Below are 42,860 nucleotides of genomic sequence, written 5' to 3' on the forward strand. Positions count from 1 at the left end.
TAAGACTTTTATGAACTGGTGTAAAAAGAACTTTATAGAAATTAAATATACACAACCGGGAAAGCCAATGCAAAATGGATATATAGAACGATTTAACCGTTTCTTTAGGGAGGATATATTAGATGCCTATTATTTCAATGACATTTATCAACTTCAAAAAATAAGCGACAACTGGAGAGAAGACTATAATTTTAATCACCCGCATAAATCTTTAGGTAATATATCACCTAAAGAATTCATGCCCAGATTTGATGAAGAATTTAAATTCTTCATCAAATCTGACCCAAATAATAATTATTTATCGAAATTAGAGGTGTCCTAAGAAGGGGAAGTCTACATTTTTAGGGAAGCCTACAGTACATTATATCTTCTATATAATTTTGAAGAACTAAGACCTACTTCTATATATTATTCAAGTATATTACCATGAGCCTCGTATCCTTCGCTATATAACTATGGGTTACATGGTAAGCATTGAATCAGCAAAATCATTAGCTATTTACTTGAAAATTTATCTAACTCTAGATTACTAAGCAGCATCTTTTAAAAGTACGGGACGTCTAAAATTTCTTATTACTATTTAGAACCTTTCTAAAAATCACAGAATTGGAATAACTTTGAAACTTAAAAGTAACGCCCTATTATATGGTGTCTAGTTTTTTATTATTTTAACTGTGGAATAGTTACTAGTTATGATAAGAAAAATTTTAATAAGCACCATACTCGCAACTACTTTTTTGAGTTGTGATGGTGATCTTAAACAAGGAAAATGTGATGAGGGATTTTTTGAACAAGATAATTTTGAGGGAGGATCATATTGTGTACCTCTAGCCGATACCGATGGTGTTGAAACTACAGTTAAAGATAACGAGAAGTTGAATGAAAAAGATTTGGATGAACTAGAAAGATGATTTTGCTAGTTTACTTGATAATCAGTTCTAACATTCTTTCACTTTCATTTTTTATTTAGGATTTGCAACCCGTCTTAAATGCTGATTATAAAAGTCATTATTTTACATAAAAACTAGCTCGTGCGACGGTTACTGTTTTGTGAGCTTATATTTTATTCAGTTTCTTTCAGTTCTGTCAAGTTAATGAAAAATTTATTTGATAATTCTAATTAATATTTTTGCATTTTTAAATACTTCATAGTGAATTTTAGTACCCTTATTTAAGTGGTAAAACTCATGTGTTCTAGATGTTAATCTATTTGGTTTTCCTGACTCAAGTTTTATATAATTTTCACCTTTATAATTTCCTACTCGGCTAACAATACCATATTGTATTAGTTTCTTTTTCTCTTTTATATCTTTTTTTAGCTCAAGAATCTTCAAATTTATAAATAATATTAAAGCAATAATACCAGTAATTAAAAATAGCCAAAATAGCATATTATGTAAACCGTAAGTGTTGTATAAACTAATTCCTTTTTTGTCAGGTAAGGCAAACATAAAAGCATAGATAGCTAATAAAGCTGTTGGTATTAGCATCATTTTCCATTTAGCTTTCTTCAAATGTTTTTTCAATGAAGTAATCTCGAATTCTGATAAATCCAGTTCTTGTACTTCTTCCTTTACTTTATGTTGTCTCATTTTGTTTGCGTAAAGTATTGAATTCTAATTACCATTTGTAAAAGGTATTTTTATGTTTTCTTATTGAACAGTTCTGCGGATAATAGTCTAATCTTTATTTTTCCAATACTCTTCTATTTCGTGTTTTGATAAGACTTCATCTATTCCTTTGTTTACATGAATTTTTATTAAAGGAATCTCCGCATCGAGGTCATCATATTTTAGAATTACTTCTTTGCCTAGTGTCTCACTTATATCATACATAAAACTTTCAATTAATTCAAAATCCTTTATTGAATTTATTTCTTTGGGGTTAATATCAAACTCAATTTCATCATCTTGAAAAAAGTGACAATTCAAGCGAATTTCCCCAATTAATATAGAGGCTAGTTTCGTTTCATCCGTTTTTTTTCTATTTGTTAGATAATCTATGATAAGTCTATCATCAATTTTCTTAGTAAAATTCCCTTCATCAGAATTCCTAAAATTCACGTGATATTTTTGATTAATAATAGCAATCACTTTTTTCCAATCGCTTATTGAAGAATTTAGAATATAAATAGCTCTTAGTGCACCATCTGCTTTAAATATCCATTCTATGTCCTTCCAGTTTTTCTTCATTTTACAATATGGTAATGATTATATATTTTGAAAGCGTTCATGCTTACTTGGTCATTATGTACAGGCGCATTGCAAGAGGTTTCGATGCTTTCGCTATTTCATTTTTATATACCAGTATAATCAGGTGTATTGTAATCGTTTTAGGGTCTTTAAATTACAACAACTCCCAACCTCCTTGATATTCATCTCCCGTTATAGCGTTCAGTTTTTTACACATTAAATGCCATTTATTAAAAGCGCCTTCGCCTCCTTTAATTGAAATTACATTTCTTCGGTCTATATATTCAAAATCTTCAGCGCCTTCAATAACACCATAATTATTCGCTTCAATAGTAATGGCAATAGTGTCAAAATAAGGATTTGTTCGCTCTAGTTTTGGTTCTAGAAATTCGTTGATCAAGTTTCCAGCTTTAAAAGCAGGTTTCCCCCAGAAGTCAATCTTTTCTCCGATTATTTTAGCTTCGGTCAATTCTTTTTCTATTTCAATTGTTTTGTCAGCAATTGTATCTTCTTTGGGCCAAAATTTTAGAATGTAGTCAGACATATCTTTGTTTCTTGATTTTTATTTAAGTGATTGTGTGCTGCGAGTTGCTAGGGTACAAATGTTCGCTAGTCTTTCTGATAGGCAATAGCTAGTTTTAATTAGATTGTTCTAAGATTAAATTTATCTCTTTAATATTTTTTTCAGCATGGGTGTTATTGGAATCTAATTTTAGGACATTTTCATAACTCTCTTTTGCGTTTTTATATTGTTTAGCCTTGTAATATGCTTCCCCTAGGCTATCGTATAAATTTGCATTTTCAGGATCTGTTGAAATCGCAAGTTTAAAAACGTCTATAGCCAAGTCGGTTTGCTCTTGGTACAGAAAATCATAGCCGACTTTGTTCAGATAGTTTGCTGTGGCAAAATAGTGAACCGTATCCTTCTTTAATTCTAAGTATTGTTTTGATGCTTCTTTTGAATCTTTAAGAAACAAAGGCGCTACTTGTGACCATAAATTGATTTTCGGGTATTTAATGAGGTCATATTCTATCTTATTGTACAGACGTATCCAATCGTCTACTGCTTCTTCAGAAGTAGTATTCATTAGCAATATTTGTCCGTAATTAGTATCTGGACAAACTAATAGAATACTTTGTACGCCATTGGAGGTTCCTGATTTTAAATAATAAAACCCTTCTTCTTCGGCATACCCCACATCCCAAAAATAGCCAACACTTTCTTCCTCATTTTCAAATAATGTGCGGGTAGCTTCTTTTATAAAGGGCTGCTTAGCTTCTAATTGAAACTGCATGAATTTCATTAAATCTGGTAGCGTTGTGATAATGCCCGATGCGCCTCCTAATAAAGGGTTCTCGTCTATTGTTGCTAATGCACCAGATTCCGTGTAGCCATGGATAAGACGGTCTTTGTGGTTGTCATAGTCCTGTAGATAGGTATTTTTCATACCTATCTCTTTAAGAAATTCGTTTAGTAGTTCAGGATAAGGTTTCTTATACACCTGTTCTAAAATATAAGCAGCAATTTCTGGACCTACATTGTTATACTCATAAAATGTTCCTGGTGCATGGCTTAATGTTGTTGTTTCTAGCTCATCAAATAAGTCTTCTATCGTATAGGCAATAGGGTTCTTTGCATATTCCCCCGAAAATATTTTGGAATATACATTTTTCAATTTTTTAGGCGTTTCAAATCCTAAGGTATGGGTAACTAAGTTTTTAATAGTAACAGGAGTGCCTTCATATGCTAAATTAGGATAGGCTCTGGGCAAGAATTCTCTAATATCGGTACTTAAAGCTAATTTTTTATCGAGTATGGCTTTTGCCATTAAGGAACCCGTAAATACTTTTGAAATGGAAGCTATTTCAAAAAGTGTCTGATCATTTGGTATATTTTTCGAATCGGAATCAACCGCGCCATAATAGTTGTAATAGGTACTTCCGTTCTGGTAGATGGCAACGGACATGGAATTTATGTTGCCACGGCTTAGTATATTCTCAGCATATTGGTCAACAGATTTCGTTAACTGTTCAAATGGCTCGATGGTACTTTTCTGTTCTGACTGGCATCCCAACAATAGCAGGAGGCAAATTATAATAGCAATCCTATTCATATTTTTTAGTTAAAGACATTAAAGATTTTACTTTGTTACATTGTGTTGCTAAGATATGACTAACATCGTAAGCAACAGCTAAGCTTTTAGACGACTCAAAGTTTATAGCTTAAAGAAGAAATTAGTTGTTTTCTGCTTCAGTAGCTCGTTTAGAGGCTTTTTCTAGCTCGCTTTACAAGCAGCACAATTAGACTCCCCAATTAACTTTCCATTTTTATCAAACTCATATTTACAACATGTGTTGAATTTGTTCTTTAAAATATCTTTGCCTCTTTTAATTCTTACTTTTACGTTTTCAAGACTTATATCTAATTGTATGGCAATATCTTTTTGCTTTAGTCCTTTGATATAAATCAACTCTATTACCTGTCTGTAAATCTCAGGAAGGTCATTTATGAAGTTATCAAAGCAACAGACCGATTGATATTCTTCCAACGGCTCACTTATATTCGCGCTATTTTTCTCCACATAAATTGCTTCCTTCGTATAGTGATTGGCTATTTCGTTTCTAGCTATTTGAAAAATCCAAGCCCTAGCTTTTTCTTCTTTCTTTAGTTTGGATACATTTTCATGAATTTTCAGGAACGTGTTTTGGAAAATATCATTGGTCCGATCTTTATTTTTTGTTTTTTTTAAAATAAAAAAATAGAGCTCATCATTGAATTTGTTCCATATTTTTTGAGTTTCCATATTTGAAAAATAAATAAAAGCTAGTTAAATAACTAGCTTTTGATAAAATTAACAACAGGTACATTTAGTACATTCACATATAGTACATGGGCAATTACGTTCCATGCAATTTTTACAATTACATTTGGCACATTCACAATTGGTGCATTTACAAGTATTCATAGTATTCTAATTTTTAAGGTTCAGTAAGTAGACTGATAAACCTTAAAAAGGATACATTTTATTTTACATTTTATTATTGCTGTTGTACTTTTTTGCTTATCATCGGTTCTCGATACTATTTTTGTTTCGCTGCCCTACACAAAAATCACTCGAACTGACAATGCGTTTTTAAATTGAATACGGTTGTCACTTCGAGTGAATTTCAAGCTTTTTTTGGCTTTAAATTAGTATCTAGAAGTATTTTTGTCACTGAGGGATTCGATGCAATTTTATAGCGTTTGATGCCTGTTTTAAAGCCTAATTTTTGAAATTATCATCAATCATCAACAAGTAGGAGGGAAGACTTAATTATTTTTATGAAAGTCTATTTCCGCAATAGCATTTCAAAAGCGATGAGACCGCCGTCAATAACCGCTTTTTCTAAGACACCGTTCTTGTAATAATAGACATTCTCTTTGCCATTCGCATTAATTTTTTTGTACACATGATTGCCCAAAGAGACTATGGTATTAAAACTACCGTCTTGCTCAGAGTAACAATTGTTTATATGTGTGGGTTCTAAAAAATACAATAAGATGGAGGTGTAATCAATGGTAGTTTTTATAGGGACTTCAGACTTTCCATTTTTAGTAATTAGATATTCGTTCTCATGCCATTGCGTAAGTGTTTTTGCGTGCGACTTATCATTTATATGAATATTTACCACTGCTTTTTTCAAAAGTTTAGCCTCAAAATCTACACTATAATTATAGTTTACAGCAAATTCTTTTATGAGTCTAAACGCAATAGTACTTGAGGTATGATAGGTTGTTTTGGCATCCTTGTGAGTTTTTGTCGCTTTTAAACTTCCAATAGTTTTCTCTTTATAGATAATATCATACCATAATGTTTTATCTGGGGAAGGTGTTAAATCTCCTTGAAACGTTATAAAATTGAAAAGTATCAGACACCAAAGCATAGGCTTGTATTTAAAGAATATGTAGTCGTAAAACCATTTAGATTACAAGATACAAAGGTAATTAGAACCGAGGTATGCAAAGCTGATGATTATCATTGAAGGTTACATTTTGCTTTTAAAAAGGGGATGCTTTCTAAGAAAGATGGATATTCGTAGAATTATGTTTTCTGACTTATTCGCTACTCGTGATGTATTTCCGTTTGTATTCTTTTAAAAATTGCTTTGGGTTTTCATTATACATTTTCGGCTTTCCTTCTATTAAATACCATAATTGCGCGGTTGTTGTACCTAGCATATTTGTAGGCTCCAGACCTATTAGCTCTTCTGGTTTACTGCCGTCAGAACATTCAATACACCAAAATCTATTTTGTATGGCTAGATGTTTTGGAAAAGTAGTTGCTTTAATTTCCTCAAATTCTCTTTTTTTATTTGATTTGTAAAATCGGTACGTGATGTTATTAAAGTCCGTTTCTCTATCATAATACACTACATAAAAATCTTCTTTATAAAGTCTAAATAGCACAAGAATAAAGGGTGTTTCGTGAGAATAAGCTTTATCAAGATAATTAAACTCAATCAAGTTTTTCACATCTCCACCTCCCCAACCTAAACCATGACCACCGTAATATACCCTTTGAGAATGTGTTTTTTTAATAGGGATTACTAGATTTTTAGCAGCCTGAATATCTAGCCTACTCTTTACCGTCTCTCTTTGTATTTTTAATAAATAAATCAAACTAAGAAATAAAAAAACAATTCCTAAAATAGTGTAGCCTATGTATTTTAAAACTTTCATTTTGTGCAGATCAGTTATTCAATTATTAAAAAAATGTGATTTGTTGGAAGATACTATACTTTTAGCATTCGTATGAACTAGCTATAAACAGAAAAGCCTCCCAGAGGTTATATCTGGGAGGCTTTATAAAGGTATTCTGCTTATTGTTTAAAAAACTGTAGACTTTCTTTACCGGCTACAGAAATTATATACATTCCGGATTTTAGGCCATCTAAAGAAATAAGTTCTTCATCAGAAGTCACGGGTATGGCTTTTAAAACGATACCACTCATATCTCTAATTTTTAATTCATCTCCTGAACTTACGCCCACAATCTTTATATATTCTTGCGCTGGATTAGGAAATATTTTTAGCGCCATTGTACTTACGGTAAGGTTGGCAGCGGCAGGTACAATCTTCCATTTTTGATTTCCATTTGTTGTAGCATAAGCATATGTAATAACATTGGTGTTCAAGGCCCCGTTATTGCGGTCTAAACCTTGTGCATGACAATGGTTTGGTTGTATCCCATAAATACCTTCGCCGTTTTCAACAACTTTCCATTGTTGATGCGCCTGTCCGGCACTTGTGTAGGTGGCTACTTGTACGCTATTTTCACATTTAGCATAAGGGACTTCTAAGAACCTATTGTTGCTCTTGTTTTTAATCGTGTACACATTAGCACCTAAATGATTAAATACCCATTTTTGATCGTCATAATCACCTGGGTTAATCATTTTAGCGGCATAATTTTCTAAAGCTCTAGATAGCAAGCGTTGATTAGAGTTTATAGATTCTAAAGTGTATACTCCGTTTTCTATTAATTGTGAGCTTATTGGTGTGGTGGTGTCTGCTGTTCCTTTTAATAAAATAATGGCAGAATAGGGCGCTAAGGTAACATTGCCAGAATACGCCTTATGTGTAGCATCTACATACGCAATAGTACCTAAGTTTACGGCCTTATCTGCTCCTGTATTATTGACAACAAATTTAATAAATGAATCAGGATTAGTAGAAGTACTAAAACTAACAGGCGCTCTTTTGCCTTTTTTTTCATAATTTGGGTACTTAGTTTTAAACTGATCTAAGGTGTAATCATTGGTCTGTCTGGCCACCGTTACACTCACTTCTTTTCCATCGGTATAAGGCTGACAGTAATAATTGCTATTGATATCGCCTAGAAACGTATTAAAATTTGCTTCTGTAATTTGATTGGTATATCTAGCAGAAAACTGCGTAGGTTTTTTAGAGAATAAAATATTATTGGTCACGGTATTATTGGTAGACTTCGCAACACTACCACCAGCACCAAAACTATTTGTATAGGTAGATAATACTAGACCATAATCACAGTTATACACCGTATTATCTTTAATGCTATTTTTACTAGATAAATTAGCCATAATACCCCAACCAACTACGTTGTATACTGTATTTTCATAAATAGATTGATTTTGTGAATCGTTATCAATATATATACCAGCAGTTTTTACGCCTCTACCGGTAGGGATACCTCTGATAGCTCCTGGAGAATCATGTACCATATTTTTATATACGCTATTTGTAGCCTCTTTATTCCCAACAGAGTATATGCCGCCACCATCATCTTTGGTATAGCAATAATTACTAATGTCATTATAGCGTACTTTAAAATTACCACCCGAAAAATTTAAGGCATGGTATCCAATATCTTTAAGTGAATTTTTTTCTATGATGTTCTGCGAAGATCCAGATTTACTGATAAACCTTACGCCTGTATAGCCTATAAAACTGCGGTCTCCCATACCAGAACGCATACCGATGTTTACAATTTTATTGTTGGTAAAGGTGAGTCCGTTTATGGCTTCCCAACGAATGGCACTGTTATTACTTTCTTCAAATGTATTGTTTGTGGCTGTTATATTGGTAAGTGTAAAACCTAAGGATAAATAGTTGTTTCCGTTTTTAAAATCACAATTGTTTATTGTTAAATTGGCTGCACCGCTTACCGCTAATGTTTGTTTTAAACCGCCTTCTATTTTTAAATCTTGAATTTTAATATAGCTACTATTGTTTAAAGCCAAAGTCTCTTCTCCTTCAGGAATTTCTACACTCAAACTATTAGGGTCATTAGTGCTATACAAGTATAATAGACCAGCCGTAATGTCATGAGCCCATTCTCCATTTTTATCTAAAGTGTTTACATGGTTTTGGAAAAAGTATCCAAAATTGTTTTCTATATTGTTTTCAAAATTACCGTTGGGGTCAGATAAGCTAAAGTTTACCGTGGTACCAGAGTGAGACGTTATCGTTTCTACTTTTACGTTATCATCTGTAGTTCTTATAGTAATTTCACCACCTCTAAAACTATTGGAAGCATAGGGTAAACTGGAAGTTTCAGAAACAGAGGTGTTATTACCTGCATGGTCCTTGATAGTTCTATAGCCACCATTAGGCGCATCACTATTAGGTTCTCTACCTATTTGCTGTGCTACATTCTCTAAAAATAAAGAGGGAATTCTCCCATTATCAATTTTAGGTAGATTTACTTTCCAGATAGCACCACTATGACGTGTCCATCCCGTAATTTTCTTTGCCGCTCTTAGCACGGGTTTAGTTCCAGATCCATAAGATTTTAATACGATGGCATTACTAGAAGAACCTTTTTTACCTTTTAAATCTAGACTTCCGTAAAAGACGTCCCCGCTATTAAAATGAATAATGTCTCCTGGAGCTAGAGCATTCTTCATGCTGTTTACTTTGTTTATGGTTTTCCATGGGGATGCTGCTGATGTCCCATTATTTGAATCAGTACCCGAGGCACTAACGTAATAGTTTTTTTGAGCGACTAGGGTAGTGCTGCAGAGTACTAAAAATAGGCCTAGTATATAGGTGCTTATACGTTGTTTTGTTGAGTTCATAGTAGTTTTTATATAAAAACGAGGCCTAAGCATTGTTGTCTTAGGCCTAATTTTAAATTATTCTTTTATAAATTGTTGATTGTTTTTTCCTGCGATAGAAATAATATATTTTCCTTTTTTCAGACTAGAGATATCTATAGTTTCTTCGGTATGTTGTGCTACTTCTTGCAGCACACGATTTCCAGAAAAATCATATACGATAATCATATCACCATGAGCAATACCTGTAAGGGTTATATAGTTTTGTGCAGGATTAGGAAATAATAATACGGATGGTTCAATTGAAACTTCGCTGATACTTTTTGCGGCAGTACTATTGAGCGCACTACAGGATAAAGTAAGTTTAGGAGCCTTGCTACCTTCTTTAGACCAAAAAGAAACATCATTACCACTAACTTGTCTAACGATTATTGTAACGGTTTCTCCTGCAGTAATACCCGATAGGTTCCATTGGTAGCTTGCCCCTACATTATAGGTGCCTGTTTTAGTTCCTAATAAAGCACCTTGAACCGGTCTGTTACTGCTAGATAAGTTCTCTTCTGTCCAATTCGTAGATTTTCCTTTAAAAATATCTATACGACCGTTTCCGTTATCGGAAGACACGGTTAGGTTTAGGGTTGCAGCATCGTTAGCTTTAAAATTACTAGGGATTTTAAATTTCAGGAAAACCAATCGTTTTCCGTTTTCTACTCGAAGCTGATTGCTATTATAACGTGTAGTTCCTTGAAGGTAGGCATCTTCAGTGGGTGATACGTTTAACGCCTCCGTGCACGTTGTACTTCCTCCGGTAGCTTCTCCTAATTTTATAGGATATAAAGTACCTCCTTTTGGGCTTAAACTTGCTGCCAAAGCAGGAAAGTTTGTGGCAGGATTAGCTGGTTTCACCTCTTTAGGACCTTTGTATAATAAGGCAGGGTCTGACCAAGGTGTTGCATTGTTATGGTTTTTTTCTAAACAAGTATTTCTATAAATGAAATTAGGGTATTTAGAGTTTTGATGTTGCGTAGACCAAGGGCCCATAATGGCATAATAATTAGGCTCTTTACTATTGTTATAGGCAGCATTAGGCGTATCTGCTTTTGAGTTAGGCATGTCAGAAGGCAAGGTTATTCTATTGTTTTCTATTAAATTATTGCCTTTGTCTCCACTATGAAAACTTACTTCTTGTTTAAAATCATTGTCATACACCACATTGTATTCTACATTACCCCCTTGAAGAGAAATATGTCTTATATGCGTAATTTCACAACCAGTAACTAAGTTATAAGCTCCTTGAATAAAAAAGTATCCCTGCGCTCCTCCAGCTTTTTTATGCGCTCCTTCTACTTTTAAATCTCTTAAGGTTACATGGTTTGCAGGTACTCGTATAGGATCTTTGGCGCAATTCAAGATCGTCACTTTATCTAACCAACAATCTTCTGAAGTGCTTATTTTAACAGAGATGTTATCGTTATTTGGTAATTCATCATTGGCATCCAGTCCATAATTCCAGTCGTATTTTGGTGTTCCCCAACTGCCTTCAATGGTTAAGGTGTAGATCCCACTTTTACTCACTTTATAGAAGCTGAAAGCATCACCATCCGTCATTTTTACGATGCACTTGACTTTATTTCTATCCTCTCCAATTAAAGAGACATTTGATTTCATCACAATTCGCTTATCAATAGTGTAGGTTCCTTTTTTTAATAAGACAGCTACTAGTCCACTTTCTTTAGACGCATCAACGATAGCTTTATTAATAGCATCACTATTGGCTCCACTGGTCAGCGTTTTTACCACTCTGAGATCTTTGACAAAAGGAATTCCGCCTCTAACACCCGCTGTTTGCCATTTTTTCATTTGTGGGTAGCGGCTATCATATTTTCCGGAGTCGAAAGTTACCCCGGGATCACCCACTTTTAATTGGGCATTTAGTTGAAACCCCATAAAGAGGATGCACCATAGACTACTCATCGTATAGGCATGTTTTTTAAATACATAATTTTTCATTTTTCTAATGTTTAAATAGTGTTCATTTTTTAAATAAGATTGTGCTCTAGCTCATGGGGTTATTTAAAATAAGCATGTTTAAATAATAAAGAGCGATCTAGAATGTGCTACCCTAAATCGCTCTTAACTTTTATTGTTTGATAAATTGTAAGCTCTGTGTGCCTTCAATAGAAATTATGTAGGTTCCTTTCCTTAGACTAGAAACATCCAAAGTTTCTTCTGTGCTCAGTGCCGTTTTTTGCAGTACTATATTCCCAGAAAAATCATATACGATAAGCTGGTTCCCGTTGATAATACCAGAAAGGGTAATATAGTTTTTTGCAGGATTAGGGTAGGCTACAAGTGTTGTTTTAGCGCTTGTAGCTGGAGCTACTAGCATACTTGCTGCAGTATCTTGCTTTACAAAATTTAATTTATTTACATTGAATAGAAACCCAGTGCCTCCGGTGAAATTTAGGGTTAGGGTTTGTTCTCCTGCCGTTAAGTTTACCGTAGTTGTTACTGTTTTCCAGGTCTGCCATCCTCCAGTATTTGCAACCGCTAGTTGTCCTAAAGCTGTGCTTTCAGAAACTAATGAAATTGTTCCTCCAGAAGTATTCGTCGCTACTCTAGCTTCCACTTGATACATTCCTGTTTCAGCTATATTAAGTAGGTAAGTGGTAGCATCTCCATTTTGGATGTAGCCAATGTTTTTACCTCCATCTGTATCGGTTGTATTTTCTAATTCAATACCAGATTGCGTTGCAAAAGCTTCCGCTTCTAAAACTCCAGGAATGGCAATAGACGTATCAATGGTATTACCTGTATCAGCACATGCTAATTCCAAAACCAGTTTTGGAGCAGAAGAACCTTCTTTAGATGAAAAAGAGACATCATTACCATCTATTTGTTTTACGATAAGCGAAATGGTTTCTCCAGGAGTAATGCCAGATAATACCCAGTTGTAAGTGCTGCCTACACTATAGGTGGTATTTAGAGAACCTAATTTAGTTTGTTCCCCTGGTTTATTGGTCGCAGATAAATTTCCTTCGGTCCAAGTATTTGTACTTCCTTTATAAATTTCGATTAAACCATTACCACCATCACTAGAAACGGTTAACGCTAATTTAGCACTCGTCACATTTTCAGTAGTTGCCGGTACTGTAAATTGCAGGTAGGATATTCTTTTTCCGCTTTCTACTCTTAATTCGTTAGTGTTATATTTGGTCGTATTTTGTAAATAGGCATCATGAGATAAGCTTGTTGCAAGAGTAGCATTACAACCACCCGCATTACCATCACTATCTTTACTTGTAATTAAGGCCACCCAGTCATTGCTATCTGGCGCTACCAAATTAGTTCCTAATGTACTTTTAGCGGTAAGGCTACCTCCTGCTCTTGGGTTAAACCATTGTACATCATATTTAGCATTACCTGCAGGTAAGCTTAAACCCGTACTACCTCCATTAGGTCTGTAAATAGCATAAATTTTACCTTCCGCGGCAAACACATAATCATTACTGTCCGTAGTAACACCATCTGATGAAACCATATCGGTAAGGGTAGGAAGTAAATTAGCAGCAAAAAATGCAAGCGCATAACTACCTTCTTTATACTTTACACCTCTTTTTCTGTGATCTTGACCATTAAGATCTCCATCATCAGCAGTATAACCACTGTAATATTCTACACCAGCACCACCAGCCAGTAAAGTTGCCCAAAGTACTTTTTCTCTAACTTGTTTATCAGAAACCATGATCCCTTCTGATGCGCTACCTTGCTCATCATTTGCAACCACCCATTTTCTACCGGCATTTTTAGAGTTTTCTACCCATCTACGCACATCGTTATGTACATTGTTCTGACTTGTTTGTACGGAGGCACCAGTCAGATTAGATTTACTCCCTAATAACGGATTATATCTTTGATCTTGTTGCCCTGGATATGTATGTAGCACTACATGATGTTGGTAAGGATCTAGATTTTGAATGTAGTTTACGGTAGATTTTACGACATCATCTTTGATCGTAGATTCTTCAGACAGGTTCCAGTTTAATGCTAGGTGATGTCCGAATCTTGCAATTAACTCTCGGTAGTACAATTTTCTTTCTCTCCCAAAAGTATGCCCATCCATTTTTTCACAATTCTCTGTTTCCATGGTTTTAAAATGCAAGTACATTCCTTTTTTATCGGCATACTCCATTACTTTTTCCCACTGCGCTAGCTTAGAAACATCAAAACGGTCTTTATGTAATTTATCCCATTGGCCTGCTTTTGCCGTATTGGAATAATCTTGAGAAGTACCTTTTAGAATATGCGGAAACACTGCGCCGTCATCACCACCAGCGGCCCAAGTTAAGAATGACATTACGTTGGCACCTTGACCAGAAAGGTAATTAATAGACCCTAGCATTCCTTTTCCTTTTCCGCCATTCCAAGTGTAGGCACTGGCATCGGTAGCCACATAGTCTTGTGTATGTGCTTCCCAAGTTTTGCTTTTGTTTCCTCCGGCCGTATTTCCTGGAGTACCATCAAAGTCTACATAATGAAAGCGATTTTCAGGAGAATCTGCTCCAACTTTTAAAAACCAAGGTCCGTTTGGATTCTCAGGATCACTTCCTATATGCTTTAAATAATGCGCTCCAACATAGGTTAACCTTCCAAGGTCTTTACTTCTAAAATCTCTACCAGATTTATTAGATTCCGTAATAGCAAAGGTTCCGGTAGTTCCATCCATAAATCCGCCACTAGAACCGCCGCCATTAATGGCAACATTAGCTCCAGATTTAAAGGTGGCTTTCCAAGTCCATGCGCCCGTATGGTCTGGAGCAAAATGTACCCTCCATTTGTTTCCAGAATCACATCCTGTATTTTCTGCATCGCCACAAGCTGCAAAATACCCTGGAACGGTATAAGATTTGTTACTAGCAGTATGTGTAAAGACGACTTCTAACCTATAATCAGAAAACGGATTGGGAGTGGCAGTTTCGGTGGTATTTGGACCATTAAAAGTTAAAGATACTTTGTGCCATCTTTTGAGTTCTCCATCTAGCGTTTGTGCTTTTAAATGGACACTTAAAAACATAAATGCCATAAGTAGGTAAGGTGTAATTGATTTCATAGGTGTTACGTTTTAATTATTAATTAATTGAATGTAATGAGTGGCTTATAGCAATTAAAAAAAGTTTGAGGCTTTGAATTTTTAATATTTGACCGATAGACATACCTATCCTGTTCCCAAATTACCATTCTTTACGAATGGGTAAGAGAAACGTTCTAATGCCTATACAATTCAATTAAAAATTGATGTATATAGCGATAAGGCTCATTATCTTTTTATGCAGAAATAAAAGCTTGTTTTACTGAAAAATAGCGGGTATGCTTGTAGCGTTGTGAAAATGATAAAAAGTACGAGTGCACCCACTAAATGTTAGAGTAGGGTATACCTTTAAATTACTTCTAGTCATGAATTGCTAAGGCAACAATACGCTCCACGTGTACGGTGTCCATATCTTGAAATTTAATATGTACAGCACAGTAAGCGGTATTAGATACGCTTAAATTTTCTTAGTAAAACACAACTTTTAGCAAATGCGTTGAGGTGAAAAGATTTTTAGCTGATAAAAAATTAAAGAATAACAAGTTGGAATCTCGCTTGTTGCACGAGAGTAGGTTTTAAGTAGTAGTGTTCTCATTTTATTGTAATTAAGTTGATAAATAAATCTTTGGGGATTTTAGAATAAAGGTAAGTATTATGTATATATACTATAGTACACTATTTTAGCAATTTAGTACCCTATTTTAACCTGTTTAGTTGCTTCCAAAATTAAATTTTCAAGAATTTAATTTATTTTAAAACGCTAAATAGGGGCTTCTTTCTTTCCTATTTCGAAATTATTTTTTTTTCACACCTGTCCATGCTTTGTCCTGACTAAAAAGTTTTTAATAAAATAACTTACGCTTTGTAAGTCTTTGTTTTTGTTGGTGTTAAGGTCTTATTGTGTTCTTTTTGTTTTTTTGTGAATTTTTATGGACCTACGCGGAAACGACCACGTCATGTCCATACTTTGTCTACCACCGATATTAGGTAAGCGTTTTGTTTGTCGCTAGTTTTAATCAGATAATTGTAAAAACAAGTATAAATGGAACTACCCAATTTAGACAAGTTAGAAGCTGTTTTTTGCATGCTTTTGTTCCTGTTACTCTATAATGCTTTGTAAAATAGTAGTCATCGTATGCACTGCTTAGAAAAAATGTTCGTCACCCTTTAGGAGGTGAATTACATCCAATCCTTTTTAATCATTATTAGTTAATCCATAACTTATGAAGTACAAAAAAAGATCCAAATCTATTTTTTTGTTAGTCATCTTATTCATTTTTCCGCTCGCTAGCTTTGGAAAGCTACATGTGCCGGTAACCTTTGTTTTAGGAGATACCCTACCAAAGCAGAATACAATAGCCTTAGAAGCTAATTTGAATTTAGAAGCTATTTTTTCTTTTCAGAATATTAAAAAAGAATTTCCTGTACCTACCCTTGTAAAAAATAATAGGAAGACAGCAGCTGCGGTATTAAAAGAAATTGAAGCAAAAGATGCTTGGGTAAATATCATTTCTGGTGCTACAATTATGTCACTGCCAGTAGGGATTAAAAGCACCGTAAATGAGGTAGAATATGCTATAGGAATAGCCAAAGCTACGATACAGAAAGAGTATACGGAACTAACTGTTTTTGTAAGAGCTATACTTCCGCAAACAGATGAAAACGGAGAGCCTGTAGAACTATTTTTTGGTGCAAACCATATAAAGCTCTCTCATAATGGCGGCATTTTTGGTGATGGTAATTTAGTACTACTCGGAGATATTCAAATTCCGTTCAATGCAGGAAATTGGCTGTTAGAACTTAAAGGAGGTTTTGATAGGGAATCTGGAGCAATAGAAGGCCTAAGTTATGTAACTATAGATTGTAGTGGGGTTAAAGAAATGGGACTTACGGCAGAAATTCAGTTTTCTAGAAACTTAATTTTGCCGGTTACAGAATTAGGAGAATTATTACCGAAAACAAAAACTATAAAGCGCTTAGATGAAACTTCTGCGGAGGTACCCAATAGGGTTACGGGGAAATTTTCTATCGTTGCTTCTGGGTGGAATGATATTATAACCTCTATAGAACTTCAGCCTTTTGTCTTGGCTAAACATCCCAACAAGTTCGTGTTTAACTTAAGCCAAGCCGAACTAGATTTTAGCGATCTTAGAACCCCCGATATTGCCTTTCCAGAACATTATCATGACCAAGGACTGTTACTGCCTAATGTAAATACGTGGCGCGGTATATATGTAACATCATTAGAAGTATCCTTGCCAAAAGTATTTAAAACTACCGAAAGTATTGAAAATCAAGAGCGTGTAAGTTTTGGTGCTACCAACATGATTATTGATAATAATGGAGTATCTGGGTTGTTTTCTGCAACTGATGTTATTGCTATGGATAACGGAAGAACAAGTGATAAAAAAGCTTGGGCCTATTCCGTAGATCATATCGCTTTAGAAATTATTACCAATAGAATTACCAGTGCTGCTTTTGATGGACAACTGTTATTACCCATATCCACATCAAAAAATACAGCTAAAGATAAAAGCAAGAAAAGGCCGAAAGATGCTAGTAAGAAAATAGGGATCGCTTATGAAGGCCTTATTAGTGAAGAAGAATACTTGGTGCGTGTAGCTACATCAGATATGTTGAATTTTGATGTGTGGCAGGCTAAAGCGCAATTACTACCAGATTCTTTTATAGAAATGAAGGTTGTTGATGATAGTTTTAGGCCCAAAGCCGTATTTAATGGTCGCATGGCAATTTCTGCAAATCAGAAAAATAGTTTAGAGAACGAGGGGCAAGTAGCTAAAGATTCTAGTGTATTAAATTTTAAGGGTATTGACTTCCAAAATCTTGTGGTTCAAACGGAAGCTCCTGTTCTAACCGTAGATTATTTTGGGTATACGGATGAAGTAAAACTGGCCAATTTCCCTGTTTCTATAGCCGCTATTGTTTTCTCCGCAGATGAAGTTGAGGCAAGCTTAGCTTTTGATCTAAAAGTAAATCTTATGGATAAAGAAGCTAAAGGATTTGCTGCAGATGCTAGGTTGGCAATTATAGCAAATTATAGCGAAGAAGAGTATGTACAGCAATGGAATTATGACAGTTTTGATCTTTCTGAAATAGTTATTGATGCTAATTTAGGAGCTGTTCAAATACAAGGAGGGGTAGCCCTTATGATTGATGATCCCATATATGGCAATGGTTTTTCTGGGGAAATAGAAGGGACATTTAGCACTTTTGGCCCTATTACGTGTAAAGCAATTTTTGGAAAAAAAGAATTCAACTATTGGTATGTAGATGCTGCGGTGCACGGACTTAAATTACAGGCAGGCCCCGTACAGCTATCTGGTTTTGCGGGTGGCGCTTTTTATAAAATGAGCAGAGAAGCCAATGGTGATCCAGATTTTTCTCCTTCCGGCCTTTCTTATATCCCTAATAAGGAAGCAGATTTGGGAATAAAAGCTATGGTTTTTGGGGGCATTCCAGATGAAAATGCAATAAGCATTGGTGCTGGTTTTGAAATAGAATTTAATACAAAAGGGGGCGTCAATAGCCTAGGATTTTACGGGGAAGCACAAATGATGAAAGCTTTTAATTTCCCTAATCCCGTCGCAAAATTATCAGAAAAGCTCAATAAAATGGCCGACACCAAAGTAGTTAACGGGGTGAAGGATAGTAGGCTCGGAAAAACATTTTTAGAAAAAGCAGATACCGAATATGAAACTGAAATAGTTGGTGAAGCAGGGATTACTGCTAAAATGGGAATGGAGTATGATTTTATAAATAAATCATTTCATGCCACTATGGATCTTTATGTGAATGTAGAAGGAGAAATTTTGCAAGGAGAAAGTTCTGGTGGAAGAGCTGGTTGGGGTGTTTTTCATTCTTCAGAAGAGGAGTGGTATGTGCATATGGGAACACCAACAGATAGACTTGGTTTAAAACTTGGGGTAGGGGAACTCTCTGCAAAAGCTAGAAGTTACTTTATGTTAGGAGACAACATTCCCGAAAGTCCGCCGCCACCACCAATCGTTGCCGAAATTTTAGGAGTAGATGCAGAGACCTTACAGTATGCAAGAGATGAAAATGCCTTACGAGGTGGTAAAGGTTTTGCCTTTGGGAGTGATTTTTCTGTTTCTACAGGTAATATGGAATTCTTGATGTTCTATGCCAGTTTTAATGCCGGTTTAGGGTTTGATATCATGCTAAAAGATTTTGGTGAAGCCAAATGCGTAAATACAGGAGACCAAGTAGGTATAAATGGCTGGTATGCAAACGGACAAGCGTTTGCGTATCTACAAGGAGAATTAGGAATAAACGTAAATCTCTTTTCTGTTAAAAAACGAATCCCGATAATCAATGCTGCGGCCGCAGTACTCTTGCAAACAAAAGCACCAAATCCGGTATGGATGCGTGGCTATGTTGGCGGACATTATGATTTGTTAGGAGGATTAGTGAAAGGAGAGTTTAATTTTAAAGTAACTATAGGTGAAGAGTGCGAGTTTGAGAATAGCCCGCCGTTAGGAGGCTTAAAAATAATAAGCGATCTAACGCCAAGAGATGGGGAGACCAAAGCAGATGTATTTGCTACACCACAAGTAGCATTTAATATGGAGGTAGAAAAAGCTCTAACCATTCCTGAAGTAGATGGTGACCACATTTACAAAATAACCTTAGAAGGGTTCAAAATTGCAGATGAAAATAACACCCTTATTTCTGGAGCCCTAGAATGGGGAGAAAATAACAGTACACTAACTTTTGTGCCCGTAGATATTTTACCTCCGGCAACAAAATTAAAGGTGAGCGTAACGGTTGGCTTTAAAGAGCGAATTAATGGTGTGTATCAGGTGGTAATGATCGATGGTGTTCCTGCGATTGAAACCGAAGAACGTTCTTTTATCACAGGAGAAGCACCAGCCTATATTCCTTTAAAAAACATTGTATACTCATATCCTGTTATCGACCAACAATATTACTATCCAAAAGAGTATGCGAAAGGGTATATACAATTAAAACAAGGCCAGGATTACCTGTTTGATGATACACAATGGAAAAGTGAATTAGCGTTAACAGATGAACAAGGCACAGCGGTAAAGACGTCATTTTCTTATCATTCCGGAAGCAATACACTTAATTATACCTTGCCCATTTTAGATAATTCGGCAGCATATACCTTATCTATTTTTAGTACGCCTAAAACTACGAAAGAGGCTATAGCGACAGGAACAAGTCAGAAAGATACAGCTCTAGGGAATCAGAACACAGTAGTCATAACCGAAAACCAAGCGCAATCTGTTTCTAAAGAGGGAGTAATTGAGCGTATTACATATAATTTTAAGAGTAGTGCTTACAATACATTTGCTAAAAAAATACAAGCTATAAAGGTTGCTAATTATGCTTGGGGTAAAATTGCGAATGATGTGGTTTACCTATACAATACCATAGATCATCATGAAGCTTTTGAAACGGCAGAATTGGTGGGTACGGTTTATACGGGTCATCAACCAATGGTGGTAGCAGAGTCTGATTTGCGCGACAGTTATTTTACAAAAGATATTAATCCTATACTCTATCAAAAATATAGTTCAGGGGCTTATAAAATAGAACGCCCTGAAGCGCCTTATGGCCTTCCTCCCAAAAAGGCTTTGCCTTTATTTTCAAATTACGTTACCAGCATTTCGTATGGTGTAGATAAGGGTTGGACAAAGACACATTTTCCATACCGTTACAATTTGCCAGAGCTCTATAAACTAGATTATGTCACTATCAAAACTAAAGTATTAAACGCTTTTGTAAATGGAAAAATTTCTAGACACGCACCGGAAGCTTCCATTTTAGATACAGCCTATAAATTTATGCCAAAAGGATCTTATGGTATTAAAATACAATATATCCTACCTGGTAATAGACTAGGAAGTTCCGCCACAGTAAACTTTAAAAACCCACTAAATCTAGAGTAACAAATGTCTAAAAAAGATAGTAAACTAAAATGATCCGGCAGCTTTGAAAATGATACGTTCATTTTTAGAGCAACCTATACAAAAGAGTAAGTACGCTTAATTACAAATTACACCAATCCCAAAATTTTAAAAACTAAATGAGAGTATTACTAGTTATAAGCTTCTTTTTCACTGTCATGTTTTGTTTTGCTCAGCAACAAGATAGTATTGCAACGCCAACTATTCAGGTCATTGCAAGAGCGCAACAAAATAAAATTTTGGTGCGTTGGGCGCCTACAGATGCTGTGGTTTGGCAAAGAGCCAATACCTATGGCTATACGTTAGAGCGCTTTACAGTCTATAGAAATGGAAAGCGATTAGACACGCCTGAAAAAAAGCAAGTAGCAACACATATACTTAAACCAGCTCCCTTAGCATCCTGGGAAGGCCTTGCCTTAGCAAATGATAATGCAGCCATTCTTGCACAAGCCATTTATGGAGACGATTTTGAAATAGGTTCAGAAGAGGGGCAGTTAATGGCGGTTGTGAATAAAGTAAAACAATTGGAAGAACGTTTCTCTTTTGCGTTGTTTGCCGCAGATATGAATTTTGAAGCTGCAAAATTAGCCGGTTTAGGTTTTGAAGATTCGTCTGTAAAAAATAATGAAGGATATTTATATCGGATAAATACTGGGATTCCATCGGATTTGGCGGTTGTAAAAGAAGGCGTAGTTTATATAGATGCTTCTGAAACAGACGCCTTGCCCGTACCCATAGATTTGGCAGGTGTTTTTAAAGATAAAGAGGTCATCCTTACTTGGGAATATGAACTGTTTAAAAGTATTTATGCTACCTACTATATCGAACGCTCAGAAGATGGTACACAGTACAAACGTTTGGGAGATTTGCCTTTGGTAAACCTTAACAATACAGAGCATTCGCCAACAAAACGAATGTATTATATTGATACGCTAGCACAAAACAATAAGCAATACCATTATAGGGTATCAGGGATTTCTCCTTTTGGAGAAGAAGGAAAACCTTCTAAGGCGATTGTAGGTCAAGGACAAAAAGCATTATCAGCGACCCCATTTATTATCAATCATGAATTATTGGTGGGCACTGGAGCCAAAATCTATTGGGATTTTCCAAAAGAAAAAGAAAATGAAGTAGCAACTTTTGAAATAAGAGCAGCAAGTAAAGACAATGGTACTTATAAAATTCTAAAAGATGGAATCTCCCCCCAAACTAGAACAGGAGAAATAGCGGCCCCCTTTAGTGTAAATTACATCAAAGTAATAGCCATAGGCAAAGGCAGTACAGAGACCGCCTCATTCTCTGCGCTAGTACAGCTTATAGATTCTATAGCACCAGCAAAGCCAACAGGCTTAAGGGGTGTTGTAGATAGCTTAGGGGTCGCTATAATTTCATGGGAACCGAATATGGAAAAAGATATTTTAGGCTACCGTATTTTTAGAGGTAACCTTAAGGATGAAACCTATGCGCAGATTACTATAGATCCTTTACAGACCAATCAATTTATAGATACGGTACAGTTAAATTCTTTAAATACTGATGTATACTATACGGTAGTAGCAGTAGATCGCCGGTTTAATACCTCTGCATATTCAGAAGTATTAGAACTTAAGAAGCCAGATATCATTCCCCCATCAGCGCCTGTCTTTAAAAATTTTAAGGTGTTACATACAGGTGTTTCCCTTTCTTGGATCAGCAGTAGTTGTACCGATGTAGCGAAACACCAACTCTTTAGAAAAAGCACAAAAGCTTCTGGTATTTGGGAATTGGTATTTGAAACAAAAGATACGATTACCCATTTCAAAGACACTAAGCTTACTGCAGCTACCAAATATGCCTATGCCATAAAAGCAATAGATGAAAGTGGTCTTAGCTCTGAAGATTCTCCTACCATCACCATAAAAACAGCTTCTAATACGGAAGATGAGGTTATAAAAAACTTGAATGCGGTAGTAGATAGGGATCATAATACGATTAGGTTATACTGGCGAAAATTACCTGATAGGATTAAAGAGTTAGTGATTTTTAAATCTAAAAAAGATGGTAAACCAACTACATGGAAACAATTGCCCGCTGCTCTTACAGAAATTATAGATAAAAATATCTCTCCGAGTAACAAGTATATCTATCAAATACGTCCCGTGTTTGAAGATGGTAGTTATGGCCACTTAGAGACCTTAGAAGTAAATTATTAAGTTATGAAAAAGCTATTTTTTTTATTGTTTATTATAGGCAGTTCTGTTCTAAATGCCCAGAATTCTAGGATTGAGATTTCCGATTTTAGTTTTGAAAGTGATGGAGGTGGCGTTTGTGAGAACTATGTAAAACTTACGGTTTCTTTTGAGGATGGTACCTCAGATGTTATTTTTTATAAAGATTTTGAATCAGGCCCATTTATAAGTACAGTTCCTGATTCTACCTATAATTTCCCTGGAAAAAAGATTAGAGAAATTAAAGTAGAACAATTTACTCACCTGACAAATGTTGATAATGGTGGGTTCTGTTCTTATTATCCACCATCATTCACAGCACAATTCTCGTATCCAATCCCAATTTTTAATTATAATGATTGCTCTCTAAAAACTTATACTAAATATGTGAGACAACCACCTATTATTGGGGGTCTTAGAACAATCTATAATGAATTAAAATTTGATTATAAAATATCAAATAGTGTTGATGTACTCAATGACCCTATAAAAACACAGTTGGGCTATGATGATCCTATTACCATTAACGCGACGCCTAATTTAGATTCATCATTCTATAATTGGCAATATCAAGTGGTTTCTGGACCATCAATCCAACCAACCTCAAATTTGTGGACAGATGTACCTAGACCTACGACTCCTGCTACTTTAAAATTTACCGCAAATGCAATTCTACCAAATTCATCTATTGGCAAGTATATTTATTTTAGAATTAAACCTTGTAATGATGATTTTCAGGGTAAGATAGTCGGTTATGACATACTTCCTTCGGCTCCTAAAATAATCAACTATACTACAACTCCTGTTACTTGTTATGGCGCCAATAACGGTACCGTAACCTTACAGTTTAATAAAAATTTAGGGAACAAAGAGTCCTTAGCTATAGAGGTAGTAGACTTATCAAAACAAATTAATGATATTACGAGCAGTGAACCTTTGTATGAGGCTGTAATTCCTGGTTTTTCAATCACTTCTAAGGATATCATAAATAATAAACTAACGATTACAGGTCTTAGAGGTAGCAACCCTGAGAATTTTAGGATTCAGTTTCTCGGAGGTTCTGGTCTTTTTGCAGACGGGGCGAAACATACTATCGATTTTAAAATTTATGAACCAGATTTTGTTACCTCAAAAATAACAAGATTTACAGAGGTATATTGTAAAGATGGTGCAGATGGCACAATTACAATTGAAGCAGATGGTGGTTCAGAAACGGGGTATCAATTTTCCATTGTTAACGATGACGGTTCAGATGGCACTTGGATTCCTTTTACCAACGGCAAATCTCATACGATTACAGATTTACCAGCAAATACCTACAGCATAAAAGTTAGAGATGGTAATGAGTGTGTTGCTAAAGAACTAGTACCTGATACGGATGGTAATGATACTCCCGACCAAGATAAAGATTTAATTTTAGAACAATTAATTGAAGAACCTACAAGCGTACTTGCCTTAGAATTTTTAGCGGTTACTACTGATAGAACAGCGATGAGTAATGACGCTAAAGCTTTTGGTTTTACAGACGGTCGTATTACTGCTGTTGTTACTGGGGGTACAGCCCCTTATACGGTAGAATGGAAGAATAAAAATACTGGAGTTGTAGTTACAACAGTTTCTAGTACACCTTTTGATGACGTTGAAGAAAGTCAAACTGTTACTTTAAATACTATCGGAGAAGGTACGTATACCTTAACAGTTACAGATTTCAATCACACCCAAGCAACACAAAAAGCAACTTGTTTTGCTGAAGGAGATTTTTCAATTACGCAACCAGATAAGTTATTGTTAACGCTAGAAGAAATAAATCCTGTTTCTTGTAATAGTTTCAATGAATTTAATAATCCTGTGGGCGATGGAGAATTGGTGGCTCACGGTACAGGTGGGGTACAATTAAATATGTTAGAAAACAATGGTTTACCCTATTATTATACTTGGAAAAAAGAGGATGAAAATGGCGTTTTTCAAGAGCTTCTGGAAGAAAAAGATAGTATTCTAAGCAATGCAACAGCGGCTCGTTATTCGGTGAATATTAGAGATGCTAACGGTATTCTCATCGGTAACTATGTAAACAATAGTTTGGATACTGAAACTGATGTGGTTCACGATTTACTAGACCCAGAACCTTTAGTAATTACATTTACCAAAGGAGATTTAAAATGTTCTGATGGTACAGAAGGTTGGGCAGAAGCTAACATTACTGGTGGTACAGGTAACTATACCCTAAAGTGGTCTAATGGTGCTACAGATCCTAAGATTGAAAATCTAGAAAAAGGCAACTATCTTCTTTTTGTAACTGATGCAAAAGGGTGTCAGGCTACCAGCCAAGTGCGTATTGAGGCTCCAAATGTTCTGGATATAGCTATTTTAGAACAAAATGCTCCTGTGTGTAACAATGGTGCGGACGGGGTAATATCTTTAGGAATTAGTGGCGGACTAGAAGAATACACCTACAGCTGGCTTAAAGAGGGAACACCCATTACAAATCATTCTGGTTTTTATGCCAATAATTTAACGGCAGGAGACTATACCATTACCGTTACTGATGCTAACTTATGTTCAAAAACAGTAGAGATCAATTTAGCAAACCCTAGTCTTGATTTAATAAACTTAGGAGAAGATAGGTTGCTGTGCGGCGGACAAAGTATAGTATTAGATGCCACCTATCATAGTGAGGGTACTACGTATGTATGGACTTCAGATACCGGTTTTACCAGTACATCTTCCACTATTGAAGTTACAGAAGCAGGAACCTATACGGTGGTTCTTACCACACTGCTTGGTTGCAATGGGGGAGATAGTATCACTATTTCAACAACAGACACTCCAATAGATGCACATTTTATTGTGAGCACTCAGGCTTTTGCTGGTGAAGAATTGGCACTAGTGAATATTAGTGAACCTTTAGGAGATACGGTGGAATGGTTTTTTCCGCCTGAGGCTCAAATTATTGCCGAAACCAAAGAGAATGTTATTCTTCTTTTTGATGCCCCCGGCGCCTATGACATCATACTCCGTACCAATCAAGGTACTTGCTTTTTAGAGTATATGAAAACCATACGTATTGGCGAGGCTGCAGATATCCCAGATATCGGAGACGCAGAAACCCCTTTTATCCAAGATTTTAAAATTTTCCCCAATCCCTCTAACGGAGATTTTTCCGTAAGCATTAACCTAACAGAAGCTAGTCCTATTTCATTAAAAATATTTAATATGGCTTCTCAAGGATTGGTACATGAACGTCAAGAAAAAGCGGAAGCTAGTTTTGAATTGGCTTATGGGGTTACGCTGGCTTCAGGAACCTATGTTTTATTGTTAGAAACGGCAAAGGGTAGTGAAATAAGAAAAATTATTATAAAATAATATGAGCATCCTAAAACACACCGCTTTTTATTGTTTTTGCGTATTAATAGTTTGCTTTTTTTGTGCGAGCTGTTCCAAGGAACAGGCGGTGCCTATAAGCTTAGATTTTAGTATAAGCATTGTAGATGATGACTACTCTGTACCTGTAAAAGTTAAAGTTTTAAACCAAACATTTGGGGCAGATGCCTACTCTTGGACGTTTAGTGGGGCAGACCATGAGACTAGTACTAGTAAAAATCCGGGAACTTTAGTCTATTCTAAATTAGGCACCTATACCATTCGGTTAGAGGGGTCTAATAAAGATGGTGAAATAGCACAGAAAGAAATCACCTTTACCTTAGATGCTGCGGTTGTCGTAGATTTTGATACCGAAATTGAGACCAATAATTTTGCCCCTGCTTCGGTCTTTATGTATAATAAAACCCAAGGCGCTACAAGCTATTCGTGGACTTTTGAAGGTGGTACGCCAGCAACAAGTACCCAAGAACAACCGGGGGTGGTGCTTTTTACAACTCCAGGAGCGCATCGTATTAACTTGGTCGTAGGGAAGGGCAGAGAAACGCATGAACTAGAAAAAATAATAACGGTTGCCGAAGGATTGGATGTCGCTTTTGATTGGGACGTAGCTTTTCAAGACGACGATCTTCAAGTTCCCGTAAGCTTGGTGATGCGTAATTCTAGCAAGGGAGTGTTAACCTACCAGTGGAGCTTCACCAATGCCACGCCATCCACCAGTACAGAAGAAAACCCCAGTGTTACGTTTACGAAAGAGGGTACCCAGACCATAACGCTAACAGTGTCTAACGGAAAAGAGACCAAAGCTATTTCTAAAACCATAGCCCTGGTTGCCAATACCAATCTTAGAACGTTTACCGATGTAAAATTCGGAATTAATACTGCCCATCATAGCAATACGATTGGGGCATTTTTCTCTGCCACAACCAGAGAAGTATACACAAAAGAAAGCAGAAATACGGTAGAAGGAAACGCAATAGATCTGGTGTTTTTTGGTTTAGGAGAAGATTTTTCCTTTAACAAATTTGTTGCTCCAGATGACCTGAGTAGTACAACCTTTCCGGTACTTGAAAATGCACAGCATACCCGTATTATAAATTCTCAAGAGCAATGTATGTGTGCAAGCACATTATCAGTATCAGAATTTGATGCGATTACCACTGATGTACTGCTGCATAATTTACACCTAACGGAAACGAATGGAGGTGCTCTGCATTTCACAGCTGCTATAGTACCTAGAGTGGTGTTATTTCAAACAGCTGATGGTAGAAAGGGAGCGATAAAAATAAAAGAATATGTCAAAGATGGTCTCAACTCTTACATCCTAACCGATATCAAAATTCAGAAAATATAAGATGACGATACGTAAATTAATACCTTGTCAGGCAAGCAGATGGAGCGCATTTATGCCTAAATTTTTAAGACCAGTACTATGGATACTTATACTCTTTCATGGTTCCGTTTTATCGGCACAATTATTCCCGGTACAAGTAGCACCACAACTAGTGCCCCCATACAGTTTAAAGCTATCCCATTATAGCACCACTACGAGTGAAAAGTTATTGCTAAACTTGCTTTTAACCGATGTAAATGAATCTGATTTGCAGGTAAGGTTGCGTTTTTCAATCTCTGGAAATAGCGTACGGATACAATCTAGAAATTACGTGCAAAATACTGCTCCCATACAAATTACTGGCGGGGTACCCTTACGTTTGTCTAATTTAGATTTACGACCTTATTTTGATTTTCAGAATCTAGAAGGTATTACACTTAATGAATACAACAAACCTTTACCCAGTGGTTTATACCAGTTTTGTTTTGAGGTTTTTGATTGGGCAACAGGCAGGCCACTATCTGTGAAAAAATGCTATCCGGTATATCTGTTTCTTAATGATCCTCCTTTTTTAAACTTACCGCAGCGGGGAGCACAAGTACCCGCCAAAGAATTACAGAATATTATTTTTCAATGGACGCCTAGACATGTAAATGCGACGGGAGTGGAGTATGCTTTTGAACTCCGAGAACTTTGGGACACACAGGTAGATCCTCAGACCGCCTTTTTAGCAAGTCCGGTATTATACCAAACTACCAGTTTTGCCAATACCTTACTCTATGGTCCTGGAGAAACAAGCTTGTTGGAAGGTAAAAATTATGGCTGGCGTGTGCGTGCTGTTGTTAGTGATGGTATTAGCAAAGCTGCCGTCTTCAAAAATGATGGGTATAGTGAAATATTTTACTTCTCTTATACGGGGCAGTGTGAAGCTCCTCAATATATTTTAGCAAAATCTGAAGGTACTACGTCCGAGAAAATTACATGGCAAACCAATCCTAATCACTTAAGCTACCAAGTGCAATTTAGAAAAGCAGAAGCTGGTAATGCCAACAATGGCGTTTGGTTTGAGTCAGAACTGGTAGAAACAACAAAAGAGCTTTTCTTTTTAGAGAAAGCAACCACGTATGAGTATAGAGTTGGTGGGCAATGTATGCAAAATGGCGGATACAGCTATTCCGCCATTCATACATTTACCACACCTTCTCATGAAACAGCAAGTGAATATAATTGTGGGATACCTCCAGAAATTATCATCACAAACCAAGAACTTTTACAAGAGCTTAAGGTAGATGATGTTTTTACTGCTGGTGATTTTGAGGTTACGGTTAAAGAAGTATCTGGCGGCAATGGTAGCTTTTCTGGTAGGGGCTTTATTGTAGTTCCCTATTTAGGAAATACAAAACTAAGTGTGGGTTTTGATGACATAAACATAAATACAGACAAGCAATTAACCGATGGTTTTGTAGCAACCGAATATACTCCGGAATAGGAAAGAAGGGAAGAGAGACTTTTGTAGGATCTCTTCCAAAGAAGTAAACACTTATGTAGCGCACAGGAAAGCTATTGAAAAATGGCTGATAGTGAAACCACAAATTCCCCCAAAAGAAACCTAAGCATCATCTTAAACCAAAGACCTCTTTTTGTTGAAAAACCTATTGTTTTTAGTTGTTATACTACTTCCTGCCTTTGTATGTTCACAAAGTGTAGATTTAGAAACGTTCGGAAAATCTTCCCCTTTTAAAATAGGAGGAGGTATTTCTGCAAGTTCTGTATTTTATAGTAGCAACCAAAGAAATAATAGAGCGCCATTTACGTATTTTGCACAAGGGAACCTGAATATTAGTTATTACAATTTTTCTATTCCCATAAGTTATAACTACTCCAATCAAGGAGCGCAATTAGGGTATCAGTTGCCATTTAATTTTAATAGGTTAAGTCTTCACCCAAAATATAAATGGGTAACGGCACACGTGGGAGATGTGAATATGAGCTTTTCTCCGTACACCTTAAGCGGACACCAGTTTTCGGGTGCAGGGGTAGAAATGCAACCCACCAAGGCAATTAGCTTTAAAGCCATGTATGGCCGCCTTATTAAAGGGATAGCTCCTACGGAAGATGAGCGTACACAAGCCAGTTACCAAAGAATGGGTTATGGTTTTAAAACGGTTTATGAGCAAAATGCCTATACCGTTGGGGTTTCAACTTTTTATGCCATAGACAACCAAAATTCTATTGCGATAAACCCAGATGAGGAAGGGGTTTTTCCTAAAGAAAATTTAGTACTAGACGTAGAAGGGCGTGTAGCGTTAAGCAAAGATTTAGAACTAAATGCAACCTATGCCACTACCATCCTTACACAAGATCTAAGAGCGCAAGAAACTTCAGAATCTAACAAAGGCGTGCTGCGTAAATTATTTAATAACAGAGCCTCTACGGAGTATTACAATGCTTATAAATTAGGGGTAAAATATAGTGTGTATGAGGCTACTTTAGGAATAGATTATGAGTGTGTAGCTCCCGGATATGAAACCCTAGGGGCCTATTTTTTTAATAATGATTTTGAAAATATCACCCTTAATCTCTCTCGCCCTCTTTTTAATCATAAAGTTAATTTGAGTTTTAATGTAGGGTACCAAAGAGATGATTTGGAAGACCAAAAGGCCAATCCAACGAGTAGGTTTGTAGGCGCCATTAATGCTACATACACTCCTTCTGAACGCTTGTCCTTAACAGGTTCTTATTCTAATTTTAGTACCTATACCAATGTAAGGAGCAACCAGTTTGAGGATATTAATGATGCCAATCTTTTAGATAATGTCGTAGATACCTTAAACTATAAACAGGTATCGCAGAATGCCAATCTTAACATTAATTATATTTTATCGAGTACCAGAACAAAAAATGAAAATCTAAACCTGAACTATAATGTGAGTGATATATCAAACGCACAAGGAGGTGTGGTTCGAGTAGGAGATGCTTCTGTTTTTCATAATTTTTCTACCGCGTATACCTATGGGATCAAGGAATTACATCTAAACATTACACCGGCAATTCATGGTACTTACAATACCATAGGATTAGAAGATGCCATTACTTGGGGCCCCACCATAAGTGTAAAAAAAGGTTTTTTTAATAATGAATTAAAATCGGTCCTATCCTCTTCGTATAATACCGCAAAAAATACAAGTGGAGCTATAAAGACCACAAACCTAAGAGGAGGAGTTTCGTACGTCTATTTAGAAAAGCATAATTTGAGTCTCAATGCCATTCAGTTGTTTAGAAGCACGCCTTCTGTTTCTGGCTTAAAAGAGTTTACGGCAACCCTAGCTTATAACTATTCTTTTGATGTAAAAAAACCTAAAATAAATTGGAAGAAAAAAGACCGGAAGCGCAGGGCTAAAGACAGTATACTTACCTTGAATTATAAAAAGTACAAGTATGTAGCTTATGCGGAGACTATTGCAGATACCATATTGCAATTAACCAAAAGTAGTAAATTTGGAACCCTCCCAGATGATAAAAATCTGGAACTACAAGGTTTGGCTGAGGTAATGGTAAAAGCTATTGGAAAAAGAGAAGAGGTGTTTAAAGAAAGTGCCATTGCTTATTTAAAATCTGTAGATGATTTTAAAAAATTCCAACTACAGTATACGGAGTATGTGCTCAGCGCCTATACTAAATTAATAAAAGATGCAGAAGCTATAGATTACCAGTTAGAGAAAGAATTTTTGCGTTTAAATGCAGAAAATAATGACACTAAAATTAAAAAAACGGCCGAATTTAAGGCGAATATAAAAGTGGTGAATGATCGGTTTGAAAATCATCGAACAATGCTTAAGGGGATGCGCGCTTGGGATATTATGAAAGAAATTAATAGCATCCGTTTAAATAGGTTTAAAAACAAGCATATTAATAAAGTGTACCTCATGTACCGCAATGCAAAAACCGATGCTGAAATCATAGATTTTTTAGAGTACTATTTGGCGGACTTGTACCATAAGCAGATAAGGTAGAAAATGGTTGGAATGTGTTGTTCTTGATGGCATTGGTTTTTATAATTGTCCCTTTTCTTATTTCGCTAAATCCATCTTCTCTTATTTGAAACTCTTAGTGCATGTTTTTAGGAAATTGTATTCACATATAATTAAATTGTGTTTCAATACCGTTTAGGCTTTATTGGGTAAAGTATTCTTTGGATTTATAATATCCTCAATATTGGTGTCTTTATAGATAGTATTATGTATAGGATTCTCTCCATAATAAGAAACTATGTGAAATGGTTGGTTTAAGGCTTCCGCCAAAATTATTAAAATTTCCAAGACAATTATTAGAGCTTTCTCTCCGTCTTTTGAATTAAGCTCTTTTATTGGGCTGAATTTTGTGTTTGGAAATTTTTTTAACCAATCAATATTATCTTCAGAGTCAATCTCATTATATGTATTTTCTTCTCCTTCCTTGGGTTCAAGCAACAACGTCGTTTTATATGAGAATCCGTGGCAAAGCCAATTTCTTAAATTGTTCAATTCTTTTAATTTATTCTTCAATTTTTGGGGAAGTACAGTCTTAGTTACGGATAACAAATAGTCTAGCTTGTCTAAACAGGGAAGGTTTGAATTCAACCTTTCAACATTCTTTTAAGGGGAAAATCTCTTTCAATATCAGGAATATACTTTGTTGAGTCCTCATTAAAGAATATTTCATAGCCTAAGAAGTTAATAGCTGATTCAAGACTAAAGTAACTGTGTGTGATTGTTGAAATAGGACTTTTACGTCTCCTATCTTCTGTTCGCGATCTATATAGACTATCCACTGCCAATCCCAAGTGAGTATTACAAAGGCTATTTGTTAATATATATAGTCCGTCATTTATCATATTATTCAAATTACACACAACTTTTTTATATTTAACAAATGTTTAATATAAATCATTATATATTAAATACACCTTGAACATGGCATCAGGCAAATTCTTACATATGGCCTGAGAGTTTACTTAGCGATACATTTCTTTAAAATTCGTATTAATGTTCATGTGTAATTAACGCTAAATATAAATTAGGGGTTCCAAATACTACAATCAATTTTATGGGGGATTACTACATTGCTAATATAATACAAAATGTCATTTAAAATCATGTGGAAAACCGCAGAAGTTAAAAAAAATAAGAATTTAATGAAAGTGCTGTATTATAAAGTCTCTGTATCATAAAAAAATGATTTACAGCAACTTTGGGAGAACCCACACAGGGTTAATTAAAGAAAAAATTCTTTGCTTTTGGTTCAGTTCTTAGTTGGTAAAACTTGTTTTATTTCAATAGCCAATTTTCCATGGCTTGAGAAATAATTTTTGGTTCTTCAGGTAGATTTTCAGTAAGTGATTCTGGATAATGATTTGTCATTTCATATCTTGAATTCACGAATTCCATATCTGTTCCAAAAAAGCAGGTGTTTTTTATTTTTAGTAAGTCAAATACCAGTAAAGGAAATTTATCATTTAGAGTGGGTCTATTAAAACATATTCCGCTTATTTCATCTTCTAAATTTCCAGTGAAAGTTGCATCTTCAAACATTTCTCCAACATTGGAAACAAATTCCAATTCAGAGTGTCCCATTTCAATTTTTCCATATCTAGTTATTACTTTTTCTAGTTCATCATATGGAATACTAGCGGAATCTCCATTTTCAAATTTTTGTAGGTACACAGTATAACTCATTTTGGTTTTTTAATCTTTATTTATCGACTAATTAGTAACCGTTGTACAGCGCAAAGCCCTAGCTATCAATTGAATAGTAACATTACATATCGTACAAATTTTATTCTGAAAATTTATTCAGAATTTCCATAGCCTTTTTGGTATCTTTTGTATCCACAAAAATATGATCATGGTAATACGCTGCAACCACATTACAACTTATTCCGTTTTTAGCTAGTGCATTTGAAAATGCGGCGGTTAAACCTACGGCTTCTAAAGATGAATGAACCGTAAGTGTAATCCAAGACGCAATATAAGAATAGTCTAAATTTAGTTGGTCTGCGACTTCCTTTTTAGCTATAATAGTAGTGCTCTCTTCTTCTTTAAAAGTCATTATGATTTGGCTCAAATTTATTTGCTCCAAATGTGTTGTCTTACAAAAAACAAATTCGCCTATATTATGTTTAGGTTTCATCGATTTTAATAGCGCTGCCAAGTTTTTTTCTCCACTCATTTATTGATCACTTTTGGTTAGTCTCTGTAATTCATTTAAGGTAGCCTCTCCAACACTATGTGCAGATTGCGGATTTTGACCCGTTACTAATCGTTGGTCCGTAACCACATGCGTTTGAAAAGGAGCCGACTTTTCAAAAATAGCGCCGTGAGATATTAATCGATCTTCTAGTAAAAAAGGAACTATATCTTCTAGATGCACTTTTACTTCTTCTTCATTGGTGAAAGCATTTACCTTTTTACCAGCTACAAGATACGACCCATTGCTGAGTTTTATATTTACTAGGCCTGCAGGACCATGACATACGGCACTTACAACACCGTTATTTTCATAAATCTGCTTTGCGATTTCTGCTATTTCCGTATTGTCTGCAAAATCCCACATGGCACCATGACCACCGGCATAATGAATGGCGACATAGTCTTCTGGATGTACGTCACTTGGTTTTTTAGTATTTTCAATTTTGTTGCGATAGGTATTGTTATCCCAAAATTTCTTATTGATAGAATCATTCATATCAAATGCGTCTACAGGTGCTTTTCCACCTTTAGGACTTACGAAATCTATTTCGTAGCCAGCTGTATGTAATACATCCCAAGGGTGAGAAACTTCACCTAAATAATACCCTGTTTTTTCTCCAGTAGCGCCTTTTTCGCTATGGCTGGTAACTACAAATAAGATTTTTTTTAATGCTTTAGTTTCCGCTTTAACAGCGGTATGATCTGTACTTTTTTTAGAATTACAGGCCACAAGAAGAACCGTAAATAACAGCAAAAAAAGAGGTGTTTTAATTTTTATCATAGTGTATTGAAATTAATAATGAGATTTTAGATTATTCTTTTTTAGGGTGCGCCGAAAATAATTTTAATAGCTATCCTAAAGAATAATGTACAGAACAAAAGTCTTAAACATTTTAGAGAATCTATTTAACAAATGATAAAAAGGAAAATTAGTTTAGGTGGTGGTATTGTTCTTAGAATGATAAGGAATATAAAGGATGAATAGGAGGTAGTCTAAGTTATTTTTAAGTACTTCTAAGCTTCACTGTAAATAATAACCTTAATTCTCTCTTTTGTTCTTTCTGATTATACAATCAATTTAAAGAGAATCAAACTTAAGCAGTATATAGTTCTTTAACGTCATTATAATGCATACACTTTAAGATTAAGAATCTAAAACTTAATTTTTAAAATAAGACCAGTTTTCAGCATCAAGTATACTGCATCGCGCACTAATTGTTCAAGTGGGAATTATAAAGGCAGTATATAGCTTCCCCTCATCATGGAGTGGACTTACCAAACGAACCCCGTATGATTATCTCATTTTCAAAGCGTTAAGTTGCTAGATTTTGAATTGAAAACTTTGTTATATATTTAAGTAATTATTTTACTCAAACAATAAAATTAACCAAGTGAAAATAGCGATAATAGGTTTTGGAAATATAGGTAAATATCTAGCAGAATGGATTTGTAATGAACCTTCTTTTGAATTGAGATATGTGGTGGCTAGAAAAGAAATTGATAAAGAATGTATTGATTTTAAAATTGAACCTGTAAAATTCAGAAAAGAAGTTACGCCAGAATTGATAAATGATGTTGATATTATTATTGAATGTGCAACGAAAGAAGTGGTATCGCAATTATTAAAATTTGATGAAATAGATCGTACAGGTCTGAAACTAATTCTTATTAGTACGGGCGGGCTATACCAGAATAAAGCAGTTTTGAAAAAGCTGAAAAACTGTGAGGTGATACTACCAATAGGTGCAATTGCCGGATTGGATGCGATAAAAGCAGTTAATGATGATATTACGTCCATTAAATTAAAGACAACAAAACATCCTAAAAGTTTAGAAGGAGCACCGTTTTTTGACAATTCAGAGATTAACTTGGCTTCTATTAAAACTAGTCAGACTATTTGGGAAGGTGAAGTAAGTGAGGCCGTAAGTTTATTTCCTAAAAATATAAACGTTGCAGCAAGTATCTATTTTGCGTCTAAATGTGAAAATTTAAGAATAGAAATAGTTGCTGATCCTAATGCGACTAGCAACATGCATGAGATAACTTGTGAGGGCGATTTTGGAAAAATATACACCCGTACCGAGAATAAACCAAGTCTAGCTAACCCAAAAACAAGCTTTTTAGCCGTTAAAAGTGTAGCAAGTATTCTTAGAAATATGTATACGAATATTAAAATAAATTAACGACTGTTCTGTTTAAAATGGAGAACCGTCTTATACATCAAGATGGTTTAAAGATAATTTCGGACTTATTCCATAATTAAAATAGGTATGAGTTCGAAGTAGTCAAAGGTGTTGCAGTACTATTGGTTTTATCGATTTAGAATTAAATTGATTTACGCTAACCACTATTACTATTGCAATGGATCATTAATTAGCAGAAACTTTAGAAGATTCTATATGCTGTTTATGCAGTAATAAGTGATAGTAAAAGGTTACTTTCCAATACAGAGTTTTAATATTCATGTTTTACAGTACTTGAGAGCTGATGAGGTACAATAAGTATTGTTGATTAGTGAAATAATTAACTTTTAAATAATACTCTTATTAAAATCATTATTACTTAACCTGGCTCTATGTCTTGCTAGATATTTTTTCATACCTTTCTATTAAATTTATCTTCGCTTACTAGGGCGGTTTCAAACAGTATATCTGCTGGTGCAAACTTGAAATTACTTATATTTGAGATTGCCACCCATTTCATTTTATCATGATCTTTAAAAGCAATGTCTCCTGATACAATTTTACATTTATAAGATTTTAATTGTACCGTTTTTTCGGCATATTTACAGATGTTCTCCATAAAGAATTTACCAACCATCACATCTACACCTAATTCTTCCTAAAGTTCTCTCTTAAGACAAAATTCAGGTGTTTCTCCTATTTCAATATTACCACCAGGAAATTCCCATAAACCTTCGAGGAGTTTACCTTCTTTTCTTCGGGCAATTAGTATTTTATTCTCGGATTCTATTATTCCTGCAGTTACTTTTATCATTGAGAGTTGTATAGTTATCTCTTTTACTTTTATTTTTTACTATATAGAATTGCAGCTAAATGGAAAAGTGTTTTTGCTCCATGAGCTTTTTTTATGGCTTTTATTCTTTTCTCTACAGATGATACAGAACTAGGTGTAATATTTTTTTCAATAAAATGAGTTGAAATTTCTGGGGTTATATAACCCTTTGACAGTAGTTGTATTATTTTTTTGTCTACGTGATCCATAATTTTATATGCTTATTTTATAATTTCAAAAAACCAGGTTTGTAACTATGTCAGTTTTTGTAAGAAAAAAATATCTTTTGTTAATTTCCAATTCTCTAAAGTATGTTCATTATGGGACATGGTTCACACAACGTTTAGAATATGGCAAGTAGGGCAGTAGAAAGCGATAAACTTTCAGGTTTGCACTGAGCCAAAGCGTTGTATTTTGTTTTAATTTATTCATTCTTAAAAGCCAAATCAACGATTTGGCGGTTTTTGTAAATAGCATTGAACTTGCCTAAACCAATAAACGCCCTATTTGCTATATACAAATTAAGTTTGATTCTTAGTAAATTGTTGCTATAACTAGAAAGAACAAAAGAGAGAATTAAGGTTAGTATACACGGTGAAGCTTTAGACTTCGACAACATTGATAATCCTCTCTCTTTTACTACTTAAATCACGTTCAGTTCTGTGAGACTTTAGATCTCGTTTTCAAGTTGTTGTGAGCAGAAGTAGCTAGTTCTTTCATAAAACATTTCTTATGAATAAATATAAAGAAACTTTTGGAGTTGACATCAGTAAAGATGTCTTTGATGTACATGGTAGTAACCAAGGTCATGACCAGTATAAGAATGATGAAATTGGATTTAAGAAATTCCTTAAGGAATTACCCAAAAGTTCATTGGTCGTTATGGAAGCTACCGGTTATTATCATTACAGACTTGCACAGTTTCTTTACAAAAATGAAGTAGTAGTTTCAGTAGTAAACCCATTATCTATAAAGCGGTTCATTCAAATGAAACTGGCAAAGGTGAAAACGGACAAAAGCGATGCCAAGGCTATATGTGAATATGCCCTGATCAACGAGGTTCCTATTTACAATGCTTTGACGGATACCCAGAGTGAGTGTCTACAGTTGTTCCGGTTATTGGATGCCTATTTAAAACAACGAACGGCAACCAAGAACAAAATACATGGGGAAGCGGTTTTAGGTATACCCTCAAAGTTTGTTTATCGTTCGTTGATACGCAACAAGAAGCAGCTCAATAAAGAAGTAACGGCAATCGAATCAAAGATTCTATCATTAGTGAAAGAGGACCAACAAGAGCAATTGACCTTGTTGACGTCAATACCTGGTATAGGGCAAAAGACCGCATTGTTCCTAATAGTGGTCACTGATGGTTTCAGTAAGTTTGAAACGGCATCACAGCTTTGTAGTTATGTAGGTATAACGCCAACGATACGAGAGTCGGGGAGCAGCGTAAGAGGTCGAGCGAGAATAAGTAAGGTCGGTAATAGAAAGCTTCGTAATCTATTGTTTCTATGTTCTTTCAATGCCTGTAAACACAACAAGGCATGCAGAGAGGTATATGAGCGAATCGTGAACAAAGGGAAGAGCAAGAAACTGGCACTGATAGCAGTTGCTAACAAACTACTTAAACAGTCCTTTGCTATCGCAAAATCTGGCAGACCCTATGATGAAGCTTATGTTTCTGTATTACCTAAATAAATAGGGAATAAACCGAATAAAAAAAGCTCAAGAATCTGTTTTTTGAATTTATGAGCCTAGAATAATAGTGTCTCAGATTAAGGAAGAATTTACTTGTTTTTTTACCTCAGTTCTTTGTTAGCGGTAGTCCTTTCTACGTATATTTCTGTGTGAAAAAGCTATATAATATCTTCGCTAAGTTCAATTGTATTTCCAAAAGGGTCAGAAAAAAATGCAACACTTTTTCCGATAGCTGGAACTTTAAAACAGCGCACAGGTATTACATTTCTTTCACTTAGCTCTTTCAAAGTTAACTCCAAATTTTCTACATTAAAACATAAATGGTCGTAACCTATTTGCAAATCCTTGTAATCATTAGCCTTAATACCTTTTACACCAAGAATTTCTATCAGAAAATTATTGTCATTTGGTGGTGCAATGAATGCGAGTTGAATTTCGCCAACTTCCCATTCACGAATTAATCTGAAGTCAAGTTTATCTTTATACCATTTTATAATAGCATCATATTCTGTAGTCCGAATTGCTACGTGTCCTGCTTTTAAGTCTTTAAATTGGCTTGCGGTATTTTTATCTGAATATGATAAAGGTCTAATTTTGTTTTCCATTTTCAATGATTTTTATTTTAATTGAGTATCCGTAAAATTCTCTACAAAGCTCTGCATTTAGTTAAAGGATTGTCTAAATTCCATTGGTGACAAGTTTGTCTTTTTCTTAAAAAGTTTACTAAAAGATTGCGAATGCTCAAATCCTAATTTATAGGCAATTTCACTAATGGAAAGTTCTGTTGTAGATAGTTTTTCCTTGGCTTTCTCAATAAGTCTGTTATGAATGTGTTGCTGTGCATTTTGCCCTGTAAGTGTACGTAACATATCACTTAAATAACTTGAAGACATATTTAAATGCTCCGAAAGGTATTGAACAGAAGGTATTCCTTCCACAACCGTTTTTTCATCATTGAAACAATCATCTAAAAGCGTTTCCAACTTCTGTAGTAAATCATTATGTACCGCCTTTCTTGTTAGGAATTGACGCTTGTAAAATCGGTTACTGTAATTCAACAATAATTCGAGTTGTGAGATTATAATATCTTGGCTAAAATCATCAATTCTGCTTTGTAATTCATCATCAATTATTTTAAAGATTGAAAATATCGTGTCCTTTTCTTTGTCAGATATATGCAATGCTTCGTTAGTTGCATAAGAGAAAAAACCATATTGCTTTATTTTAATTACTAATGGATAGGTCAAGAAAAAATCTGGATGAATAAGCAATAAATAGCCTGTACTCTCAACATTATGAGCTTCAAATATTTGATTAGGTGCTGTATATACCAAGCCACCTTCTCCAAAATCATAATAGTTTTGCCCATATTTTGCTTGACCGCAAAGATTGGACTTATATGAGATTTTGTAAAAATTAAGAATAAATGAATAGCCTAAATCTTCTTCTACGATTTTTATATCTTTAATATCAATAAAACTTATCAATGGGTGCAAGGGCTTTGGTAAACCCAGCATTCTATGAAAAGCTGATAGAGAGTCAAATTTTCGAAAAGTATTTTCTGCTTTTTTCATAGTATAAATTTATAAAATCTTTATTAAATATTTTCACCAAGGACATTCTCCGATCTTTGGGTTTTGTTCTTCGCTGATAAATTTTCCCGTTGGCATATTTTTCCCTATCAATGCATATATGCCAACGCAAATTCTTTAGCAAAATCTGCCAATTTTACTTTACCCAATATTGGTTTGTTTTGGTTGTAGTCTTCATATAATGTACCATCTCCCTGTACTGCTTGCATTTCCACAAGTCCTTTGGCAGCTTGTGCATTCATTCCTGTAGACATCATACCATCGAGCATTTGTTCGTCCGTTATTGACTGCCATTTCAATTCTGGTTTTCCTATGGCATTTCCTAAAGCTTCTGCTATTTCGTTTGGTGAGATTTCATCGCTTGCAATATATCTAACTGTTCTTCCTCCAAAAGGGCTTTCCATTTCCTCTGCTATGGCAGTTGCAATATCCATAGGTGAAACCCAGGGTTCTTTTTGGTCGCCACCGTAGTTTGAGATGATTACGCCTTTATCTTTTACGCTTTGGACTGACCTCAATAGATTGGTGTAAAAACCAGATGGACGCATTACTTTAATGGACACATCCGTTGGTAATTGTTTAAGAATGTTTTCTATATTATAGTGGAATATAAGATTGCCATTGCCCGAATCTTTGTCAGCACCAATAGAGCTTAATTCAATTACCTTTTTTACGCCTGCTCGCTCTATCGCGGTTTTGTAGTTTTTACCGAGTTGTGTCATTTCTTCCACGATGTCGATATTCGGGTCAAAGAAACTTTGATTTCCGAGAGTAGCCATAACATAAACTATGTCTGCTCCTTGAAATGTTTCCGAAAGAAAATCAACATCTTCCATTGTTCCAATTGCAGCCTTTGCACCTAATGCAGCAATATCTTTTTGTCTTTCCGTTTTACTGCTAATAACAGTAATAGAATGTCCGTTTTTAACCAACTTTTGTGTGAGCGGTTTGCCTATGTTCCCTAGAGAACCTGTAAGTACGATATTCATATTTCTTATTGTTTATTTGAAATACAAAGGTCGTAGGATGGAATTCTACGAATTTAGTCTAATTGAGGACTTATGTAGTCAGAATGATAAAATTTCCGAATTTGACGGTTGTTTCGGTGGTTTTTTTGATTACCGCTAACGGTTAGTATATGAAAAGTAGGCGATTTTGAAGCACCAAATTTTCGGTTAAGCATAAACTTTGATAAGAGCCAAAACTTTTGATTTTATTAATGTTTCGCCTATTTTTTATATATATTGTTGGCGGTAGTTATTATTCCACAAGGCTACTGTTTAATACTATTTTTCGAATTTCTTTTTCAAAATAATAAACAATATCAATATCTCTGTTATATGTATTCTCCAATATTATAACATCCAATTGCTTCTCTGGCATATAAAATTTGAGATTTACAAATCCAATCCCTCTTCCTGCGTGTCCAATATATTTATAGGGTTCATTTTCATTTATATTAACTCCATAACCGTAATTGGAATCTTTATCGCTAAATGTATAATCAGAATCAACAACCTTCGAATTTACCATTAATTCATAGGTCTCTGGTTTCAGAATTTCTCCATTGTGCAGTTTTGTGTCCCATATATTTAAGTCGTGAGCATTAGAAATTATACCACCTGCAGGAACAAAGTTCGACCAAGATTCCTGTGAGAAATTTAGGTTTTTAAAATCAACTACTTCTATGGTGTCATTCGAAATCCAATACCCATTTGAAAGTTGAGAATTAGTTTTGTTAGGAACATAGCAATAGGTATTTTTCATTCCAATTTTTTTGAACAATGTGTTTGCAATTTCAGTATATTTTTTCCCGGTTGTTTTCTCAAGTATTTTTCCTAACAAGCCATATGCAGGATTACTATAGTGAAAGCCAGTACCGGCTTTAAAGGCTAAAGGCTCTTCTATGCCTACGACTCCAGAAGACATATTCAATAATTGATTTACAGTTACAGTATCCGCCCAAGACTGATTTAAATCCGGCAAATACTCTCTAATCGGATTTTCTAATTTTATGTTTCCAGATTCAACCTCCTTTAAGATTAGAGCTGCTGTTATCTGCTTACTGTTGGATTGGATTCGGAAATTATCATTTAAGCTAATTGGTGTTTTCTTTTCAAAATCTGAAAATCCATATTCTTTTGAATACCTAGTTTCTCCATTTTGAGTTATTAGTACAATACCATTAAATTTTCTTGGATTTGTAGTTAATATTAGGCTGTCTAATTTAGCAGAATAGTCATCTGCAATTGGTTTTTTACTTTCGCTATTTGTTTTGTCCTTATCACCACAACTTAAAATGAAGAAGACAAATACAAGAATTGAGATGCTAAAGGTATATTTCATTTATATTCTATTTATAATTTTGTTCTAATTACCGCCAACGGTAAGTATATGAAAAGTAGGCGATTTCGAAGCACTAAACTTTCGGTTAAGCACAAACTTTGATCCGAGCCAAAACCCTTGAACTTATTACTGTTCCGCCTATTTTTTATATACATTGTGTGTGCCCAGCATGGGCATCTTTTGTTTACCGAAAGGTAAATAATTAATCTAGAGGGTGCAAGTCCCTTATG

General features: G+C 35.1%; 31 protein-coding genes. 10 read left to right on the forward strand and 21 right to left on the reverse strand.

Features of this window, described 5'->3' with window-relative positions; all coding sequences use genetic code 11:
* Both BLQ19_RS19550 and BLQ19_RS19555 read left to right on the forward strand, forming a co-directional pair.
* Window positions 1–322, forward strand: a 322-nt coding sequence (locus BLQ19_RS19550) for an integrase core domain-containing protein (protein ID WP_217637590.1), incomplete at its 5' end; no start/stop codon positions are given.
* A 370-nt stretch (window positions 323–692) separates the two neighbouring features.
* Window positions 693–911, forward strand: coding sequence for a hypothetical protein (locus BLQ19_RS19555; protein ID WP_024480378.1), 219 nt, complete (start codon window positions 693–695; stop codon window positions 909–911).
* A gap of 192 nt (window positions 912–1,103) precedes the next feature.
* On the opposite strand, the gene BLQ19_RS19560 is transcribed toward BLQ19_RS19555, so the two are convergent.
* The 10 genes from BLQ19_RS19560 to BLQ19_RS19605 form a co-directional block, all read right to left on the reverse strand.
* Complete coding sequence (locus BLQ19_RS19560) at window positions 1,104–1,592, reverse strand: hypothetical protein (RefSeq protein WP_074539462.1); 489 nt, start codon at window positions 1,590–1,592, stop codon at window positions 1,104–1,106.
* Window positions 1,593–1,679: 87 nt separating this feature from the next.
* Window positions 1,680–2,192, reverse strand: a complete 513-nt coding sequence (locus tag BLQ19_RS19565) for a hypothetical protein (RefSeq protein ID WP_025614826.1) — start codon at window positions 2,190–2,192, stop codon at window positions 1,680–1,682.
* A 154-nt stretch (window positions 2,193–2,346) separates the two neighbouring features.
* Window positions 2,347–2,736, reverse strand: coding sequence for a hypothetical protein (locus BLQ19_RS19570; RefSeq protein ID WP_024480381.1), 390 nt, complete (start codon window positions 2,734–2,736; stop codon window positions 2,347–2,349).
* Window positions 2,737–2,830: 94 nt separating this feature from the next.
* A complete protein-coding gene (locus BLQ19_RS19575) occupies window positions 2,831–4,306 on the reverse strand; it encodes a serine hydrolase (RefSeq protein ID WP_029664960.1) in 1,476 nt (491 codons plus the stop codon).
* Between the two features lie 162 nt (window positions 4,307–4,468).
* On the reverse strand, window positions 4,469–4,996 hold the full coding sequence (locus BLQ19_RS19580; RefSeq protein WP_024480383.1) for a sigma-70 family RNA polymerase sigma factor: 528 nt from the start codon (window positions 4,994–4,996) through the stop codon (window positions 4,469–4,471).
* 526 nt (window positions 4,997–5,522) lie between these two features.
* Window positions 5,523–6,116, reverse strand: coding sequence for a DUF6134 family protein (locus BLQ19_RS19585; RefSeq protein ID WP_074539463.1), 594 nt, complete (start codon window positions 6,114–6,116; stop codon window positions 5,523–5,525).
* Window positions 6,117–6,288: 172 nt separating this feature from the next.
* Entirely contained in the window at window positions 6,289–6,912 is a 624-nt protein-coding gene (locus tag BLQ19_RS19590; RefSeq protein WP_074539464.1) for a hypothetical protein, read from the reverse strand.
* A 140-nt stretch (window positions 6,913–7,052) separates the two neighbouring features.
* Window positions 7,053–9,791, reverse strand: coding sequence for an RICIN domain-containing protein (locus tag BLQ19_RS19595; RefSeq protein WP_175444451.1), 2,739 nt, complete (start codon window positions 9,789–9,791; stop codon window positions 7,053–7,055).
* A 57-nt stretch (window positions 9,792–9,848) separates the two neighbouring features.
* Window positions 9,849–11,780, reverse strand: coding sequence for a T9SS type A sorting domain-containing protein (locus BLQ19_RS19600; protein WP_074539466.1), 1,932 nt, complete (start codon window positions 11,778–11,780; stop codon window positions 9,849–9,851).
* 130 nt (window positions 11,781–11,910) lie between these two features.
* Entirely contained in the window at window positions 11,911–14,880 is a 2,970-nt protein-coding gene (locus BLQ19_RS19605; RefSeq protein ID WP_074539467.1) for a carbohydrate-binding protein, read from the reverse strand.
* A gap of 1,202 nt (window positions 14,881–16,082) precedes the next feature.
* On the opposite strand from BLQ19_RS19605, the gene BLQ19_RS19610 reads away from it, so the two are divergent.
* From BLQ19_RS19610 to BLQ19_RS19635, 6 genes are all read left to right on the forward strand, one after another.
* Window positions 16,083–20,813 (forward strand): hypothetical protein, encoded by a 4,731-nt coding sequence (locus tag BLQ19_RS19610; RefSeq protein WP_074539468.1) that lies wholly within the window; start codon window positions 16,083–16,085, stop codon window positions 20,811–20,813.
* 137 nt (window positions 20,814–20,950) lie between these two features.
* Window positions 20,951–23,023, forward strand: coding sequence for a fibronectin type III domain-containing protein (locus tag BLQ19_RS19615; protein WP_074539469.1), 2,073 nt, complete (start codon window positions 20,951–20,953; stop codon window positions 23,021–23,023).
* Between the two features lie 3 nt (window positions 23,024–23,026).
* Window positions 23,027–26,401, forward strand: a complete 3,375-nt coding sequence (locus BLQ19_RS19620) for a T9SS type A sorting domain-containing protein (RefSeq protein WP_074539470.1) — start codon at window positions 23,027–23,029, stop codon at window positions 26,399–26,401.
* Window positions 26,402–26,489: 88 nt separating this feature from the next.
* The gene (locus tag BLQ19_RS19625) at window positions 26,490–27,770 is read left to right on the forward strand and encodes a PKD domain-containing protein (protein ID WP_254788458.1); all 1,281 of its coding nucleotides are present in this window, start codon (window positions 26,490–26,492) and stop codon (window positions 27,768–27,770) included.
* A gap of 1 nt (window position 27,771) precedes the next feature.
* Window positions 27,772–29,238, forward strand: coding sequence for a fibronectin type III domain-containing protein (locus BLQ19_RS19630; protein ID WP_074539472.1), 1,467 nt, complete (start codon window positions 27,772–27,774; stop codon window positions 29,236–29,238).
* Window positions 29,239–29,392: 154 nt separating this feature from the next.
* On the forward strand, window positions 29,393–31,762 hold the full coding sequence (locus BLQ19_RS19635) for a TonB-dependent receptor (protein ID WP_074539473.1): 2,370 nt from the start codon (window positions 29,393–29,395) through the stop codon (window positions 31,760–31,762).
* Between the two features lie 153 nt (window positions 31,763–31,915).
* On the opposite strand, the gene BLQ19_RS19640 is transcribed toward BLQ19_RS19635, so the two are convergent.
* The 4 genes from BLQ19_RS19640 to BLQ19_RS19660 form a co-directional block, all read right to left on the reverse strand.
* Window positions 31,916–32,293, reverse strand: coding sequence for a hypothetical protein (locus BLQ19_RS19640; protein ID WP_139150295.1), 378 nt, complete (start codon window positions 32,291–32,293; stop codon window positions 31,916–31,918).
* Window positions 32,294–33,055: 762 nt separating this feature from the next.
* On the reverse strand, window positions 33,056–33,463 hold the full coding sequence (locus BLQ19_RS19650; RefSeq protein ID WP_074539476.1) for a hypothetical protein: 408 nt from the start codon (window positions 33,461–33,463) through the stop codon (window positions 33,056–33,058).
* Window positions 33,464–33,563: 100 nt separating this feature from the next.
* Complete coding sequence (locus tag BLQ19_RS19655) at window positions 33,564–33,956, reverse strand: ACT domain-containing protein (protein WP_074539477.1); 393 nt, start codon at window positions 33,954–33,956, stop codon at window positions 33,564–33,566.
* Entirely contained in the window at window positions 33,957–34,757 is an 801-nt protein-coding gene (locus BLQ19_RS19660) for a type 1 glutamine amidotransferase domain-containing protein (RefSeq protein ID WP_083332308.1), read from the reverse strand. It abuts the gene before it with no gap.
* A gap of 610 nt (window positions 34,758–35,367) precedes the next feature.
* Here BLQ19_RS19660 and BLQ19_RS19665 point away from each other — a divergent pair.
* Window positions 35,368–36,159 carry an aspartate dehydrogenase domain-containing protein gene (locus tag BLQ19_RS19665; protein ID WP_074539478.1) on the forward strand — a complete coding sequence of 264 codons (792 nt, stop codon included), beginning with the start codon at window positions 35,368–35,370 and terminating at the stop codon, window positions 36,157–36,159.
* 412 nt (window positions 36,160–36,571) lie between these two features.
* On the opposite strand, the gene BLQ19_RS20960 is transcribed toward BLQ19_RS19665, so the two are convergent.
* Genes BLQ19_RS20960 through BLQ19_RS19675 form a run of 3 tightly spaced genes read right to left on the reverse strand, consistent with a single transcriptional unit; the run spans window position 36,572 to window position 37,200 of the window.
* Window positions 36,572–36,778: an NUDIX hydrolase gene (locus BLQ19_RS20960; RefSeq protein WP_139150296.1), complete on the reverse strand. Its 207-nt coding sequence runs from the start codon at window positions 36,776–36,778 to the stop codon at window positions 36,572–36,574.
* Window positions 36,779–36,817: 39 nt separating this feature from the next.
* Entirely contained in the window at window positions 36,818–36,973 is a 156-nt protein-coding gene (locus tag BLQ19_RS20965; protein ID WP_083332310.1) for an NUDIX domain-containing protein, read from the reverse strand.
* A gap of 29 nt (window positions 36,974–37,002) precedes the next feature.
* The gene (locus BLQ19_RS19675; protein ID WP_029446159.1) at window positions 37,003–37,200 is read right to left on the reverse strand and encodes a hypothetical protein; all 198 of its coding nucleotides are present in this window, start codon (window positions 37,198–37,200) and stop codon (window positions 37,003–37,005) included.
* Window positions 37,201–37,723: 523 nt separating this feature from the next.
* On the opposite strand from BLQ19_RS19675, the gene BLQ19_RS19680 reads away from it, so the two are divergent.
* Window positions 37,724–38,692: a transposase gene (locus BLQ19_RS19680; protein WP_074539479.1), complete on the forward strand. Its 969-nt coding sequence runs from the start codon at window positions 37,724–37,726 to the stop codon at window positions 38,690–38,692.
* 158 nt (window positions 38,693–38,850) lie between these two features.
* Here the strand turns inward: BLQ19_RS19680 and BLQ19_RS19685 are convergent, their stop codons facing one another.
* The 4 genes from BLQ19_RS19685 to BLQ19_RS19700 form a co-directional block, all read right to left on the reverse strand.
* Window positions 38,851–39,297 carry a VOC family protein gene (locus tag BLQ19_RS19685; RefSeq protein ID WP_074539480.1) on the reverse strand — a complete coding sequence of 149 codons (447 nt, stop codon included), beginning with the start codon at window positions 39,295–39,297 and terminating at the stop codon, window positions 38,851–38,853.
* A gap of 57 nt (window positions 39,298–39,354) precedes the next feature.
* Entirely contained in the window at window positions 39,355–40,266 is a 912-nt protein-coding gene (locus BLQ19_RS19690) for a helix-turn-helix domain-containing protein (RefSeq protein WP_074539481.1), read from the reverse strand.
* A 107-nt stretch (window positions 40,267–40,373) separates the two neighbouring features.
* Entirely contained in the window at window positions 40,374–41,273 is a 900-nt protein-coding gene (locus BLQ19_RS19695) for an NmrA family NAD(P)-binding protein (protein WP_074539482.1), read from the reverse strand.
* Between the two features lie 271 nt (window positions 41,274–41,544).
* Window positions 41,545–42,630, reverse strand: coding sequence for a serine hydrolase domain-containing protein (locus BLQ19_RS19700; protein ID WP_074539483.1), 1,086 nt, complete (start codon window positions 42,628–42,630; stop codon window positions 41,545–41,547).
* Window positions 42,631–42,860: the final 230 nt, after the last annotated feature.

The sequence above is a fragment of the Cellulophaga baltica genome (assembly GCF_900102165.1).
Lineage (GTDB): Bacteria > Bacteroidota > Bacteroidia > Flavobacteriales > Flavobacteriaceae > Cellulophaga > Cellulophaga baltica.

Excerpts from the sequence above, each read along its gene's own strand:
- BLQ19_RS19555 (WP_024480378.1), top strand. The coding sequence starts at position 693 with ATGATAAGAAAAATTTTAATAAGCACCATACTCGCAACTACTTTTTTG.
- BLQ19_RS19560 (WP_074539462.1), bottom strand. The coding sequence starts at position 1,592 with ATGAGACAACATAAAGTAAAGGAAGAAGTACAAGAACTGGATTTATCA.
- BLQ19_RS19565 (WP_025614826.1), bottom strand. The coding sequence starts at position 2,192 with ATGAAGAAAAACTGGAAGGACATAGAATGGATATTTAAAGCAGATGGT.
- BLQ19_RS19570 (WP_024480381.1), bottom strand. The coding sequence starts at position 2,736 with ATGTCTGACTACATTCTAAAATTTTGGCCCAAAGAAGATACAATTGCT.
- BLQ19_RS19575 (WP_029664960.1), bottom strand. The coding sequence starts at position 4,306 with ATGAATAGGATTGCTATTATAATTTGCCTCCTGCTATTGTTGGGATGC.
- BLQ19_RS19580 (WP_024480383.1), bottom strand. The coding sequence starts at position 4,996 with ATGGAAACTCAAAAAATATGGAACAAATTCAATGATGAGCTCTATTTT.
- BLQ19_RS19585 (WP_074539463.1), bottom strand. The coding sequence starts at position 6,116 with ATGCTTTGGTGTCTGATACTTTTCAATTTTATAACGTTTCAAGGAGAT.
- BLQ19_RS19590 (WP_074539464.1), bottom strand. The coding sequence starts at position 6,912 with ATGAAAGTTTTAAAATACATAGGCTACACTATTTTAGGAATTGTTTTT.
- BLQ19_RS19595 (WP_175444451.1), bottom strand. The coding sequence starts at position 9,791 with ATGAACTCAACAAAACAACGTATAAGCACCTATATACTAGGCCTATTT.
- BLQ19_RS19600 (WP_074539466.1), bottom strand. The coding sequence starts at position 11,780 with ATGAAAAATTATGTATTTAAAAAACATGCCTATACGATGAGTAGTCTA.
- BLQ19_RS19605 (WP_074539467.1), bottom strand. The coding sequence starts at position 14,880 with ATGAAATCAATTACACCTTACCTACTTATGGCATTTATGTTTTTAAGT.
- BLQ19_RS19610 (WP_074539468.1), top strand. The coding sequence starts at position 16,083 with ATGAAGTACAAAAAAAGATCCAAATCTATTTTTTTGTTAGTCATCTTA.
- BLQ19_RS19615 (WP_074539469.1), top strand. The coding sequence starts at position 20,951 with ATGAGAGTATTACTAGTTATAAGCTTCTTTTTCACTGTCATGTTTTGT.
- BLQ19_RS19620 (WP_074539470.1), top strand. The coding sequence starts at position 23,027 with ATGAAAAAGCTATTTTTTTTATTGTTTATTATAGGCAGTTCTGTTCTA.
- BLQ19_RS19630 (WP_074539472.1), top strand. The coding sequence starts at position 27,772 with ATGACGATACGTAAATTAATACCTTGTCAGGCAAGCAGATGGAGCGCA.
- BLQ19_RS19650 (WP_074539476.1), bottom strand. The coding sequence starts at position 33,463 with ATGAGTTATACTGTGTACCTACAAAAATTTGAAAATGGAGATTCCGCT.
- BLQ19_RS19655 (WP_074539477.1), bottom strand. The coding sequence starts at position 33,956 with ATGAGTGGAGAAAAAAACTTGGCAGCGCTATTAAAATCGATGAAACCT.
- BLQ19_RS19660 (WP_083332308.1), bottom strand. The coding sequence starts at position 34,757 with ATGATAAAAATTAAAACACCTCTTTTTTTGCTGTTATTTACGGTTCTT.
- BLQ19_RS20960 (WP_139150296.1), bottom strand. The coding sequence starts at position 36,778 with ATGGAGAACATCTGTAAATATGCCGAAAAAACGGTACAATTAAAATCT.
- BLQ19_RS20965 (WP_083332310.1), bottom strand. The coding sequence starts at position 36,973 with ATGATAAAAGTAACTGCAGGAATAATAGAATCCGAGAATAAAATACTA.
- BLQ19_RS19675 (WP_029446159.1), bottom strand. The coding sequence starts at position 37,200 with ATGGATCACGTAGACAAAAAAATAATACAACTACTGTCAAAGGGTTAT.
- BLQ19_RS19680 (WP_074539479.1), top strand. The coding sequence starts at position 37,724 with ATGAATAAATATAAAGAAACTTTTGGAGTTGACATCAGTAAAGATGTC.
- BLQ19_RS19685 (WP_074539480.1), bottom strand. The coding sequence starts at position 39,297 with ATGGAAAACAAAATTAGACCTTTATCATATTCAGATAAAAATACCGCA.
- BLQ19_RS19690 (WP_074539481.1), bottom strand. The coding sequence starts at position 40,266 with ATGAAAAAAGCAGAAAATACTTTTCGAAAATTTGACTCTCTATCAGCT.
- BLQ19_RS19695 (WP_074539482.1), bottom strand. The coding sequence starts at position 41,273 with ATGAATATCGTACTTACAGGTTCTCTAGGGAACATAGGCAAACCGCTC.
- BLQ19_RS19700 (WP_074539483.1), bottom strand. The coding sequence starts at position 42,630 with ATGAAATATACCTTTAGCATCTCAATTCTTGTATTTGTCTTCTTCATT.